Source organism: Streptococcus sp. KHUD_013 (assembly GCF_052588545.1).
The window spans coordinates 921,009-978,679 of sequence record NZ_CP186264.1 but is presented as its reverse complement, the minus strand read 5'-3'; the positions used below and the strand labels follow the sequence as shown (position 1 = coordinate 978,679).

54 protein-coding genes (1 of these 54 only partly in view) are annotated in these 57,671 nt (G+C 41.4%); 14 read left to right on the top strand and 40 right to left on the bottom strand.

What is annotated here, in order from left to right; all coding sequences use genetic code 11:
* Positions 1-212: 212 nt before the first annotated feature.
* The 11 genes from ACOXXR_RS04530 to lepA form a co-directional block, all read right to left on the bottom strand.
* The gene (locus ACOXXR_RS04530) at positions 213-2,030 is read right to left on the bottom strand and encodes a CAP domain-containing protein (RefSeq protein WP_445278844.1); all 1,818 of its coding nucleotides are present in this window, start codon (positions 2,028-2,030) and stop codon (positions 213-215) included.
* Positions 2,031-2,654: 624 nt separating this feature from the next.
* Entirely contained in the window at positions 2,655-4,862 is a 2,208-nt protein-coding gene (locus ACOXXR_RS04525) for a secretion protein (protein ID WP_445278843.1), read from the bottom strand.
* Between the two features lie 129 nt (positions 4,863-4,991).
* Positions 4,992-5,708, bottom strand: a complete 717-nt coding sequence (gene trmD, locus ACOXXR_RS04520) for a tRNA (guanosine(37)-N1)-methyltransferase TrmD (RefSeq protein WP_445278842.1) — start codon at positions 5,706-5,708, stop codon at positions 4,992-4,994.
* Positions 5,698-6,216 carry a ribosome maturation factor RimM gene (rimM, locus tag ACOXXR_RS04515; RefSeq protein ID WP_023023341.1) on the bottom strand — a complete coding sequence of 173 codons (519 nt, stop codon included), beginning with the start codon at positions 6,214-6,216 and terminating at the stop codon, positions 5,698-5,700. Before rimM ends, trmD begins: the two co-directional genes overlap by 11 nt.
* Before the next feature lie 107 nt (positions 6,217-6,323).
* Entirely contained in the window at positions 6,324-6,563 is a 240-nt protein-coding gene (gene kphA, locus ACOXXR_RS04510) for an RNA-binding protein KphA (RefSeq protein ID WP_003001620.1), read from the bottom strand.
* Positions 6,564-6,582: 19 nt separating this feature from the next.
* The gene (rpsP, locus tag ACOXXR_RS04505; RefSeq protein WP_123159150.1) at positions 6,583-6,855 is read right to left on the bottom strand and encodes a 30S ribosomal protein S16; all 273 of its coding nucleotides are present in this window, start codon (positions 6,853-6,855) and stop codon (positions 6,583-6,585) included.
* 123 nt (positions 6,856-6,978) lie between these two features.
* Positions 6,979-7,728, bottom strand: a complete 750-nt coding sequence (locus tag ACOXXR_RS04500; RefSeq protein ID WP_445278841.1) for a hypothetical protein — start codon at positions 7,726-7,728, stop codon at positions 6,979-6,981.
* A gap of 793 nt (positions 7,729-8,521) precedes the next feature.
* Positions 8,522-9,214: a YjjG family noncanonical pyrimidine nucleotidase gene (locus ACOXXR_RS04495; protein ID WP_195323885.1), complete on the bottom strand. Its 693-nt coding sequence runs from the start codon at positions 9,212-9,214 to the stop codon at positions 8,522-8,524.
* Positions 9,214-9,708, bottom strand: coding sequence for a YkgJ family cysteine cluster protein (locus ACOXXR_RS04490; protein WP_061564019.1), 495 nt, complete (start codon positions 9,706-9,708; stop codon positions 9,214-9,216). The genes ACOXXR_RS04495 and ACOXXR_RS04490 overlap by 1 nt, the downstream gene beginning before the upstream one ends.
* Before the next feature lie 218 nt (positions 9,709-9,926).
* The gene (locus ACOXXR_RS04485; RefSeq protein ID WP_272078482.1) at positions 9,927-10,586 is read right to left on the bottom strand and encodes a hypothetical protein; all 660 of its coding nucleotides are present in this window, start codon (positions 10,584-10,586) and stop codon (positions 9,927-9,929) included.
* 138 nt (positions 10,587-10,724) lie between these two features.
* Positions 10,725-12,548 (bottom strand): translation elongation factor 4, encoded by a 1,824-nt coding sequence (gene lepA / locus ACOXXR_RS04480; protein WP_048716124.1) that lies wholly within the window; start codon positions 12,546-12,548, stop codon positions 10,725-10,727.
* Positions 12,549-12,740: 192 nt separating this feature from the next.
* Here lepA and ACOXXR_RS04475 point away from each other — a divergent pair, with 192 nt between their 5' ends.
* From ACOXXR_RS04475 to pepT, 3 genes are read left to right on the top strand one after another with little or no spacing between them, the layout of a single operon-like run.
* Entirely contained in the window at positions 12,741-13,493 is a 753-nt protein-coding gene (locus ACOXXR_RS04475; RefSeq protein ID WP_048788868.1) for a LexA family transcriptional regulator, read from the top strand.
* Positions 13,490-14,308 carry a Cof-type HAD-IIB family hydrolase gene (locus tag ACOXXR_RS04470; protein WP_445278840.1) on the top strand — a complete coding sequence of 273 codons (819 nt, stop codon included), beginning with the start codon at positions 13,490-13,492 and terminating at the stop codon, positions 14,306-14,308. The genes ACOXXR_RS04475 and ACOXXR_RS04470 overlap by 4 nt, the downstream gene beginning before the upstream one ends.
* A 14-nt stretch (positions 14,309-14,322) precedes the next feature.
* Entirely contained in the window at positions 14,323-15,543 is a 1,221-nt protein-coding gene (pepT, locus tag ACOXXR_RS04465; RefSeq protein WP_445278839.1) for a peptidase T, read from the top strand.
* 208 nt (positions 15,544-15,751) lie between these two features.
* Here pepT and ACOXXR_RS04460 read toward each other — a convergent pair whose 3' ends face one another.
* From ACOXXR_RS04460 to ACOXXR_RS04385, 16 genes are all read right to left on the bottom strand, one after another.
* A complete protein-coding gene (locus ACOXXR_RS04460; RefSeq protein ID WP_445278838.1) occupies positions 15,752-17,476 on the bottom strand; it encodes an ATP-binding protein in 1,725 nt (574 codons plus the stop codon).
* Positions 17,473-18,570, bottom strand: a complete 1,098-nt coding sequence (locus ACOXXR_RS04455) for a carbamoyl phosphate synthase small subunit (RefSeq protein ID WP_445278837.1) — start codon at positions 18,568-18,570, stop codon at positions 17,473-17,475. Before ACOXXR_RS04455 ends, ACOXXR_RS04460 begins: the two co-directional genes overlap by 4 nt.
* An 88-nt stretch (positions 18,571-18,658) precedes the next feature.
* Positions 18,659-19,576: an aspartate carbamoyltransferase catalytic subunit gene (locus ACOXXR_RS04450; RefSeq protein ID WP_023023366.1), complete on the bottom strand. Its 918-nt coding sequence runs from the start codon at positions 19,574-19,576 to the stop codon at positions 18,659-18,661.
* A gap of 93 nt (positions 19,577-19,669) precedes the next feature.
* A complete protein-coding gene (gene pyrR / locus ACOXXR_RS04445) occupies positions 19,670-20,191 on the bottom strand; it encodes a bifunctional pyr operon transcriptional regulator/uracil phosphoribosyltransferase PyrR (RefSeq protein WP_123159143.1) in 522 nt (173 codons plus the stop codon).
* Between the two features lie 239 nt (positions 20,192-20,430).
* Entirely contained in the window at positions 20,431-21,072 is a 642-nt protein-coding gene (locus ACOXXR_RS04440; RefSeq protein WP_219074355.1) for a Pr6Pr family membrane protein, read from the bottom strand.
* Positions 21,073-21,115: 43 nt separating this feature from the next.
* On the bottom strand, positions 21,116-21,451 hold the full coding sequence (locus ACOXXR_RS04435) for a zinc ribbon domain-containing protein YjdM (protein WP_414284068.1): 336 nt from the start codon (positions 21,449-21,451) through the stop codon (positions 21,116-21,118).
* A 127-nt stretch (positions 21,452-21,578) separates the two neighbouring features.
* Positions 21,579-22,331 carry an HAD family hydrolase gene (locus ACOXXR_RS04430; RefSeq protein ID WP_270308182.1) on the bottom strand — a complete coding sequence of 251 codons (753 nt, stop codon included), beginning with the start codon at positions 22,329-22,331 and terminating at the stop codon, positions 21,579-21,581.
* Positions 22,306-22,710 (bottom strand): PaaI family thioesterase, encoded by a 405-nt coding sequence (locus ACOXXR_RS04425; protein WP_270308184.1) that lies wholly within the window; start codon positions 22,708-22,710, stop codon positions 22,306-22,308. The genes ACOXXR_RS04430 and ACOXXR_RS04425 overlap by 26 nt, the downstream gene beginning before the upstream one ends.
* Positions 22,711-22,815: 105 nt before the next feature.
* Complete coding sequence (locus tag ACOXXR_RS04420; RefSeq protein WP_445278836.1) at positions 22,816-23,283, bottom strand: 8-oxo-dGTP diphosphatase; 468 nt, start codon at positions 23,281-23,283, stop codon at positions 22,816-22,818.
* A gap of 634 nt (positions 23,284-23,917) precedes the next feature.
* Complete coding sequence (locus ACOXXR_RS04415) at positions 23,918-24,271, bottom strand: diacylglyceryl transferase (RefSeq protein ID WP_445278835.1); 354 nt, start codon at positions 24,269-24,271, stop codon at positions 23,918-23,920.
* Positions 24,272-24,373: 102 nt separating this feature from the next.
* The gene (locus ACOXXR_RS04410) at positions 24,374-24,997 is read right to left on the bottom strand and encodes an NAD(P)H-dependent oxidoreductase (protein WP_445278834.1); all 624 of its coding nucleotides are present in this window, start codon (positions 24,995-24,997) and stop codon (positions 24,374-24,376) included.
* Between the two features lie 93 nt (positions 24,998-25,090).
* On the bottom strand, positions 25,091-25,588 hold the full coding sequence (locus ACOXXR_RS04405) for a GNAT family N-acetyltransferase (protein ID WP_445278833.1): 498 nt from the start codon (positions 25,586-25,588) through the stop codon (positions 25,091-25,093).
* Positions 25,589-25,602: 14 nt separating this feature from the next.
* Positions 25,603-27,591 carry an excinuclease ABC subunit UvrB gene (gene uvrB / locus ACOXXR_RS04400; protein WP_215194472.1) on the bottom strand — a complete coding sequence of 663 codons (1,989 nt, stop codon included), beginning with the start codon at positions 27,589-27,591 and terminating at the stop codon, positions 25,603-25,605.
* Positions 27,592-27,881: 290 nt separating this feature from the next.
* On the bottom strand, positions 27,882-28,571 hold the full coding sequence (locus ACOXXR_RS04395) for a hypothetical protein (protein WP_445278832.1): 690 nt from the start codon (positions 28,569-28,571) through the stop codon (positions 27,882-27,884).
* Positions 28,555-29,364: a hypothetical protein gene (locus ACOXXR_RS04390; RefSeq protein WP_023023395.1), complete on the bottom strand. Its 810-nt coding sequence runs from the start codon at positions 29,362-29,364 to the stop codon at positions 28,555-28,557. The genes ACOXXR_RS04395 and ACOXXR_RS04390 overlap by 17 nt, the downstream gene beginning before the upstream one ends.
* Before the next feature lies 1 nt (position 29,365).
* Entirely contained in the window at positions 29,366-30,076 is a 711-nt protein-coding gene (locus ACOXXR_RS04385; RefSeq protein WP_023023397.1) for an ABC transporter ATP-binding protein, read from the bottom strand.
* 158 nt (positions 30,077-30,234) lie between these two features.
* Between ACOXXR_RS04385 and ACOXXR_RS04380 the strand changes: the two genes are divergently transcribed.
* Both ACOXXR_RS04380 and ACOXXR_RS04375 read left to right on the top strand, forming a co-directional pair.
* Complete coding sequence (locus tag ACOXXR_RS04380) at positions 30,235-30,906, top strand: response regulator transcription factor (protein WP_023023398.1); 672 nt, start codon at positions 30,235-30,237, stop codon at positions 30,904-30,906.
* Complete coding sequence (locus tag ACOXXR_RS04375; RefSeq protein WP_445278831.1) at positions 30,891-31,964, top strand: sensor histidine kinase; 1,074 nt, start codon at positions 30,891-30,893, stop codon at positions 31,962-31,964. Before ACOXXR_RS04380 ends, ACOXXR_RS04375 begins: the two co-directional genes overlap by 16 nt.
* 110 nt (positions 31,965-32,074) lie before the next feature.
* Here ACOXXR_RS04375 and ACOXXR_RS04370 read toward each other — a convergent pair whose 3' ends face one another.
* Positions 32,075-33,022 carry a CPBP family intramembrane glutamic endopeptidase gene (locus ACOXXR_RS04370; RefSeq protein ID WP_023023402.1) on the bottom strand — a complete coding sequence of 316 codons (948 nt, stop codon included), beginning with the start codon at positions 33,020-33,022 and terminating at the stop codon, positions 32,075-32,077.
* A 262-nt stretch (positions 33,023-33,284) separates the two neighbouring features.
* On the opposite strand from ACOXXR_RS04370, the gene ACOXXR_RS04365 reads away from it, so the two are divergent.
* From ACOXXR_RS04365 to ACOXXR_RS04355, 3 genes are all read left to right on the top strand, one after another.
* Positions 33,285-35,489: an ABC transporter substrate-binding protein/permease gene (locus ACOXXR_RS04365; protein ID WP_445278830.1), complete on the top strand. Its 2,205-nt coding sequence runs from the start codon at positions 33,285-33,287 to the stop codon at positions 35,487-35,489.
* Positions 35,489-36,229 carry an amino acid ABC transporter ATP-binding protein gene (locus ACOXXR_RS04360; protein WP_445278829.1) on the top strand — a complete coding sequence of 247 codons (741 nt, stop codon included), beginning with the start codon at positions 35,489-35,491 and terminating at the stop codon, positions 36,227-36,229. Before ACOXXR_RS04365 ends, ACOXXR_RS04360 begins: the two co-directional genes overlap by 1 nt.
* Before the next feature lie 152 nt (positions 36,230-36,381).
* Positions 36,382-37,536, top strand: coding sequence for an MFS transporter (locus ACOXXR_RS04355; protein ID WP_445278828.1), 1,155 nt, complete (start codon positions 36,382-36,384; stop codon positions 37,534-37,536).
* A 38-nt stretch (positions 37,537-37,574) separates the two neighbouring features.
* Here ACOXXR_RS04355 and ACOXXR_RS04350 read toward each other — a convergent pair whose 3' ends face one another.
* The 4 genes from ACOXXR_RS04350 to asnS all read right to left on the bottom strand — a co-directional run bounded on the left by ACOXXR_RS04350 (position 37,575) and on the right by asnS (position 43,975).
* On the bottom strand, positions 37,575-39,311 hold the full coding sequence (locus ACOXXR_RS04350; RefSeq protein ID WP_445278827.1) for an ABC transporter ATP-binding protein: 1,737 nt from the start codon (positions 39,309-39,311) through the stop codon (positions 37,575-37,577).
* A complete protein-coding gene (locus tag ACOXXR_RS04345) occupies positions 39,308-41,044 on the bottom strand; it encodes an ABC transporter ATP-binding protein (protein ID WP_445278867.1) in 1,737 nt (578 codons plus the stop codon). Before ACOXXR_RS04345 ends, ACOXXR_RS04350 begins: the two co-directional genes overlap by 4 nt.
* Positions 41,045-41,160: 116 nt before the next feature.
* A complete protein-coding gene (locus ACOXXR_RS04340) occupies positions 41,161-42,360 on the bottom strand; it encodes an MFS transporter (RefSeq protein ID WP_445278826.1) in 1,200 nt (399 codons plus the stop codon).
* A gap of 271 nt (positions 42,361-42,631) precedes the next feature.
* Positions 42,632-43,975, bottom strand: coding sequence for an asparagine--tRNA ligase (gene asnS, locus ACOXXR_RS04335; RefSeq protein ID WP_126404333.1), 1,344 nt, complete (start codon positions 43,973-43,975; stop codon positions 42,632-42,634).
* Between the two features lie 296 nt (positions 43,976-44,271).
* On the opposite strand from asnS, the gene ACOXXR_RS04330 reads away from it, so the two are divergent.
* Complete coding sequence (locus ACOXXR_RS04330) at positions 44,272-45,312, top strand: cell surface protein (protein ID WP_445278825.1); 1,041 nt, start codon at positions 44,272-44,274, stop codon at positions 45,310-45,312.
* A 192-nt stretch (positions 45,313-45,504) separates the two neighbouring features.
* Here the strand turns inward: ACOXXR_RS04330 and ACOXXR_RS04325 are convergent, their stop codons facing one another.
* Positions 45,505-46,683, bottom strand: a complete 1,179-nt coding sequence (locus ACOXXR_RS04325) for a pyridoxal phosphate-dependent aminotransferase (protein WP_287515270.1) — start codon at positions 46,681-46,683, stop codon at positions 45,505-45,507.
* A gap of 297 nt (positions 46,684-46,980) precedes the next feature.
* On the opposite strand from ACOXXR_RS04325, the gene ACOXXR_RS04320 reads away from it, so the two are divergent.
* Positions 46,981-47,427: a MarR family winged helix-turn-helix transcriptional regulator gene (locus ACOXXR_RS04320; RefSeq protein WP_445278824.1), complete on the top strand. Its 447-nt coding sequence runs from the start codon at positions 46,981-46,983 to the stop codon at positions 47,425-47,427.
* Between the two features lie 100 nt (positions 47,428-47,527).
* Here the strand turns inward: ACOXXR_RS04320 and yaaA are convergent, their stop codons facing one another.
* Positions 47,528-48,256, bottom strand: coding sequence for a peroxide stress protein YaaA (yaaA, locus tag ACOXXR_RS04315; RefSeq protein WP_445278823.1), 729 nt, complete (start codon positions 48,254-48,256; stop codon positions 47,528-47,530).
* A 95-nt stretch (positions 48,257-48,351) separates the two neighbouring features.
* Between yaaA and ACOXXR_RS04310 the strand changes: the two genes are divergently transcribed.
* From ACOXXR_RS04310 to ACOXXR_RS04295, 4 genes are all read left to right on the top strand, one after another.
* Entirely contained in the window at positions 48,352-48,813 is a 462-nt protein-coding gene (locus tag ACOXXR_RS04310) for a DUF1836 domain-containing protein (protein WP_445278866.1), read from the top strand.
* A complete protein-coding gene (gene trhA / locus ACOXXR_RS04305; protein WP_042507512.1) occupies positions 48,797-49,444 on the top strand; it encodes a PAQR family membrane homeostasis protein TrhA in 648 nt (215 codons plus the stop codon). Before ACOXXR_RS04310 ends, trhA begins: the two co-directional genes overlap by 17 nt.
* A gap of 240 nt (positions 49,445-49,684) precedes the next feature.
* Positions 49,685-50,953: an aminotransferase-like domain-containing protein gene (locus ACOXXR_RS04300; protein WP_445278822.1), complete on the top strand. Its 1,269-nt coding sequence runs from the start codon at positions 49,685-49,687 to the stop codon at positions 50,951-50,953.
* Positions 50,954-51,092: 139 nt separating this feature from the next.
* On the top strand, positions 51,093-51,755 hold the full coding sequence (locus ACOXXR_RS04295) for a hypothetical protein (RefSeq protein ID WP_123159124.1): 663 nt from the start codon (positions 51,093-51,095) through the stop codon (positions 51,753-51,755).
* 95 nt (positions 51,756-51,850) lie between these two features.
* Here the strand turns inward: ACOXXR_RS04295 and ACOXXR_RS04290 are convergent, their stop codons facing one another.
* From ACOXXR_RS04290 to glpO, 6 genes are all read right to left on the bottom strand, one after another.
* Complete coding sequence (locus ACOXXR_RS04290; protein ID WP_117744335.1) at positions 51,851-52,510, bottom strand: MmcQ/YjbR family DNA-binding protein; 660 nt, start codon at positions 52,508-52,510, stop codon at positions 51,851-51,853.
* A 74-nt stretch (positions 52,511-52,584) separates the two neighbouring features.
* On the bottom strand, positions 52,585-53,220 hold the full coding sequence (locus tag ACOXXR_RS04285; RefSeq protein ID WP_023023434.1) for a copper homeostasis protein CutC: 636 nt from the start codon (positions 53,218-53,220) through the stop codon (positions 52,585-52,587).
* Between the two features lie 109 nt (positions 53,221-53,329).
* Entirely contained in the window at positions 53,330-53,932 is a 603-nt protein-coding gene (locus ACOXXR_RS04280) for a hypothetical protein (protein ID WP_117744337.1), read from the bottom strand.
* Positions 53,933-54,106: 174 nt separating this feature from the next.
* Entirely contained in the window at positions 54,107-54,871 is a 765-nt protein-coding gene (locus tag ACOXXR_RS04275; protein WP_023023545.1) for a (S)-acetoin forming diacetyl reductase, read from the bottom strand.
* A gap of 667 nt (positions 54,872-55,538) precedes the next feature.
* A complete protein-coding gene (locus tag ACOXXR_RS04270; protein ID WP_023023547.1) occupies positions 55,539-56,240 on the bottom strand; it encodes an MIP/aquaporin family protein in 702 nt (233 codons plus the stop codon).
* 70 nt (positions 56,241-56,310) lie between these two features.
* On the bottom strand, positions 56,311-57,671 hold the 3' portion of the coding sequence (gene glpO / locus ACOXXR_RS04265; RefSeq protein ID WP_445278821.1) for a type 1 glycerol-3-phosphate oxidase. 466 nt of this gene lie beyond the right edge of the window; only the last 1,361 of its 1,827 coding nucleotides appear in the window; its start codon lies beyond the right edge, outside the window; the stop codon is at positions 56,311-56,313.

The following is a 57,671-nucleotide window of genomic DNA, read 5'->3' as shown; positions in this document are numbered from 1 at the left end:
TGAGAAAAGTGCTTGAAACACTAGTTTCAAGCACTCGGGAGTTTTGAAGCCTTAGATTCAAAACTAAGTCATGGAACTTCTTCGAAGTTCGCTGACGTCCGTACTCACCTAAGGAAAGTTTTTTAGAAGACTTTATCTTCAAGCTGAGGTATCACTAGGATACCTTCTTTTATGTTATGTAAGGAATCTGGGATGTTTATCCAGAGAAAACATTATTTATAATTATAAGCCCAGTAATAGTAACCATCACCATTTACAACTGCTGCTACCGCACCTTCAGTTGCGTTTGGATCTAGTAACAATTCACGCAAGCCACTGTTGAACCATTTCGTTGCCACAGTTGCTGGGTCTTCTTCACGACGAGCTACGAAGCCTGTGCTATCATATTGTCTTGAGATTTGGTTTGCTTTTGGAAGAGAAAGATTGTTGTAGATATCATCAGACCAAGTCAATTCTTTCAAGCCTTGAGCTTTTCTTAGTTCATTGATTTTAGCAAACGCTTCTTTGGCCTTATCTAAAGAAATATAGTTGGTATCGTCTGTTGCTTCAACACGGAATACGAATTTCACATAACCGAATTCAACGTCTTTGTATTCTTTTTCGTCGACACCACTCTTCAAGTTAGCAATCAAGACATAGTCTTTTGCCCAAGGATTTTCTTTTGATTGTTCAAAGAGTTCAGGATCTTCAATTTCCCACTCTACTTTACAATCCCAACCTGCGTTGTCAATGAACTTAGGATTCATTTTTTCAATGACATAGTTCTTAAATTCTTCGACGTTTTTGAACGGTAACGGTTTGCCGGCTTTGACTGTTTCTACTACATTGGTAGAGTATAGTTTCACACTTGAGTCACGATCGCTGTAAGCATACTCGTCATCTTTGGCATCTTCGTGGAATTTTGGATCGATGACAGGATCATTTGGATCTGTCATTCCTTGAAGTTTCCATTTACCATCAATCCACTTCCAGTATGCAGAATATCCTGTAGCTTCTGTGTCAGATGGAACATAGTAGTAATGGGTTGTCCCATCAAAGTAATAGTTCTTATCGTTACGCAAAGCAGCTGATCCAGGCTTACCAGGTGGGTAGACCAACTTAGGTACACGACCATTTGGCGCCCAAGGAAGGTGTTCCAATCCTTCTGCTGGTGTTTCAACGTATGGTGGAATTTGGTTTTCACTTGGCTGGTCAGTTGTTACCAATCCGTCATTTCCAGGTACTTCTGGTTGAACTGGCTCTTCTGGTTTTGGCTCAGCTGGATTCTCAGGAGTTGGAGCGAATGGATCGAATTCACCATCTGCACCTACAAATGGCGGATTCTCAGGGAAGACCAAGTTACCTGTATCTTCAGGTGTAGCTGGTTCTGATGGTTCCACCGGTTGATCTGGTTTATCAGACGGATTTGGTTCCTCCGGTGTTGGGGTTGGAGTTGGTGTTGGTGTTGGAGTAGGTGTTGGAGTAGGTGTCGGAGTATCCGGCGTTACAGGATTTTCTGTTTCGCTAGAATTCTTCACAAATACCCAATTACCATTTTGATAGTAATAGTAATCCCCATTCTCTAATAAATAGTAATGGTAACCATTCTCATAAAGGTAATGAGGATCGTTGGCTAGATTATTTCTAGAGTTATTACGATTGGTCAACGGTAGCCATTGCCCATTGCGATAGATTCGGTAACTTCCATCACTCATGCGATAGTAGTGGTTGCCATTCCAGTAAATGTAATTCTCATCATGTGTGAGATTGTTGTAGCCATAGTAGTTGTTCCAATTGTTATAACCATAGTTATAGCCATAATTGTAATTATTATAGCCGTAATTATTATAGCCATAGTAATAATCATAGTTATTATAGCCGTAGTTATAGTTGTAATTATTGTAACCATAACTTGGAGTATAGTAACTGTAGATATAACGACTGGTGTTCCAGCTATAGCTCTCAGCCTGAACATTCGACGCAGCAAATACTGGAACTGCTACAGCAGAGGCTAAGATAGCCCGAGTTACATATCTATATTTTTTATCCATATCAATAATCTCCATTAGAATAGTATTATATATTAAAAGGATGAAAAAACCTATGCATAAGTGTAAATCAACCATTTTACCAGTTTATATAGGCGAGGAGAGCACCTGAATGAAACGTTCATTTTCTTTTAAGGCCTATTTTAAAAATGAACACATCAGTCAGATTCCCACATTTTTTTGCCTAAAAAACTGATAATAACGGCATATTTTGTATCGACACTTTTTCTTCCTTCATGAAAATTATAGCACAGAAAGTTTTGGATAGCAAATAATTTGAAAGCCTTCTTTTTTTACTCATAGAACTATACTCATTCTTTATACAGATAATTTTTACCCTACTATTATCTACTTAAATGGTAGGGTTATAAAGGATAAAACAATAGTATAGTATTATACTATTGTTTTATCCTTTTTCTCTAACTGCTAGATTATACAAAAAGAGGCTAGGACAAAAGTCCTAGCCTCTCAATTGTCTTTGGATTATCGAGCAAGACGCAGTGGTTGAGTGGGCTCTACTGCGCTGATTTCATCAGCTTTTACAGCCCTACTCAACTGTGCAGAGGTGGGACGACGAAATCGAATTCTAACGAATTACCGATTTCTGTCCCACTCTCACTTTAACAACTATTCATCTTTTTTAAACCCAAGCCCTCGGAACCATTTGGATAATCCCCTTTTACTTCTGTGTTCGTCTTTTCCAGTAGGTTTCTCAAGGTTAGCTTCGTCTTGCAAGTGATCTTCTGATTGAGTAGAAGCCAGTAACGAAACTTGGGCCTGATCAGTAACTTCTTCCTCTCCTGCTACTACGGGTTGGTTTCCATCCTCATTTGACTGAATTTTCTCTATCCGACTCCTGAACTCACTAGCTTCTTTTTGATAAGCCATGAAACTTGCAAAAGCTGTTTCAAATTCTACTTTTTTCTCTTCGAGTTCAGCTTTTGCGGAAGCCACCAAGGCTTGGGCATCAACTAGCAGTTCAGATGAATTGGTAAACAGTTTCAGATGACCTTTGGCTTGCGTTAATTGTTTTTGAGCGATTTGAAGTTGGACATGTGCTCCTTCAAGCTTAGATGCAGTCTCTTTTGCTGCATTCTGTAAAGCTTCTAATTGCTTTTTATCTTCTTCTAATGCTAGAGCAACATTTTTCAAGGCTTCTTCTTTCGGGCTAATACTACCTTGTATCCGAGCCCGTGATACTGCCAGTGAGTTTTCCGCTTCCTTGACTTCTATCGACGCAGCCTGCCATTTCTTCATCGCTGAAGCAAGGTTACGTTGTGCACGCGCCAATAGTTGCTCATGACTTGCAAGAGAATTCTTAACATCGAATAAATGACCAGAAAGGATATTGATACGAGACTCTTGGTTAATCTTTTCGACCTTTAGGCTCTCCAGTGTATTTTTTACAGCCTTCACATCCGCTTTTGTCGTCCTTGCATTGGCAACTTTTCTCATCCACTTGGTCAGTTCTTCACTAGTATAAAGCGGGCTTCCTTCTTCAAAGAAAGCTGCTTGAGATACTTCTAAATCTGGATCATAGGCTACTGAAATAGCCTTGTATTGATTCCCCATCATGTGGACATAGTGGCCAACCTTAGCAAATAGCTCCGGTCCCACTTTTCTGGAGATCTGACTAGGATTTAGCTGACTTTCATCCGTCGGTAAATTGAATTGCTTGGCTAATTGACGATAGTGGTCTTTTTCACTATACCAGAAGGCAACCGCTTCTCTAGGTCGATAGCCCCAGACAACATTCTCATTCTCTTGGTAACTGGACAATCCTTTTCGATGGTTTACATAATACTCTGTTTGAAGTTGACTAGAAGGCAATTGATAAGGATCTACCAAGAGTTCCTCTAAACCAGCCTGGCGACGGTACTGATTAATCGTATCTACGATTTCTAACGCTTTTAAGACGTTATCTAATCTAGTGACCTTTCCACCTGCCAGCTGGTCCTCTTCACTCCTACGGCTATAAAGAGACAAGGCTTCGACAGCATCTTGGTCACCTGCTTTGGCCCACTCTTGAAGCAACCTCTCATAGCTTGCCTGTTGAAGATTGATGGGACTTAGCATTGCCGCTTCACGGACCTGTTCTAACTCCACTTCTTTTAGGGAAATTTGATAGGCTAGTCGCTCAATTTTCTCCTGTGCACCAGCAATCTCACTGGAAACCTGCTTTAAGACCTGAGGCACATTGGCATGAGTTTCTGTCAGATTAACTACTAATGCTTGAGCTATTTTTAATTCGTTTTGCGCCTGCTCCTCTTTTTGCTGTGCGTTGGCTAATACTATCTCATCGTTCTGGATGGGTTGTTTGGCTTTTCTCAATTCATTACCCGCAATATCTACAAGTAACTGTTGGGCAGCAATTTTATTCTCTTGATTCTTGATGGCAAAACGGACTTGGCGATCGGCTTCTGTTGCTTGGCGTACCTTGTCTTCTTCCAAAGTAACAACTGCTTCTGCAACCGCAACTTCATTTTCAGTTTTGCCAATGGAGCTTTGATTGGGGTTTTGAATCCTTATTTCAGTATTCTGTAAGTTAGCTTCAGCAGCTTCAAGACCAGACTTGGCTACATTGTATTCGGATTGAGCCTGGTTCAAGCGCAAACGTTGGTCTTCTACTCTTTTTTCAGCTTTTAACAACTGTTCATTTAAGATATTCATATCCATAAAACTTGAATCCATTCCAGTCATATCCGTCGACTGCTGATCAGCAGCATCCTTCTGAGTGGTCTCCTCCGCTTGCGCCTTATGCCCAGCCAAAGCTGAAAAGAGGGTTGTCGCAGCGACACCCGTTGTAAAGACTGATTTTCCTAATTTTTTGCTCATTGCAATCTCCACCAAAACTTTTTCATTTCTCTTCTCTCTTCATAAGAATACCACATTTTGTTACCAATAACTAGTAGGATGGGAAAGATTTTTTCTAATTTTAGTGCAAAAGAAAAACAGCTGTCGCTGTTAGTCTTCCTGTTTAATTTGCTTCAACATTTTTTCTTCTTCTGCTGACAATTCATAGTTTTCTAGCAGATCAGGGCGACGCTCCAAGGTCTTTTTCAAACTCTGGTAAAGACGCCATTGACGGATATTTTCATGGTGACCACTCATGAGGACATCTGGAACCGTCATCCCTCGGTATTCATAAGGCCGTGTGTATTGAGGATACTCTAAGAGACCAGACGAGAAACTATCATCCTGGTGGCTGGACTCTTTTCCGATCACCTCTGGAATCAAGCGGACTGTCGCATCAATCATGGTCATGGCTGCTAGCTCACCGCCCGTTAGAACATAATCCCCCAAAGAAATCTCATCTGTCACCAAGGTCTTGATCCGCTCGTCATAACCCTCATAGTGACCACAGATAAAGATCAATTCTTCTTCCTGAGCTAACTCTTCTGCGTAAGATTGATCAAAGGTCCGACCAGCAGGATCCAGTAAAATCACGCGCGGATTCTTTTTCTCAATCGCATCAAAGGCATCGAAGATTGGCTGAGCACGTAAGAGCATACCCTGCCCACCACCATAGGGCTCATCATCCACGTGGCGCGCCTTTTCTGCATTTTCACGGAAATTATGGTAGTTGATCTCTAATAAGCCTTTCTCACGCGCTTTGCCGACGATCGAGTGCTCCAAAGGCGAAAACATCTCTGGAAAGAGGGTTAAAATATCAATCTTCATCGTCTAACCCTTCTAAGATGTCCACATCGACCCGATTACCCGGAATATCGATATTGAGCACTACTGGTGGGATATAAGGCAAGAGAAGGTCACGTTTCCCTTTTCTTTTGACTACCCAGACATCATTGGCACCTGGTTGCAGGATTTCCTTGATCTGACCGATTAGTTGGTCGTTTTCGTATACATCAAGGCCTATGATCTCATGGTAATAAAACTCGCCCTCATCCAAATCCGTCAAGTCTTCTTCCGCAACCTTGAGGCTAAAGCCCTTGAATTTTTCGATGGCATTGATATGGTACATATCCTTAAACTTGATGATGTCGAAGTTCTTGTGCTTGCGATGGCTAGCAATGGTCACTGTTTGGACGAACTGGTCCTTCTCATCAAAGAGGGCCAATTCAGCTCCTTTTTTAAAGCGCTCTTCCGCAAAGTCTGTTACAGACAAGACCCGCATCTCTCCTTGTAAGCCTTGGGTATTGACTATTTTCCCAACATTAAAGTAATTCATGATTTCTCCAGTGTAGTTTATTCACTCTATTTTATCACGTTCAGCAACAATTCTCAACGTTGCTCCCTGAGTGCTCCAACAAAAAAACGGGATAAAATCCCGCCTTTTTATTTTTCGTCAATAACGATTCTTACTTTTTTATCTTCAGTTGGGACAGAGTAGACAATCGTTCTTATCGCAGAAATGGTGCGACCTTTCCGACCGATCACTCGACCAACATCGCTAGGATCAAGGTCAAGGTGGTACTCCAAGAATTCAGGAGTATCTTCGATCTTGATGGTTAAGGCATCCGGTTGTGAAATCAAAGGTTTCACAATTGCAATAATAAGATTTTCAATCGTATCCATACATCAACCTACTTTTTGATTATTTTGAGAATTTAGAATCGTGGAATTTCTTCAAGACACCTTCTTTTGAAAGGATGTTGCGAACTGTATCTGAAGGTTGAGCTCCATTAGCCAACCATGCAAGAACGCGGTCTTCTTTCAAAGTTACTTGGTTTTCTTCAACAAGTGGATTGTAAGTTCCAACTGTTTCGATGAAACGTCCATCACGTGGTGAACGTGAATCTGCTACGTTGATACGGTAGTAAGGTTTTTTCTTAGAACCCATACGAGTCAAACGAATTTTAACTGCCATTTTTATAAGTCTCTTTTCTATATTTTAATTTTCGGTGAAATAGACAAGCTATTTAGCACATGATCTATTATAACACATTTTATAGACCTGTCAAGAAAAAAACTTGACACTATTAAAAATTTTTTAATCGATCTCAAAGTAATAAGATCCTTCATTTTTGGAATCCGATTCAATCACATAGTTCCCAGGAGGAAGACCGGATACATCCAAGTGCTTTCCTTCAAATTCTTTGGCGAGGGAAGTCACTGTGATGGTAAAGGAAAATCCCTTAATTTGGCGGTAGGTAGCATAATTTAAAGTCAGAATTCCTCGAAGATCTGTCTCTCCAGCTTTTTCAGCAGCCAGTAAGTCTCTTGCTAACTGATCTTCAAAATCGGGATTTTGGATTGGTAACTGAAGACGAACCTCGCTTACCTCGAGGCCTTGTTGATAAAATCGCTCTTTTATCTCTTGCGTCACTTGTTGAAATCCTTGAGATTCCGTAAAGGCTCTTTCGAAGAACGGGGCTACTAACCAACTGTTGTAATGTTGAGCCAGTTCTCCTGCCGTGTCATAGTTTTTCCCAGTTTCTTCTTTTGATAGATGAGTCGCATCGGGAAAGTCAAACTGAACCGTCTTTCCCTCAACTCTTTCTTGATAGGTATAAGCATATTTGGTCGACATCCCATGGAGTTTAGCTGCTTTAAAATGTAGGTCTCCTTTAAATCCCGCTTCCTGATAAAATCCAGAAATTTGCTGTTGGATTTCTTTTTCTTCTTGATTAGTAAAATAAAAGAGAAAACAAATCAAGAGAGCGACCACTGTGAAGAATGCACGAACCAGGTAGCCGACCCATTTCTTGATATTGAATGGTATTTGTTTAAATATAATCATTTTTCCATAATAACAAAAAACTAGCCCGAGAGCTAGTTTGTAATGGAATGAAATTTGAACAAAACTTGTTCATGTACTTAAAGAAACGCTTATATTTGATGTTCCTCCACATCACCGCTGCACTCTATCCATGGATATTCCCTGATCAGATAGGACCAAAAGTGATACCACTCCTCTTTCTGATAGCTAATAGCGAGATAGTATTCCTTGTAGTCAAAATCCCTTAACACAAGAAAATACTTAGGAGGAAGAAGTGATTTGTTTCTACCAGAGTATCTACTATAACTATACTTTTGAAATTTCTGAAGTTGGATTTTCCAAATGTCCTCATCTATTCTCAGATAGTCGAAACAAGACCGATAGGTTATCAAATAGCCCTTATATACTAGTAATTTCAACCTCGGTTCTCTGAATTCCGCTTCCTTCTCTATTTCCCGCAAAGAGATTGATTCGATCCATTCCTGCGAAAACTCTCTGCCTCTTCTGCTTGTTTTACAAATCAGACGAACAAATTCGAATACTTGCCGAATGAGAATGAAAGAAACCGTGCAGCCAAGCATGATCCACGCTCGAAACCCTTTTCTTTCCTGGATAGTAGCTTGGTCCCAATCCATCCCATTCAACGAGCATAACAGATAGAAAGCTGCACCAGCTAATAGGAGGATATAAGCTAGTCGAATAAGAAATTGAAAAAATAAACTCTTTCTAATCATTTATCCCCGTTTACACTCTCCTTCTTTTCAGGTCAATTCCTTTTTAGCTCTAACTGAAAGCAACTGGTATCCGTACTAGGCTAATCTTTTCGCAAGAGCGCCAATAAGGCCTCATAAGAATCCACTTCATAAGTCGGCACTGCTGGACTGGTATTTTCTTTGTGATCCGGATTGTACCAGACGGTATCAATCCCCGCAGCATTGCCTCCAGCGATGTCCGCCGTCAAAGAATCCCCAATCATGAGAGCTTGTTCCTTAGCAAATCCTGGGATCAGGTTCCCAATCTTTTCGTAAAAGGCCACTTCCGGTTTTTGAGTTCCTAATTGTTCAGAGATGAAAATTTCTTTGAAATAAGGGGTAATGGCTGATTGCTTCAAACGCCCTTGTTGAATGGCAGTAACGCCGTTGGTAGCACCATAGAGCCGGTAACCTCTTTTTACTAGCTTAGCTAACAAGTCTTCTGCTCCTGAGAAAGTCTGTCCCTGTTGACTAATGTAGTCCTGGTAACGAAGAGCCATCTCTTCACCATCTACCTCTCTACCAAAATGGGCAAAGGCAATGGCAAACCGGCTATTAATCAAGTCTTTCTTGCTAATCTTCTTTTGCTCCAAATCTTTCCAGAGGCCTTGGTTCATGGGTTTGTAGTAATCTTTAAAGGCTTGGATATCTTGAACCCCCTGATCTTGGAGGAATTGCGTTAAGGCCACTTCCTCCGCTGTATCAAAGTCCAACAAGGTGTGGTCTAGGTCAAAAAGTAAAAATGTATATGTCATTACAAACGATCCTTTAATTTTTCTACAAATAAATAAGCCGCTGGGCAAGTGAGAGTATTCTTGATGGTCAGATGGTTGATCTGATAGATTTTCTTGCGGTCTGTATGAGGGAATTCTCGACAGGCTTTCGGACGCACATCATAGATGGAGCAGAGATTATCACCTCCCAAGAAAGGGCAAGGCATGGATTTAAAAACCTTGTCTCCATCTTCATCGACTTGAAGAAATTCAGCCTCAAAAGCAGGAAGCTTCATTTTGAAATACTTGGCGATGCGCGTGATATCTGCTTCCTTAAAATCGGGTCCTAGGGTCTTACAGCAGTTGGCACAGGCTGTACAATCAATTTCTTGAAAGACTTCATCGTGAATCTCTTGGGCTATTTTATCTAGATTTTTAGGGGGCTTCTTTTTCAGATTTGCCAATACCTTGCGGTGCTCCTTTTGTTTTTGAAGCGCTAACTGATGGTATTTTTCTAAGTCAATTTCTTGAGACATAAACTACTTTCTAATTGCTAAATGGATAAGAGCATTATACCATACTCAACAAAAAAAGAGCAGGTTAAAACAAATGGAAGACACCACTCATTCTATCCTACCCTCAAGATCTTCGATTAAAAGAAATCAATTTCCCATAGTAGCTACTTTTCCATCGCCTCATGACTTTTATCAGACGCTTTTGAGCTTGGACATATTGGCTTATTCTTCATAAGAACTTAGGCTTTCGGACCTTTTTCATCCAAACTCCAAGTTTCCTCAATGTAAGGAATGAATTGAGCCAAGGTCTCTGGATCCCCTTCAAAAGACATCAAGTATACCTTATCATCCTTTTGGAAGACCCAAGTAATGAGGTACTGTCCAGATTTAAGGATAATATTGAGCTGCAAGGCTTCATTCCCTGAGACAGTGGTTTTCGCTCCCCACATTTTCTCTACTTCTTTATTGTCATTCCAATAGTATGCAATTCGGTTCGCAATCAACTCTGCGTTAAAGACTTCCCCTTCACCAACATTCGCCTTCTCTTTGGTATACCCGTTCATGGTAACAATGTTGTAGGCACTTCCATCCGTAAATTGAATGCTGTCTCCACCATCTATATCTGTAAATTTAATCCACTTGCTTGGGATATCGATATAACCATAATCTGGAGAACCAACCCGTTTGGTTTCGACAGAACTCTTGGTATCATCAGATGATTTTGACTCCACCTTGCTAGAAGTCTTTTTACTAGAGGATTTTTTGCTCTTTTTTACCACCTCAGTGGAACTAGATTCAGATGACAATGGTTTTCTAGACTCTTTTTTAGGTGTGCTACAAGCTACAAGGGCAACAGCTGATAAGACCGAGACGGTCGCTAGTAGGAACTTATTTTTCATCTTTCCTCTCCTTTGTGATGGATTTTGATACCTCTAGTTTATCACGTTCAATGAAGTTTTGAAAGCGCTATTTGTCTAGTCCGATACAAAAACGCCCCTAGCGGGACGTTTGATTTGTTCGAATAATCAAAGAGAAGCTTACTCCTCATCCATAGAAAGAACAGACAAGAAGGCTTCCTGTGGTACTTCTACGGACCCAATGGCCTTCATGCGTTTCTTACCAGCTTTTTGTTTTTCAAGAAGCTTACGTTTACGTGATACGTCACCACCATAACACTTGGCCAAGACATTCTTACGAAGGGCTTTGATATCTGTACGGGCCACGATCTTATGACCGATGGCTGCTTGGATAGGCACTTCAAACTGTTGACGAGGAATAATCTTCTTGAGCTTCTCAACGATCAGTTTCCCACGTTCATAGGCAAAGTCCTTGTGAACGATAAAGCTGAGGGCATCGACGGTATCGCCATTAAGAAGGATATCCATTTTAACCAATTTAGATGGACGGTATTCAGACAACTCATAGTCAAAGCTTGCATAGCCACGCGTAGAGGATTTCAATTTATCAAAGAAATCAAAGACAATTTCCGCCAGTGGGATTTGATAGATCACATTAACCCGATTTTCATCGATGTAGTCCATGGTTACAAAGTCCCCACGTTTGCGTTGGGCCAATTCCATGACAGCTCCAACAAACTCTTGCGGCACCATGATTTGCGCTTTGACATAAGGTTCTTCAATCGAAGCAATCTTGGTTGGATCTGGAAACTCAGACGGGTTGGACACATCTAGCACTTCTCCATCTGTCAAATTGACCTTGTAGATTACAGACGGCGCTGTCATGATCAAGTCAATATTGAACTCGCGCTCCAAGCGTTCCTGAATAACGTCCATATGAAGGAGACCCAAGAAACCACAACGGAAACCAAAACCAAGGGCTTGAGATGTTTCAGGCTCAAATTGAAGACTAGCGTCATTCAATTGCAATTTTTCCAAGGCTTCACGAAGATCATTGTATTTGTTAGATTCGATTGGGTAAAGACCGGCAAAGACCATTGGGTTCATTTGCTTGTAACCATGAAGGGGCTCACTTGCTGGGTTGGTCGCTAGGGTCACCGTATCCCCGACACGGGTATCCGCAACAGTCTTGATAGAAGCCGCAATATAACCAACATCTCCTGTCGCAAGGAAATCACGACCAACTGCTTTAGGAGTAAAGATCCCTACCTCAGTCACATCAAAGGTCTTGCCATTGCTCATCAACTGGATGGTGTCGCCAGGCTTCACCATACCATTGACAACCCGAACTTGAAGGATAACTCCACGATATGGGTCGTATACTGAGTCAAAGATCAAGGCTTGCAATGGAGCGGCTACATCTCCAGTAGGAGCTGGAACTTTCTCGACGATTTGTTCCAAAATCTCTTCAATCCCGATACCAGCCTTGGCAGAAGCAAGAACTGCCTCGCTAGCATCCAAGCCGATCACATCTTCTACTTCTGTGCGCACACGTTCTGGATCTGCAGCTGGCAAGTCAATCTTGTTAATGACTGGTAGAATCTCCAAATCGTTATCTAAAGCCAGGTAAACATTGGCTAGGGTCTGAGCTTCAATCCCTTGAGCCGCATCGACTACAAGAATGGCCCCCTCACAGGCAGCCAGTGAACGAGAAACCTCATAAGTAAAGTCCACGTGTCCTGGGGTGTCAATCAAGTGGAAGATGTAGGTTTCCCCATCTTTAGCCGTGTAGTTCAACTCAATAGCATTGAGCTTAATAGTGATTCCACGTTCCCGTTCTAGGTCCATGCTGTCCAAAAGCTGGGCTTGCATTTCTCGACTAGAAACGGTCTCAGTTTTTTCTAAGATTCGGTCCGCCAAGGTTGACTTTCCGTGGTCAATGTGGGCGATAATGGAGAAGTTCCGAATCTTCTCTTGTCGTTTCTTTAATTCTTCTAAATTCATTTTTTCATCCTTATAAAACTATTCAGTATATTATAACAAAAAGGCTGTTTCTTGGCTAGTTTTAAGAAATCAAATCTGGCTATATATGATTTATATCGAAATTGGATAAATTCTTCATTTGTGTAAGGTTTTTGTTTACTTTTTCGATTTAATTCGCTATAATGAGTTGTAATGTAAAAGGAGGTGAAGCTCTTGGCAAGAGGACGTGGAAAAGCAAGCCCACAAGATAAAGAGGCTTTGCGCATTATTTCCGAAAAAATAAGAGAACTATTAAAGGTTCAAAATAAGAAACAGGTCGATTTATCTCGTACAACTGGTATTCCAGCTAGTACTTTGACCGGCTATGTGAAAGGGACTTCTCTTCCAGTCAGTGAGAACTTAGAAAAGATTGCTAGCTTCTTTGAAATCCCCATCTCTGACCTAGATCCTCGTTATGGACAACCAGATACCTTGGAGGATTCTAAGATTGAGTTTATCTATAAGCAACTGGATGAGGATTTTCAAGATTCACTCTTAGAGGAAGCCAATCGCCTGTTGGTTCTACAGGCTGAACGGAAACGTATCGAGAAAAAATACACACCATATACCGTCTTCGATAGTTATGCTGCAAGTCAAAGTGCTTCTAAGGGAGATTTGGTTTGGTTTGATCAAAAACTGGCCTACGATCTAGCACTTTGGATTCATACAGACTCGCTGGAACCTAAATATCCAAAGGGATCTGTTGCCCTAATCAAGCAAACTTTCTACGATACTGCCGGTGCAATCTATGCTATTGAGTACGACGGGCAAACCTTGATCAAGCGTGTCTTCCGTGAAGCCCAAGGGATTCGTCTCGTTTCCCTCAATAAAAAGTATAGTGATAAGATTATTCCTTTAGAAGAGGAACCGAGGGTCATCGGAAAAGTCATTGCTAGCTTTCTTCCAGCTAAGGAGGATGAGCTATGATTCGATTAGTTGCTATTGATTTAGATGGGACCCTTTTATCACCAGACAAAACCATTAGTCCTGCTAATAAGCAGGCTCTTTTGGATGCTGAAGCTGCTGGTGTACACGTCGTCATCTGTACAGGTCGCCCTCTCTCTGGTGTTCGTCCAATTTTTGAAGAAATTGGCTTCAAAAGTAACCACTCCTACTCTGTGATTAACAACGGTTGCACAACTGTTAAATCATCAGATTGGTCCGTCATCAGTTATAATGCCTTATCTGAAGAAGATTTGGGTTATCTCGATCAGTTGACGCTGGAGATTCATCCTCAATTAAGTTTGTTCGATTTAAATCGCTATATCATTTTGAATCTGGAACCTTCTGAAATAGCTAAAATGGATGCTAGCATCGTTTCTGCAGTGCCTGTGTCACTTGGCTTGGAAGAAGTCTTTGAAGCGCAACCCATTTTCCAAGGTATGTTTATCGATCAGAAAGAGCAGATTGATGTCTTTCAAGAGACCTATGAAGAAGTATTAGCCCAGCGCTTCCACACTATTCGCTCCCAACCGATCCTATTTGAGATCCTTCCTAAAGGGGTAAATAAAGCGACCGGCTTAAAGGCACTGGCTGAATACTTGGGAATACCAAGGCAAGAAGTCATGGCTATCGGCGATGAGAACAATGATATTGAAATGATTGAGTACGCAGGTCTTGGAGTTGCTATGGGCAATGCTCCAGATCCTATCAAAACCTTGGCTGATGTCACAACAACTTCTAACGAAGAAGACGGTGTCGCTACTGCTATCAAGCGCTATGTTTTACAAGCACAGAACTAGAAAAGGAAAAACAAATGAAATACCCAACATTATTAGAACGATTTTTAACCTACGTCAAAGTCAACACTCGCTCTGATGAGACTTCAACAACAACTCCTAGTACAGCTTCTCAAGTAGAGTTTGCTAAGAATGTGCTACTCCCTGAAATGGAACGAGTTGGACTTCAGAATGTCTACTATCTTCCAAATGGTTTTGCCATTGGAACTCTTCCAGCAAACGATCCAAGTCTCACCCGAAAGATTGGTTTTATCTCACATATGGATACAGCCGATTTCAATGCTGAGAATATCCGCCCACAAGTCATTGAAAACTATGATGGTGGCGCTATTTCTCTTGGTGATTCTGGTTATTCACTAGATCCTGCTGACTTTGCTAACCTCCTTAACTACAAAGGTCAAACCTTGATCACTACTGACGGTACTACCCTTCTTGGTGCAGATGATAAATCAGGGATTGCTGAGATTATGACAGCCATCGAATACTTGAATGCTCATCCAGAAATCAAACACTGCGAAATCCGAGTTGGCTTTGGACCAGATGAAGAAATCGGAGTCGGAGCAGATAAGTTTGATGCAGAAGATTTCAATGTTGACTTTGCCTATACAGTTGACGGTGGTCCTCTTGGTGAATTGCAATACGAAACCTTCTCCGCTGCAGGAGCTGAAATTACCTTCAAAGGCCGCAATGTGCACCCTGGTACTGCTAAGAACCAAATGGTGAATGCACTTCAGTTAGCAATTGACTTCCACAATCAACTGCCTGAAGAAGACCGCCCTGAAAAAACGGATGGCTACCAAGGTTTCTACCACTTGATGAATGTAGATGGTACTGTTGAAGAAGCCCACGCTAGCTACATCATCCGAGACTTTGAGACAGAGAATTTCGAAGCTCGTAAAGCCATGATGGAAGACATCGCAAACAAGTTGAACCAAGAACTTGGTGCCGAACGTGTTCTCTTGACTCTTAAAGACCAGTACTACAACATGAAACAAGTCATCGAGAAAGACATGACACCAGTCAACTTGGCTAAAGAAGTTATGGAAGATTTGGGTATTACACCAATCATTGAACCAATCCGTGGTGGGACAGATGGGTCTAAAATTTCCTTCATGGGAATTCCAACTCCAAACATCTTCGCTGGTGGCGAAAATATGCACGGTCGCTTTGAATATGTCGGTCTTCAAACCATGGAGCGTGCCGTTGACACCATTATTGGTATTGTTAGCCATTCTTAATTCCATATACTTAACAAAAATGAGGCTGGGACAAAAGTCCTAGCCTCTTAATTGTTTTTGGATGGTCGAGCAAGACGCAGTGGTTGAGTGGGCTCTACTACGCTGATTTCATCAGCTTTTACAGACCTACTCGACTGTGCGGAGGTGGGACGACGAAATCGAATTCTAACGAATTACCGATTTCTGTCCCACTCTTTTTTAATTTCTTTTAATCCATGTATTCTACCCTAGCAAACTGTCCATCGATTTGACTCTGGTAACTTTCATAAACAGAAAGAGGAATTCGTAAGCAGGTATTAGCCACTTGGCCAACGAAAGGTAGATTACTAAGAAGGACTACTTTTCTTCCAGCTTCCTTCTCTGTTCTCAGACGTTCAATGATTTGTAGAATCCTTCTAGGTTCGTCTGGAGATCCTCGATCAACCAACAAGGTCCAATCACTCCAGTCTAATGCCTCGTCCTCTCCACAAATAGAACTAAAGAAGGTCACTCCTTCTCCAACATGACCAAATCCAGCCGTCAAATCCAAAGGGTGAAACTTTAAAGAATGATTTATTTGGGGCTTTTCTTGACTCTCGTATAAGTAGATATTATACAAGAACTGGAGATAGAAAGGATCCATACGACTCAAGTCACAAACTTCCTCCATTTCAAATCCTCTATGTAGAGCTTCTAAAATAGATGAAAATCTGTAGGGCATCCGTTTAGCAATCCGTTGAATCAATTCATCGTCCGAAACATCCTTTAGAATATTCTTAGGCCATTGGTCCGAACCAAAATTGTCAACAGCTTGCTGATAGGCTTCTTCTAGACTAGTCCCAAACCCATAGAGAGCACCGATTGAGTTAATCTGCGTATTGAGGACCCTTGAAATTTTCTCTATTGGAAAGACAGGGAGTTTAAACAAAATTCGGTCAAGACTCGGCTCAAACAAGGCTGTTAATCCCTTCATTGTTGGATGGGGCAGGTCTAAGAGATGATCCCCCAACTTGAGGCACAAAGCTTGATGATAAAGCGAATAACCTAAGGCCATGGACATTGTCGAAAAGGAATCGGAGGCAAAAGGATTGACTTCAAGAATATAAAATTGATAACTCTTTGGATCTAGCGCAAACTTGATGGAGGTCGCTCCAACCAATCTCAGATGTCGAACAATCGACAAAGCTGCCTCCCGCAAGGTCTGGTGCTCTGTATCCGTCAAGGTCAGACTAGGGATGACTTGATAGGAATCACTGGAATGAATCCCCACCGGGTCTACACTCTCAATATTTCCCGCAAGATAATAATTATCCTGTCGATCTCGGACTACGACATATTCCAACTCTTTGAAACCAACTGTCGAGAACTCCAACAAACACTGACCTTGTGGCGATACTTCTAGCCCATTTTCGACAGCCTCACATAAATCATCCAAGTTATTAGCGATCCGACGGCCTTGCCCATGCTTGCTGGCAAGTGGCCAAACAACAATAGGAAATTGAATCTGCTCCGAAAACTCAATGGCCTCTCTGACTGTCGAAACCAAGGAAGAGGAAGGAACTTGATAACCCAAGTCCTGTATAAATGACTTTTGGTCTGCCTGATGGTAAAAGGCTCTGTACTGCCGAAGCGAAGTTCCTAGAATACGGATCTTGTGATCCTTAAGAAACCCAATTTCCTCCAATCGGAATAATAAGCCAAGGAGTTGCTTGTCAGCAAAAGACAGTAGTAAGTTTCTTGTATTTGTTGCTAGAAGGGCTTCTTTTAGACTATCCAACTTTAAACGAATAACGGAAACAGCATCTCCTGCTTCTTTGGTAATCTCGTTCTCATCTCCACAATAGAGGATTTCTGTTTGGTAGCCACGTTCTTTTAATAAGGGACAAGAAGTGAGTGCTCCAAGCAAACTGACATCATTGAAGGATTCTGCACACAAAAGTGTTACTTGATTCATGACCATAACTCCTCCCTTCTTTCGTCTAATTTACTTTCAATCAGATCCATAAATTCATCATAGAAATAGAGACTTTCTCTTGGTCCTGGACTGGACTCAATATGATAGAGGACACCAATCAAGGGAAGATATCGGTGACGAAAAGCCTCGATAGAGTGATCATGAAGCTCCTCATGGGTAATCAGAAAATCACGTGGAAGGGTATCGCGTTCAATGTTGTACTGATGATTCTGGCTAGTAATTTCGACCTTCCCGGTAGCAACCTCTTTTACAGGAATGTTGAGTCCTCGATGAGGACTTTTTAGTTTGGTGAGGCTTCCTCCGTGGGCAAGGGCCAGTAATTCTGCCCCCAAGCCGATTCCCATAATCGGTATATGAGGATCAATTTTAGCAATGACCTGGCAAATACTATCAATATGATGGGGATTCCCTGGACCACTGGATAGAATAATCCCATCCGGCTGCAAATCCTTCAATTCTTTCAATTTAACGGAATAGGGAACGACTGTTACATTACATCCTCTCGCGATTAATTGACGTAAAACGGAGTGACGTAAGCCCAGGTCGATCAAGACAATACTCTTTCCAAATCCTGGTGCAGCATAAGGGGTTTTAGTCGATACTTGACGGACTTGGTCAAAAGGCAAGACGGTTGCCCGAAGTTGATCTAGGATATGCTCAATCGCATCCCCTTCATTAACCACCGTTGCCTTCATGCTTCCATGTTCTGTAACAATTTTAGCCAGCTTTCGAGTATCCACTCCTTGAATCCCTGGAATGTTGTGTTTTTTCAGGTAAGCATCTAAGGATAGTTGTTTGCGCCAATTACTGGGATGGCTCGCTAATTGGTTCACTACCACAGCTAGACAACCTGGAAAAATCGATTCGTAATCATCTCGATTGATTCCTGTTGTTCCAATAACTGGAAATGTAAAGGCTAAAATTTGCCCCTTATAGGACTGGTCGGTGATCAACTCCTGATAACCCGTCATGGCAGAATTCAAGACCAATTCGCCACTAACATAGGTATCCGCTCCAAAACCAGTTCCTTCAAAAACCGTCCCATCTTCTAATACCAAGAGACGTTTTACCATAAGTTCTCCTTACAAACTCCAAAAAGAAAAGTGAGAAAAGACCACCAGATTGTAGACCCTCTCACTTCTCCTTTCTTTTTCTAATCTATTATTTACGTCCAGCTAATACTGCTTCAATGATAGCCATGCGGACGAAGACACCGTTGGTCATTTGCTCCACAATACGTGATTTAGGAGCTTCTACCAAGTGGTCGGCAATCTCCACATCACGGTTTACTGGAGCTGGGTGCATCAAGATGGCTGTGTCTTTCATACGATCATAGCGTTCTTGTGTCAACCCATGCAAACGATGGTAGTTTTCTTTTGAGAAGAGAGACTCATAGTCATGACGCTCGTGTTGAACACGGAGGAACATCATCACATCAACCTCTTCAATCACTTCATCGATGGTGACAAAGGTTCCATACTCTTCAAATTCTTCACTTCTCCATTCGTCTGGACCAGCAAAGTAAAGGGTTGCCCCCAAGCGTTTTAAGATTTGCATATTGGATTTTGCAACCCGTGAGTGATCCAAGTCACCAGCGATACAAACCTTCAAACCGTCAAAGTGACCAAACTCTTGGTAGATGGTCATCAAGTCTAGTAAACTTTGGCTTGGGTGTTGACCAGATCCATCGCCCCCGTTGACAATAGAGGCTGTGATGGTTGGGCTTTCAATCAATTCCTTGTAGTAGTCTACTTCTGGGTGACGGATGACGCAGATATCAACTCCGAGAGCTGACATGGTCAAAATTGTATCGTAAAGAGTTTCACCCTTGTTTACAGAGCTCGTTTTCACATCAAAGTCAAGGAGATCACAACCTAATTTCAACTCAGCCACTTCAAATGCTTTGTGCGTACGTGTTGACGACTCAAAGAAGAGGTTAGCCACGATATGTTGCTCGTCATAATGAGCTTTTGCTCCATTTTTAAACTCAATCCCACGCTTAATCAAGGCCATAACTTCTTCGTTTGATAAAGCTTCCATTGAGACAAGGTTTTTAAGTGCGATTTGATTTGTAGACATGTTGTAACTCCATTCCAAAGATATGCATATGTGAAAACGATACAGGAAGCTCCCTCAGTCGCTCCTGTATATAGCGACGATTTGAAAACTACCTTATTCACTCACCTCGATCAAGATACGATCTTGACCATCTAGCTCCGTCATTTCGACAATGATTTCCTCTGATCGACTTGTTGGAATGTTCTTTCCAACATAATCTGGTCGGATCGGCAATTCTCTATGACCACGATCCACTAGGACAGCCAGGCTGACGCGCGATGGACGTCCACGACTGACAAGATTATCGATGGCAGCTCGAATAGTCCGACCTGTATAAAGGACATCATCAATCAGGATGACATCTTTGCCAGTAATATCTACTGGTAAAAAGGTTGAATCTTCTGTTACTTTAATATCATCACGGAAAGGCTTGGTATCCAATTCACAGACTGGAACTTCTATTTGTTCTAGCTGTGCTAACCGTTCTTTGATGCGATTGGCAATGAATACGCCACGAGTTTTGATCCCTACCAAAACAATTTGGCTCAGATCCTTATTCCGTTCGATGATTTCATAGGTGATACGGGTGATGGCCCGTTTCATCGTTAAATCATCAACGACTTCTTTGATCTTCATCTTTTCCTCCTAATTGATAGAAAAAAGCCTCCCTTTGCAAGGAGGCTTCAGAAAAATGCTAAGAGATAGTATCTAGAATGCATCCAGTCTACCCCTTATTTTGATCAGACTCCTTGCCTGCCTCACGGGACAGGATTAAAGGACTATTTAATTATCCATACTATATCACAGTTTATAGAGGGATGCAAGAAAAAACTTATTTTTTTCTTGTAATGTTCGGATTTATGATCACAAAGCTTCTATTCTATGGTGGTCCGTTCCTTTTTTCCAATTTTCTTCAAGGCAAACAAACCAAATCCAGCAACTAAATAAGCGACAAAAATGATCGTCGCCATCTTAACGACATAGAGCCAGCCGAAACGATTGACATTGATAAAGAAATAAGGGAAAGGACTGTCTTTCGCGCCAGGTACTGGCCATTTAAGGACCAAACCGTTGAGAAGAGCAAAAAGCATATAAAGAACGGGAAGCACAGTCCAAGCCAACGGATCTAACTTCCGATACTGTTTTGGTTTATCAATCACCAGAGTGTCAAAGAAGAACATCAAGGGAACAATGTAGTGACAGAGGAAGTTTTCCAAGCGGTAAAACTTCTCAGGTGTCGCGATGGGTGCTAGCATAAAGTGATAGATGACACAGGTGATCATGATAGACATGGTGACCCCACCCTTCAAGCGAAGATAGCCCTGGGTTTGGGTCGAACGACCACGAAGCATGCGCCAAACCATGTCACCCATGAAGAACATGACCAACATGTTGGATAAAATAGTGTAATAGAGCATCATCCCAAAGCCACCATGCTTAGTGAGTTGCAGATAAACACCAATGACACTCAAGATAAACAATAGAAAACGATAGCTAAACAATAATTTGAATTTCATAGTATTCTCCTGAAAGAAAAGGGCCAGGCCCTTCTTCTTATTTTTAGATCTTCTTCACAAATTCTGATTTGAGTTTCATTGCGCCAAAGCCATCAATCTTACAATCGATGTTGTGGTCGCCTTCAACGATACGGATATTTTTCACGCGCGTTCCTTGTTTCAAATCCTTAGGTGCACCTTTGACTTTCAAGTCTTTGATCAAGGTAACAGTATCACCGTCAGCCAATTTGTTTCCGTTGGCATCAATCGCTACGACACCTTCTTCTTCTACGACTTCAGCTGGGTTCCATTCATAAGCACACTCTGGGCAGACCAAGAGGGCTCCATCTTCATAGACATATTCTGAATGACATTTTGGACAATTTGGTAAGTTATTCATTTCAATCTCCTTAGCAAAATTAACTCCCATAGTATACCATGAAAGGGGAATTTTGACAAATTCAGCTTAACTGAAACAATTTATTAAAAGAGGAGGCAACTTGGCCTCCTAAAATCGATGATAAACTTTAATCTTCTTGTAATTCTTGAATCTTATGAATCACGCGAACGCCTGCTTGTCTCTTATCTCGTAGTTCTTCGTCAGAGTATGGGAAGGTATTGATCAAGATACTTTGCATGCCAATACTTTTCGCTACAGCGACATCTGTACTGAAGTCATTCCCTACCATGACCGTTTTATCAGGATTCAACTGGTGTTCTTTGATCACTTTCACGAGGAATTCCTGCTGAGGTTTGCGAATTCCTGCATCTGACGACAGATAAATATCATGGAAAATTTCTCTCAAGCCAACCAAATCAATCTCTGGGTTGGTAAAGTCAGCTTGCGCATTAGATAAGAGATAGATCCGACACCCTGCAGCTTTCATATCTTCTAAGACTTCTTTCGTGTGTGGGTAAAGCTCCAAGCGTTTGCGAGAGAGGACACGGAAGGTCCGTGCCATCAAGCGTCCCCACTCTTTGAGATGATGGACACTTGCTCCAGTTGGATGACTATCTAGATAGAGTTGAACAAAGATCACTGTCAAATCAACCTCAGGATAGGTCACTTGTTTTTCTTTCGCGATACTTTCCTCAGCTTGCCGCACCAACTCCTTATAGCGGACTTGCAGGCTTTCTCCTGTATAATGAGCCCCATAGGATTGGTAGATTTGGGCCATGGTATCCCACAAAGTTGGCTCGGCCTCATCTGTTTCGATGTCGACCAAGGTTCCATAAAAATCAAAAATATAGTTTTTAAATGCGTACTTTTGCTGATTCATCTCTTTCTCCCGTTACAAACATGGTAAAGGTGGCCTTACAGACATTGGCACCTTCCTGATTGGTAATATCGACATCCACAACTCGAGTCGTCCGCCCACTGTGGACACATTCCCCGTGGATGGTCAGGACATCTCCTAGACGCCCAGCTTTCAAGTAATTGATGGAAGACTGCAAGGTCACACCATCTACTCCCTGAGAAATCAGGACCAAACCACTGATCTGATCACATAGGGTAAAGAGATAACCACCGTGCGCATTTCCATAATAATTAAGAGATGATTCGACCACCTTCGTGGTCACAACGACATGGCCATCTCTCATGGTTTCTATTTCGTAATTTTCAAATGCCGCTATGGCATCAAAGTGAAAATCCTTCATGACAACTCCTCTTCCCTCTATATAAGGCATTCCTAAACCCTTCCATCATACTACTTTTTTCCACTTCTTACAAGAACAATAAAAGAGCTGGTGGAAGCCAACTCCTTAATAGCGAAATTTTTCCCAACCATCATCTGTCCGTTTGCGATAATAGTACTCGGATAAGTCGGCGTCTTCCATGACCTCCAGCAGAGGAAGCATGTCGTAGGATAAGTCCAACTTTTCTAATTGGTCCTTCTCGACCCAAGAAACTTCTCCTTCTTCAGACGATCTCAGCTGGCCTGTAAATTCTGTCGCTTTGTAGCAAAAGACGATATAGCGCGTTCCATCCTCCAACTGCCAGTTTTTCACAGCGGCTAGCTGGGGATTGGAGATCGATAGGCCGGTTTCTTCTTTAATCTCTCGGATGACAGACTCGACCAAACTTTCTCCTTCTTCGATGTGGCCACCCGGGAAAGCATAGCCTGACCAGTGAGTCTTTTCAGGAGAGCGGTACTGGAGGACAACTTTATTCGTCGAAGTGTCTTCAATCAGACATAGATTTGTTAGAATAGTAGATGTTGCGCGTGACATTTGTCTCTCTTTCTATGGATTCACCATCCATCTTTTCTGTATTTCACTTCTAGTTTCATGATGAAGGGATTGACTAGTTCATAGTAATCACGACTCCGTATAGGGATCGCTCCATGGGGAATTTCAACATAATTCCCTCGTATCTCCGCATTATGATGGATTGGAGGGATTATGGTATCAGCTGAATCTGTAAAAGACACTTGGAGAATGAGCCAAATGAAAAATGCTAGAATGACACTCAAAAATTGTAAGATTAGATGAAAAAACTTGAACTCTCTCTTTTTATAAAAGATAGACCAAAGATGGAAAAAAAGAACTAGAAATAAGAAATCAAACCAGAGACAACTAAGTAGAGGGGTAAATGATAGACCAAAGACAATTAAAATCAATTCAATCACTAAAAAGGCCAACCAACAGATATAAAAGACTTTAAAACCATTTAACTGCTTAAGCATAGAGAAGGCTCCTTATTTAGAAATGCTATAACTAACCATATTATAAAGCTAATCCATAACAACGTCAATGTACATTAAATGAATATCTTCATTTGAGATTTTTCACTTCCGTTACCGCTGGGTTTCATATCTCAAGTGACAAAAAATCCACATTCAGGCTTGAAAGTGGAGTTCTTGCCTTAAATAATGATCAATAAAATATGAACACCCAATCGCAACCAATGATCAACGAGAGGCACTTCCGGATCACTTTTTTTGCTATCTAAGTATAGGCTAAGAGATAACAAAAGCAAAGCAAGAGCAATAACTATTTTAAGCGATAGCATCATGCCGCCAATAGCCAGAGCCGCTAGAAATCCAAAAAATGGTAAAGGGCTAAATAAAAATGACAATAAACTGAAATAGAGCATAAACGTAGATAGAATCAATAGGCCGTAAACAATCAAATAAGTAAAAATAGAAACCCTTTGACCTTCTCTTTTCATTTTTGAAATTGAAGAAATGACATAGATCATATAGATAAAAAGCAGCATATTGGATCATCCCTATTTTTATAGATTATATTGATAGTTTAACTAAATCCTATTCAAAACACAACTAAAGACACTAACTTATAAGAAGAAACTGACTTTTCATCAGAGTTTCTTGGCTTCTACTTCTACTTTTTGGAGATGCTGTTCACGGACGCTAGCTGTATTCACATCCCGGCCGACTTCTCCCAAAATACAGACACGCTTGGTTTTAATCCCACAATGGTTCAAGATAGCATTCTTCAAAACAGAAATGCCGTAACTATCAGGAATGTTAAGAGGTCCCGAAAAAATCTTGTACCACCAAGTTGGCGCCATGGAAGTCGCATAAATACTGGCAGTTCTCCCTTTGAGCAACTTCTTAAATTGCTTACCTCTGATGTAATTCCAGACAAAGCTACCCTGATCATTGGCCGAGTAGGCAATCCCTGGTGTAAAGACCCGATCAATCCAACCTTTCAGGAGGCTAGGCATACTACTCCACCAGATGGGATAGACAAAGATTAGGTGATCCGCCCACTGGATCCATTCTTGAGAATGAAGGATAAAGGGATCTTCTTCCATCCGTTTTCGGTAACCATAGCGAAGGACAGGATCAAAGTCCTCTTCATTGAGACTGATCACTTGGAGCTCGTGGTGATTTGGATCAATCGTTTCGACAATGGTTTGAAAAATAGCCTGACAGTAACTTTCCTTATCCGGGTGCCCGTTGATGACTAAAATTTTCATTCGTCTTCTCCTTCATTTCTTTGGTTCATTCTATCTCTTTTATTTTTTTACTTGATTAATTGATAATGGTTCAAAGATTGATAGATAGGTCCTTTAGGAATTCTTATTTGAAGAACACATCATCCGCAATTCCTTAACAGGTTTTCCAAGTTCAAGTATTTTTTCTTGCCCATCAAAAGTAAAACCCATTTTTTGATAGAAAGCAATGGCTCGCTTATTATCTTTCAATACCCATAAATAAATCTCAGAGAAATGATCAAGAACAGCAAATGCAGCATGCATTAACTGTTCACTCACACCTTTTCCATAGTAATCTTTTAAAACATATAAGGCAATGATTTCACCAGCTTGAATGGCCTCATCACGAAAATTTCCATAGCTGATAAATCCAACGACCTTATTTCCATCCATCGCAATCAAGGTATTTTCTGGATACTGTTGACTAAAGAAACGACATCTATCTAATGTCATCGTCTCCTGAAATTCCGCGGGTAAAAGATCGTCATAAGCCTCTCTCCACGTTTGCCAATGAACGAGAGATTTTCCTTCTATCTCTTCAGGAGTTTCCATTGTTTTAATGATAATCTCCATTCATTTTATCCTATCTAATCCAAGGCCTTGACTTCCAACATCATATCGCGGATTTGCGCTGCCAGCTCGAAATCAAGCACTTCGACAGCTTCTTGCATTTGACCTTGCAGTTTCTTGACCAGTTCCTTGCGCTCTTGGCGGTTGAGACTAGTGATATCCACTTCCTTGTCCTCTTCTTTGGCTACCGCCTTGGTAACAGAGATGAGGTCACGGATTTCCTTCTTGATGGTTTGTGGCACAATGCCATGCTCTTTATTATAAGCCATCTGGATTTTCCGACGACGGGCCGTTTCATCGATAGCTTTTTGCATAGACTGAGTCATAGTATCTGCGTACATGATCACATGACCCTCACTATTACGGGCAGCACGACCGATGGTCTGGATCAGCCCCCGTTCGTTACGGAGGAAACCTTCCTTGTCGGCATCAAGGATAGCAACTAGACTGACTTCTGGTACGTCAATCCCTTCACGAAGAAGGTTGATCCCGACCAAGACGTCAAAAACGCCCAGACGCAAATCACGGATAATCTCCGTCCGCTCCAAGGTCTTAATATCCGAGTGCATGTATTTGACCTTGACACCCATTTCTTTGAAGTAGTCGGTCAAGTCCTCTGCCATCTTCTTGGTCAAGGTGGTGACAAAGGTCCGCTCTCCCCGTTCTACACGCGCATTAATCTCACCCAAGAGATCGTCCATTTGTCCCATGGTCGGACGCACTTCCACCTCGGGATCGAGTAGGCCTGTCGGACGAATGATCTGCTCGATGACAGTATCCGTTTGTTCCATCTCATAATCACCCGGTGTCGCTGACACATAGACAATCTGGTGGACATGACTTTCAAACTCCTCCCGACGCAGTGGCCGGTTATCCAAGGCAGACGGCAAACGGAAACCATAGTTGACTAGCATTTCCTTGCGCGAGCGGTCTCCATTGTACATGCCCTTGATCTGTCCCATGGTCATGTGGCTTTCATCGATCATAATGAGAAAATCTTCTGGGAAAAAGTCAAGAAGAGTGTAAGGTGGCTCTCCCTCACTCCGTCCATCCATGTGACGGGAGTAGTTTTCGACCCCATTGGTGTAGCCCATCTCCCGTAGCATTTCAATATCGTACTCAGTACGTTGTTTCAGGCGTTGAGCTTCCAAAAGCTTGCCTTCTTTTTCAAAGACTTTTAACTGCTCTTCTAGTTCCGCTTGAATCTTGGCAATGGCCACTTCCATATGGTCGTCGTTGGTCACGAAGTGAGTGGCTGGGAAAATGGCTAAGTGGTCCACATCTCCTAGAACTTGGCCCGTCAGAGCTTCAATCTCACGAATCCGCTCAATCTCGTCTCCAAAAAACTCAACCCGAAAGGCATGCTCATCACGCGAAGCTGGAAAAATCTCCACCACGTCCCCACGAACACGGAATTTGCCCCGTTGAAAGTCGATGTCATTGCGCTCAAACTGGATATCCACCAGGTCATTGAGCAGTTTATCACGAGAAATCTCCAGACCTGGACGCAGACTCACCACGCTATCGGCATATTCCTTCGGCGAACCCAAACCATAAATACAAGAGACGGAAGCTACAACGATGACATCGTTACGCTCCAACAAAGCTGAGGTTGCGGAGTGACGAAGCTTGTCAATCTCATCATTAACTGAGCTATCTTTTTCGATATAGGTATCGCTCGATGGTACATAGGCTTCTGGCTGGTAGTAATCATAGTAAGATACGAAGTACTCGACGGCATTTTCAGGGAAAAATTCCTTGAACTCTCCATAGAGCTGGCCTGCTAGGGTTTTATTGTGGGCGATGACCAAGGTCGGTTTATTGACTTGGGCAATGACCTGGCTCATGGTATAGGTCTTCCCCGTACCAGTCGCTCCCATCAGGATTTGCGCCTTCTCACCACCCTCGATGTTATCCACCAACTGCTCGATGGCCTGCGGTTGATCCCCAGACGGTTGGTATTTCGATACTAGTTTAAATTTGTTATCTGTTACTCGATTAATCATCTCTTTGTCCTCACATATATAGACCTTATTTTACCATAAATCACTAGAATTCTCTGAGATGAGGAATGAAGAGGGAAGACAACATGTTACAGAACGATCCCTTAAATTGGTACATGAGCGAATTACAATCTAATTAATTGGACACGCATTAGCATAAAAACTAAACAAGACTCTCGCAATTACTTCGAAAGTCTTGTCTTTTATTCTAAAACCATGCAATACGTAATAAACATCAGTGTCCATGATATACAAAATTAGAAAGGTTTGCTCATTAGTATCATTTTTATTTACTACTTAACTTCTTGATTCCTTACCAAGAAGTAGAGAGTTGCTCCAAGTGAACATACCAGTCCAATAACGTAAATACAGAGTTGCAGATAGGAAGCTCTCCCTAGTATTGTGTCCGCAACAATATTATAAAATAGGTAACTAGTCAATGGTTCCATTACTCTTTCTATGAATGGTTGTACCAAAATAGGAAATAGCAACAAAATAGCTAAACTTCCCATTGGACTTTTGAAAAAATAACTTAAAAAGTAAGAAATCAAAAAGTATTGGATGGAGTCAATCAAAAAGAAACAGAAAATTTCTAAACTGACACCATTTTCGCTCCTAAAAAAATGAAACCATATAAGCAGTACAATGTAATTTAAGGTTGATTGTAGTAATACATCAAACAACTCTATGAATAGGATCCTAATTGAACTTAAGATCCTTTTTCCACTTACCAAGTAAACTAGTTTTGTTTCGTGTGATTGTAACTCAACAAATGCATTAACACATCCAATGCCAATAGAAAACATTGATGCAAAAACAAGAGCTTGCTCTAAAGATAATTCTACAATTGTACCATTAATTGCAACTGGCAACACACGTAATAGACACACAAAAAATATCAAAAGTGACTGTATGGCTATCTGGTACTTTACAGGTTTTAAACTATATTTTTTGACAATAAGACTTCTAAATAGACTTGCCATTCTTCCTCCCCATTCGAATCTTTTCTACAACAATTATTAATACCAAGAATACGACTCCTTCCACTACTAAAAGAGTAAATCCATACAATTGACTCGTTTGAGTCCCTTCAATTCGACCAAAAGCAAAAGATTTTGCTCCTATCAAAGGCATTAGATTCTCTAATTCCGAAGAAATTCCTCTTAAAATACCTGATAAAGTGATAACTAATAATAAAACGATTGCAATTAATGAAGACATTGATTTTTTTGTTAGTCTTATTAAAAATATAGCTAATAAAGTGAGGACAATCGCAAATATCATAACTCTTATCGTGACATCTAAAAACATTGTAAATTCTAAATAGTTCTTTAAAGTTGAATCTAGAAAAATGAGTAAAAGAACAACATTTACTATAGATAAGATTAAAGTAGAAAGTAACGATAGGACAATCGAACTAGCAATAAAACCAGTAAGACGAACTTTCCAGTTTGGGATCAATAACTGAGTAAAATTATCATCACCAAATTGGTAATGGGTTGAATAAACAAGTGAAACCAAGATTGGCAAGAAAATAACACTTGCTTGGTAGGGGGAGGATAAGAGGGCATCCCTGACTGTATAGACTGGATTCGATGATAACATAGACGGATCAAGGTTAACTGCTTGGCCATTTCCTTCTACTAAGGCATTTATCACCTGAATATTTTGAATTGTAAAAAATATGCTGACTCCCAAAATAAGAAAAAAAGTGAATTTAAAAGTAGGTAAACTACAATATTTATAGAGATCACTAAAAAAGGAACGCTTCAACATATTATTCACCTTCTTTCCCTTCGAGTGCCTTAAAATATGCTTCCTCAAAAGATCCAAACTGTTTTAAAATATCTTTGGTAGGAGCATCAATAACAATTTTCCCATTAGAAATCCCAACCAAATGATCTACAGTTAATTCTAACTCACTCATATAATGACTTGTCATTAATACAGTCTTACCTTCATTGACAAAAGCCTGTAAAAAATTGCGTACCCAACGTATACCCTCTGGATCTAGTCCATTGATTGGTTCATCTAAAATTAAGATGTCAGGATTGGCTAATAAGGCTGTTGCTAAACCAAGACGTTGCTTCATTCCTAATGAATAGTCTTTTACTTTTTTATTTTTTGCTTCACTTAACCCCACCAACTCTAAACATTCCTTGCACCTATTACTGTCAACGCCACAAGCTAATCCAATCCACCGAAGATGCTGGAATCCTGTCCTTGTTGGGTAAGGTTGACAACTATCGAGAAATGATCCAACAATACAAAAAGGATTATCTCCCAATTGAGAGTATTTTTTGCCATCGATCAACGCCATTCCCATTTGACTATTTTCTAAACCAAGTAAAATTCTAATTAAAGTTGATTTTCCAGATCCATTTGGTCCAATCAATCCAGTAATCTCACCTTTCTTGGCTTTGAAAGACACGTTTTGAAGGACAATTTTATTATTATATTCCTTATGTAGCTTTTGAATTGTTATCATTCATTCTTTTTCCTTTCTGACTTTTAGTGAAATTCCACCTTCACTTGAAGCAAGTATAACAGCAGAAAATCAGAAAAATCTCAGAATAATAATTTTTTTCATTTCTAACAAATTGCATTCCATATTTGCTATAATATGCTCATATAATTGGAGGAACTATGAAGTATAAAATTTTAGCCATTGACGATGATGAAAAAATCTTACGATTAATAGCGAATGCATTAAGAGCGAACAACTTCCACGTTGAAACTCGTAAATATATAGAGGAAATCAATATCTGTGACTTTACTGGATTCGATCTAATTTTACTTGACGTTATGATGCCTATTTCTGGTTTAGAAATCTGTCGTTCCATTCGTTCACAAATTACTACTCCAATCCTATTTCTAACCGCTAAAGATTTTGAAGAAGATTTACTAAAAGGAATACAAGCCGGAGCCGATGATTACATCACAAAACCATTCAGCATTAAAGAATTGATTGCAAGAATTCAAATGCATCTTCGTAGAGAAGAAAGATCAAATCATGCCTCTAAAGAAGAGATAGATTCAAATATAACTTTTTATCGAGATAGTCAAGAAGTTTATTATCAGTCAAAGAGAATTTCATTAACTAAGCGAGAGTTTGATTTACTTTATCTTTTAGCAAAAAGTGAGAACCGAATATTTAGCATAGAAGAACTTTACAATTACCTCTATCCTGTAGACTCTGATGCACAACTACGATCCATTACTGAATACATCTATCAAATCAGACAAAAATTTAAGATTCATCAAATTGATCCTATAAAAACAGTATGGGGAGGAGGATACAAATGGAAAAAGAATTGACAATCAAGCAACTCATTAAGCGTACCTACCTTAAAATCATTTGGCAATTTCTTCTATGTCTGATACTTTTTTACGTAGTTCCAGCTCTTCTATCTTCTGTATCTGGAATTAATGAGAAAAATGCCAATCACTTTGCTTTATTTTTTAGCGTCAGTTCTTGGATTTATCTTTGCATCATTTTAATTTTTATCATTGTAATAAATATTAGACGGTTATTAACCAAGATTCAAAAAGAAATGAACATGGTTTATCATAGTGGTCTATATTTCACCAAAAATGAACATCACCATTTGCAGATTAAAGAATTCATTGAAACAAACGATCTGATCGAAAAAATGCAATCTGAAATAAAAAATAGAATTCAAAATGAAAAAGATCAAAAAAAAGAACTCATGTTTCAAGTATCTAGCGCTGCACATGATCTTCGAACTCCTCTAACTGTCATCAGAGGAAATGCTGAATTCTTACAATCCACCGAGCAAACACCTCAAGCAATGGAATGTCTAAAAGATCTTGAGCAAGCAAGTATTCAGTTAAACGATTATTTTAACCACTTTATCCAATACTCCAAAACTTTTTACGACCATGATATTCAACTTGAAAACATATCAATTAAACAAGTAACTCATCAATTGAAAGAACATATCACTCCTTTACTCCCTAGAAATACACAATTTGTTTTTACAAACACAGTAACTCCATCGACACAAATTGCCATTCATTCCAATATATTTTTCCGAGCAATCACAAATATTATTACTAATGCAGTACAACATCAAAAAGAAAATGATGCTCAAATCCACCTAACAATGTCACAAGAAAATAGTCAATTAGTTCTAACTATATGGAATAACCAATCTAGTTTTTCAAAAAATATATTACAACATGCTGGAAATCTATTCTATAAAGATGACCAAGCAAGAACACCTTCTCAAGAAAGTCACTATGGACTTGGTTTATCTTTCGTGAAACGCGTCATGAAACTTCATAATGGAACAATGCATTTAGAAAATATTAATCATGGTGCACAAGTCAAGTTAATTATTCCCATTATATAGAATAAGCCGAACTCATCAATATGTGTTCGGCTTTCCTTCATTTATAATTGATAAAAAAGACAGGCACTTTTGCCTGTCTTCGTTTTCATCATCATTTCCTATCAGCCATTTCACACTTCTTCATCAACAACTCTTTCATTTCTTTCCCCTAAGCGGTAAACAATCACGACGGATAATAGAAGAACCAGAGTTGTGATGATTGACCCTTCTGCACCAAATGCTCCTCCGGTCAGCCAGTCGGGGCCTGATCCCATGGTAAAGCTAAAGATAGAAGCATCTGCTCCCGTCCCACTGACTTGAAAGCCAAGGAGATTTCCTTGTACATAGTTCCAAGTCCCGTGCTGAGCCACCACTAGCCAAATGCTATCGGTGTAGATAAGAAGCAGACCAGCTAGCACCCCATCAAGGACAATATTCAGGACGGATAAGAAAGTCACTCCTGAATTTCCCAGATGAAGAATACCAAAGAGACTACTAGAAATCGCGATGGCTAAAGGAAGATTAGCTCTTGCAGCAATCCGAGTTAGGAGCCAGCCTCGCGTCGCTACTTCTTCAGTCCCACCTTGCAGGAGCCAAAATGGGAATAACCCTAGAATAAAGAGGATGGGTTCTAAACTTAATTCATTTAGCTCAAAAGACCCGATTCCACCTACCTGGTAGACAAGAGCAATCACTCCCATTTGCAGAAGGGAAAGCAAAATCCCCCAGGCAAGATATTTAAGCCAGCTCTTTTTAACAAAACCTAAAGTCGATAAGGGATTCTTCTCAATGAACTTCACCCAAATAATAAAGAGGATGAGAATGAATACAAAACTGAAGAGCTCATAATAAAGAAAATAATGGTAGAAAAACTCTTGAACACTTGCGCCTCCATTTCCTGGTGAAAAAAGCTCTGTTAAAAACTCTATGACCAAAGAAAATGGTCCCACTAATTCACTACCGAGCCATAGTCCCCCTTCAACAAAGAGGAAGGTTAAAAAGACATAGAACAGTGTAGAAATGAGCACTGGCAACGACGTGTTAGTTTTTATATCCTGAATAATCTTTCCTTTCTTCATTAGTAACCTCCATTTATCTAATAGGTCCATTGTAACAAAGAAAACCCAAACCTGCAACATCCATTCATGTTAGGTAATCTAACATGAATTGGTGAAATTTCTTGTTTTCAAGGTTGATTTATGATATAATGGTTCTTGTAAAAAATAAATGATGAAATTCATACTCGTTTTCAGTATGAATTCTTTATTTTTTTAAACCCTCTGAGGGTATCCCTTCCATTACTCTTCATCAGACAATGGATTAGATATAAAGGAGAACGAAATGAAGAAAAAACTATTAGCCTATTTGCTTTTCTTATTTCCACTATTCGCCTTTGCGAGTCAAGCACAGGCAGAAACGGTTAAAGTCGTTTTCGATACGGCATATGCGCCCTTCGAATTCAAGGACTCAGACCAAGTTTATAAAGGAATTGACGTTGAAATCTTGGATAAGGTCGCTGAAATCAACGGTTGGACCTTAGAAAAGTCTTTCCCAGGCTTTGACGCGGCCGTCAACATGGTCCAATCCGGGCAAGCCGATGCCATTATGGCAGGGATGACCAAGACCAAAGAACGTGAACAAGTCTTTACTATGTCCGATACCTACTATGATACAAAAGTCGTGATCGCAACTAAGAAAGCTAACAAGATCACTTCCTATGACCAGCTCAAAGGAAAAACGGTTGGAGTCAAAAATGGAACTGCTGCCCAACGTTTCCTTCAAAAGAACAAGGACAAGTACGGATATACTATCAAGACCTTCGATACCAGTGATTTGATGAATAACAGTTTATCAACCGGTGCAGTGGATGCTATTATGGATGACCAACCTGTTATCGAATATGCTATTAAGCAAGGACAAGACCTTTCTATTAATATGGAAGGAGAAGCTGTCGGAAGCTTTGCCTTTGGGGTCAAAAAAGGTGGTTCTCACGAAAAACTCATCAAACAGTTCAATACTGCTCTTGCCCAAATGAAGAAAGATGGTACGCTAGATCAAATTATTGAAAAATGGACTGGTAGCAGCCAATCATCATCTACAGCAACAACTACCGCTAGCACTACTGTTGTTCCAGAAACGAGCACTGAAGCAGGACAAAAGGCGACTCCTAAGAAGAAAACGTATAAAATTTCTAGTGATTCCTCTTTTGCTCCCTTCGTCTTCCAAAATGATCAAAGTAAATACACTGGGATTGATATGGAATTGATTAAGGCCATTGCCAAAGACCAAGGATTTACACTAGAAATTAGCAATCCAGGTTTTGATGCTGCTGTCAGTGATGTCCAGAATGGTAATGCCGATGGAATGATTGCCGGGATGACTGTTACTGATGCGCGTAAGGCGACTTTTGACTTCTCAGATCCATACTACACAACGAATTCAATCCTAGCAGTTCAAGAAAGTAGTAAAATTTCTTCCTACGAAGATCTAAAAGGAAAAACAGTTGGTGTCAAAAATGGGACTGCTTCTCAAACTTTCCTCGAGGAAAACAAGAGCAAGTATGGCTATAAAATCAAAACCTTCTCAGATGGGGCTTCTATGTATGACAGCTTGAACTCAGGTTCTGTAGCTGCCATCATGGATGATGAACCTGTCATCAAATACGCCATTAAACAAGGACGTAAATTCAAAACACCTATCGAAGGTACTCCAAGTGGTCAGATTGCCTTTGCTGTTCAAAAAGATTCGAACCCTGAATTGATTGAAATGTTCAACAACGGTTTGGCCAACTTAAAAGAGAGTGGCGAATACCAAAAGATCTTGGATAAGTACCTTTCAAGCGATAGCGACGAAACAACTGAATCTACTTCAGTAGATGAAACGACTATCTGGGGCTTGCTCCAAAACAACTACAAACAATTGTTAGGTGGATTAGGTGTCACTATCGCCCTTGCTTTAATATCCTTCGCAATCGCTATGGTTGTTGGGATTATCTTCGGAATGTTTAGTGTCAGTCCTTATAAATGGCTTCGTTGGACTGCTGAGATCTTCGTCGATGTCATTCGCGGTATCCCACTGATGATCCTTGCTGCCTTCATCTTCTGGGGAATTCCTAATTTGATCGAGTCCATGACGGGCCACCAATCCCCAATCAATGACTTCCTTGCAGGTACCATCGCTCTCTCCCTCAATTCTGCTGCTTATATCGCTGAGATTGTTCGTGGAGGGATTCAAGCCGTACCAGCTGGACAGATGGAAGCTAGTCGAAGCCTCGGGATTTCATACAGCAAGACCATGCGCAAGATTATCTTGCCTCAAGCGACAAAACTTATGCTTCCAAACTTTGTCAACCAATTCGTTATTGCACTGAAAGATACGACTATCGTGTCTGCAATCGGTTTGGTCGAGCTCTTCCAGACTGGTAAGATTATCATCGCTCGAAACTACCAAAGCTTCAAGATGTATGCGATCCTTGCCGTCTTCTACCTCGTCATCATTACCTTATTGACACGCTTTGCAAAACAATTAGAAAAGAGGGCTAACTAATGGCTAAATTAAAAATTGATGTCCATGACCTCCACAAATATTACGGTGAAAATGTGGTCCTAAAAGGCATCTCAACAAAATTCTACGAAGGAGATGTGGTTTGCATCATTGGACCATCTGGTTCTGGTAAATCCACCTTCCTTCGCAGTCTCAATCTTCTCGAAGAAGTAACCAAGGGACAGATTACCGTGAACGGCTATGATCTTACTGATCCAAAAACCAACATTGATATCGTCCGTGAAAATGTCGGGATGGTCTTCCAGCACTTCAACCTCTTCCCTCATATGAGTGTCATCGAAAACATCATGTTTGCTCCTTTGGAGCACAAACGCATGAGTCGTGAAGAAGCTAAGGAATTAGCGATGGAACTCTTGGAAAAGGTTGGACTGGCTGACAAAGCTGAAGTCTCTCCTGATAGCTTGTCAGGTGGTCAGAAACAGCGGGTGGCCATTGCGCGTGGTTTGGCAATGAAGCCAGATGTCATGCTCTTTGACGAACCAACTTCTGCCCTTGACCCTGAAATGGTCGGGGACGTACTGAACGTTATGAAGGATTTGGCTAAGCAAGGGATGACCATGATTATCGTCACCCACGAGATGGGATTTGCGCGCCAAGTGGCCAATCGTGTCATCTTTACCGCTGATGGCGAATTCCTCGAAGACGGCAAACCAGACCAAATCTTCGACAACCCACAACACCCACGTTTGAAAGAATTCTTGGATAAGGTGTTAAACGTTTAATAGAAATAGAAACTGGAGTTAAACCTCCAGTTTTTTCTTTTTCCAATAATGAAAAATATTGAGAAATTTCATTTAAATAACTTGCTAAATGAATCAAAAAACTATACCATAGTAGAGTGTCTTTTGACCAAATATGTGACTGAAGGATGATTATGAAAAAATTATTAGAAAAGGTTAGTATCCTTTCTTTATCTCTTGTATTAACAACGTCTTTTTCGATTTCGAGTGCACTTCCCTATATGTTTGAATACTATAAGGATCTCCCTAAAAGTCAGATCGAACTCTTGGTATCCCTTCCATCCGCTGGGATTATGCTCACCCTCTTCCTCAACACCTTTATCGAACGCTTCTTGGATGAGAGAAAGATGATTATCACCGGTCTGTTAATTCTCTCAATCTTTGGAATGGTCCCTTTCATTAACCAAGTTTATCCTATCCTCTTCATCTCTCGTTTCATCTTTGGAATGGGTGTCGGTTTGATCAATGCTAAGGCTATTTCAATTATCAGCGAGCGCTACCAGGGACGCGAACGAGTCCAAACTCTTGGATTTCGTGGTTCTGCCGAGGTCGTAGGGACAGCCCTCGTCACTTTATTGGTCGGCTTCCTCCTCCAATTCGGCTGGACTTCTAGCTTCCTAGCTTACGGGGCCGGCTTAATCGTTCTCTTTCTCTTCATGACCTTTGTCCCTTACCACCAGCAAGAAGAAAGTCAGCATACACATGCCAATCATAAAGAACCACTCCAAAAGGAAGAATGGAAGTTAACTATTATTTTGGCCATTGTAGCTGCAATGATTGTCCTTTGCAACGTCGGAGTAACTCTTCGCATTCCAAGTATTGTCGCCTACACGTTCAAGGATCAACATAATTCAGCCAGCTTCATTCTAAGTGCTATGCAATTAATCGGAATTCTAGCTGGTCTCACCTTCTCTGGCCTTGTTCATTTGTTCAAGAGCAAATTGATTACTTATGCTGGGATTGCTTATGGATTCTCCATGATGGCTGTAGCCCTTTCGCCAAGCATCCCTCTTCTTGCTCTTTCCGCCCTCTTCTCTGGCTATACGTATAGCACTGCCCTCACCATGGTTTTCCAAATCTTGTCAGCCAAGATTCCTGCCAAACGATTAAACCAAGTGACCTCTGTAGCCGTCTTGGGTTGTAGCTTTGGAGCGGCCATTACACCTTTCGCCCTCAATACCATCGGTCTCATCTCAGACAGCAACGCTTTCATCTTTACCGTATTAGGTATTGCTATGGCACTCCTAGCCTTCTCTCTTCTCTATCTTTTAAAAGATCAGCAGGATTAAACACAAAAGACTGGAAAAACATCCAGTCTTTTTCTGTCTTAATTACTAGAAAGTTGGGCAGTTTGCATTTTGTAATAAACACCTCTTTGAGCCATCAACTCCTTATGATTCCCATGTTCAACGATATTTCCATCTACCATGACTAGGATGAGATCCGCATTTTCAATTGTAGACAGGCGGTGGGCGATTACAAAGCTGGTCCGACCCACCATTAACTTATGAAAGGCATCCTGAATGAGCAACTCTGTCCGCGTGTCAATGGAAGAGGTCGCCTCATCTAGGATCAGAATCTTAGGTACTGCAAGAAAGACCCGAGCAATAGTCAGAAGCTGTCTTTGTCCTTGAGAGAGGGAGTCTCCCGCATCCGCTAGATAGGTATCATAACCTTCTGGAAGCTGTTGAATAAAGAAATCAGCATTGGCAGCTTTTGCTGCTTGGACCACTTCTTCCCGACTAGCATCTGGTCGACCAAATGCGATATTCTCATGAACCGTTCCAACTTTGAGCCAAGTCTCTTGGAGCACCATCCCAAACTGCTTGCGATAGCTTGCTAGACTATAGCTATTTACAGCTTCATGATCTAAGCGCAACTGCCCCTGATCCACATCATAGAATCGCATGAGAAGGTTAATCAATGTAGATTTCCCAGCTCCAGTTGGACCAACAATGGCTACCTTACTAGCCGGCGGGATAGAAATGGAGAGATCCTTTATGAGGGTCTGATCAGGGCGATAACCAAAGCTGACATGATCAAATTGGACTGCTCCTTCGACAGCGTCTTCTTGCAAGTCTCTCTTGCCACTTTCTTTCACTTCCTCTTGGTCTAGGATACTATAGAGGCGCTCTGCACAAGCTAAGGCGCTCTGCAGTTCAGCAAGGACAGAGGAGATGTCATTGAAGGGTTTAGTATACTGATTGACATAGTTGAGAAAGGTCACCAACTGACCAACAGTAAAGCCAGTTCCAGATAGGATACGGAAGGCACCAAATCCCGTCACGAGGGCATAGATTAGGGCATTGACAAAGCGCGTCGCAGGATTAACGGTGGAGGAATAAAAAATCGCTTCTTGAGAGTAACCAGCATAGTCGCCATTGATCTCGATAAATTTCCTATGAAATGCATCCTGAGCATTGAAGGCTTGAAGCAAGCTTTCTTGACTGAGAGATTCTTCAATCATCTGCGTTTGAGCCCCACGCGCCTGGGTCTGCATCCTGAAGAGATGGTAAGAACGCTTGGCAATAAAACGGGCGATAAAGAGTGATAAGGGTGTCAAGATTAAGACCATCCCCATCATCATCCAATCCAATCGGGCCATACTAGCTATGGTCACTAAAATCGTAAGAAGACCAACAAAGAACTGACTGAAGACCATGAATAAACCATTGTTCAGTTGTTCAACGTCCGTGGTCAAGCGACTGACCAAATCCCCAGTACCTTGACGATCCAGGTAAGATAAAGGAAGAACATACACTTTCTGGATGACCTTCTCCCTTAAATCCTTACTGTAGCGATAAATCATCTGATTGTAAATTAAAGGATTCAACCATTGGATCAGCGTTGCAAAGAGGATCACTAGACCCATTTGCAGGATAAGTGGGAGTATGAGGTGAGCTGCATCAGGGAGGACCACTAAGTCTATTGCCCGCCCGATCAGGATAGGGATATAGACGGTTAACAAGACTTGCATGATGGTTCCCAGACTGGCTAAGATTAGCCAGATGGGCTGCTTGGCTATATCAGCAAGCAAGCGCCGTAAATAAGTCTTCTGTTTCATTCTGCTCCCTCCTCTCTCTTCTGTTGGGAGAAATGAATCTCTTGGTATAAAGGATTGGTTGCCACCAAGTCTTCATGACTTCCTAGGCCGACTTGACGACCTTTATCTAAGACGAGAATTTGCTCAGCACTTCGCAGACTATTGGTCCGCTGCGAAATAAGAATGAGGCTTGTCTCCGTCAATTCCTCTTTTAGAGCCTGTAAAAGTCGTGCTTCTGTCAAATAGTCCAAGGCAGATGTAGAATCATCCAAGACCAAAAATGGAGCTTGGCGAAGGATAGCACGTGCTATGGTCAGACGTTGCCGTTGACCACCGGAAAAATTCCGTCCAAAAGCTTCTACGGGAGCCTCTAGTCCTCCCTCTTTCTCACGGACGAAGTCAGCTGCTTGCGCAACTCCCAAGGCCCACCACAACTGCTCTTCGTTCGGTTCCTCATTTAATCCTAAAGTTAGGTTTGAACGAATACTCCCTTTAAAGAGCTCTGCTTTTTGAGGAACTACTGCTACCCAGTCACGCCACTGACCAAGAGTCTTGGGACTCTGTCCATCTTTAAAAATGATTAGACTTCCTTTGCTTGCTTCATATAGATGACCTAACAATTGAACCAAAGTAGATTTACCAGCACCTGTCCCTCCTATGATTCCTAAGGTTTGTCCCTTCTTTAACGATAAATCAATACCTTCTAAGGATGGTTTTGCGGCTAAAGGATAGGTAAAGACAAGGTCTTGGATCTGTAGCGCCAGTTGAGGGTCAGAAACAGATACATCTTCCAACTCTTGATCCAGCTCTTCACTTTTCTCATCAAAGACCTGAACTATCCGACCAGCAGCAATATAGCTTTGGTTGAGCGAGGTCACCAACATGGCTAACTTCAGCAATTCCGTCAAAATTTGAAGCAGGTAATTGACCAAAGCGACCAACATTCCTTGACTGAGGGTCCCCATTTGAATAGAGGCTTGCCCTTGCCAAAGAATACAAATCAAGGTTCCATTCACGACGAGGAAAGTCAAGGGACTGATTAAACTAGACCATTTAGAGACCACTAATTGCCACTTCGTATAGTCTTGGTTAACCTCATTAAACTCTGCTTCTTCGTGAGTTGCCTGCCCAAAGGCGCGGATAACCCTCATCCCTTGTAACTGCTGACGCGTGATGGTAACCACTCGGTCCGTTATCTTCCTGATGCGTGCATAAAGAGGATTGACCAGACGAGACATGACGACAATGATCAGGGTTAAGAGAGCAACCATACCAATAAACCACAGGGTCAGTTGCGGACTAATGGTGAAGGCCATAAAAATAGATCCGAAAACGACAATCGGCGCACGGAGAAATAGACGTAAAAATAGATTAATCCCCGTTTGAATCTGATAGGTATCACTGGTTAAGCGCGTCACGAGACTTGAGGTGGTTAAACGGTCTCTTTGCTCCTTAGACAAGCTAAGAATCTTCTCATATAGGTCATTGGTCAATTCCTTGGTATAGCCTACTGCTGCTTTTGATGAATAATATTGGGCCGTTATCGCTACAAGAACCCCAAAACCAGCAAAAACAAATAAGAGACCAACCAGTCCAAATATCCCCCCTTGATCCTGACGGGGGATGAGCTGATCGACCAGATGGGCAATTAAAAGTGGAACCAGTAATTCAAAAGTTGCTTCTAACAACTTGAAAAACGGTCCCAGTATGGTTTCTTTTTTATAATTCCTGAAGTATTTCAATAAGTCTTTCATACTAGTCATTTTACTTTCTAAAGGATGTACTTATTTTACCACAATTTAGAAAGATAAAAAAACTCTCCCTGCAAAGCAGAGAGAGTCGAATAATGACCTGATGAAGGCCAGGAATTTTATTCCGTCTTTGTCCCCTTGTTTAAGATCTTGCCCATTTTCCCCAATCCAATCAGTAAGAGTGGGAAAGAAAGGACTGTTATCAGGCCTAGCACAAGAAAAACAGCAACAAATCCACTAGTATCAATCAACCAACCAGTCAGTGGGAAGATCACGATCATGGAAAGACTAAACATCATGGAGTTGATACTCAGCATGGTTGCTCGTACACTAGAAGGCAAATAACCTTGTAACTCATTGTAGTAGATGGGTTGATAAACGGCATAAAGGGCATTGGTCAAGAGATAGACACTTAGATAGGCGAATGGAGTCTTGAAGCCTACAAAAAACAAGACCAACCCTGTCAATGCAACCAAAACCGGAAAGACTTGATCACTATTCCATTTTTTACCGATTTGACTGGCTAGATAAACCGCTAGGAGATTGAATCCACTACCAATCAACATAATGAGCGAAACTTGCCAACTGGCTAAGTCACTGATTTTCTGTTGGTAGTAAAAATAAAACATACACATGATGGTTCCTACCAACTGATAGGTGAACATCCAGTAAAAGAGCACTGGTTTTTCCTGCCATTCTTGTTTCACTACTACCAATATCCTTTTTAAGGTCAAATGATTTCTTTCACCACTCTTGCTCTCCGGTTCCTTCATCAGAAAAATCAAGAGAATGGAAAGCAAGGAAAGACCAATAGCAATCAGGTAGGTCCAAGCCAATGCTCCATGAACAAAGAATCCTGCCACAACGGTACCTAAAGTTCGGGTGACTTCGGCCACGCCAGACAAAAAGCTAGAAATCTGAAGATACCGGTCCTTTTGACCCGCTTCTACCGCAGAATCGTATAAGAAAGCGGTGCTGGTTCCCGAGTCAAAATTATAAGACCAAGCACTGACCGTCATGGCAAGAGCATAGATCCAAAAATTCCCCTGACCAAACAAAATAAAGATAGAGGATACAATACTGGCCAAGCGAGCCAAATAGAGATTTGTCTTGTAGCTAAATCGATCGGCCAACATACCAGAGGGGATTTCACACAAGAGACTGGTCCCATGAAAGATACTTTCTAGTAAACCGATTTGAAGCAAGGATAGACCATTTTGGATAAAAAATAAAATCCAAAAACTGGTAATCCCAAAATAAGATGTGAATTCCAGACCTGCTAGGAGTGGAATATTGCCTTTGTAAGTTCTTTTAAACATTGTTTTCTCTCTTTCAATATGTAGTATGACTGTTTCTAAAAGACTTACTGAGAGTTGCCTACATTTTCTCCACCTCTTTCATTTAAAGTGAGAGTGGGACAGAAATCGGTAATTCGTTAGAATTCGATTTCGTCGTCCCACCTCCGCACAGTTGAGTAGGGCTGTAAAAGCTGATGAAGTCAGCGTGGTAGAGCCCACTCAACCACTGCGTCTTGCTCGATAATCCAAAGATAATTGAAAGGCTAGGACTTTTGTCCCAGCCTCATAGTTATTAAGGTTTGATACGGTGCAACATACGTGGGAACGGAATAGCTTCACGGATATGTTTTGTACCAGCCGCGAAGGTGACCATCCGCTCGATACCGATACCAAATCCACCGTGTGGGACTGTACCGTATTTACGGAGGTCAAGGTAGAATTCATATTCTGTGCGATCCATACCTAGTGATTCCATCTTAGCGACAAGGGCATCGTAGTCTTCCTCACGCATGGAACCACCGATGATTTCTCCGTAACCTTCTGGTGCGAGCAAGTCCGCACAAAGTACGCGGTCTGGATTACCAGGAACTGGTTTCATGTAGAAAGCTTTGATGTCTGATGGGTAGTTGATCACGAAGGTTGGTACACCAAAGTGGTTTGAAATCCATGTTTCGTGTGGTGAACCGAAGTCATCTCCATGTTCAAGATGTTCGTAATCCGCATCTTCATCGTTTTCATGCTCTTGCAAGAGATCAATCGCTTCATCGTAAGTGATGCGTTTGAATGGCTCTGCAATGTAGCGTTTTAAGAGCTCAGTATCACGCTCTAATGTTTCTAAGGCTTGAGGAGCACGGTCCAACACACCTTGAAGAAGGGCTTTGACATAAGCTTCTTGTAAGTCAAGTGATTCATCGTGTGTCAAGTAAGAGTACTCAGCGTCCATCATCCAGAACTCAGTCAAGTGACGACGAGTCTTAGATTTCTCAGCACGGAATACTGGACCAAAGTCAAAGACGCGACCAAGGGCCATAGCACCCGCTTCAAGATAAAGCTGACCTGATTGGCTCAAGTAAGCTGGAGTACCAAAGTAGTCTGTTTCAAAAAGTTCAGTCGAATCTTCTGCAGCATTTCCTGAAAGAATTGGGCTATCAAATTTCATGAAACCATTCTTATCAAAGAACTCATAAGTTGCATAGATGATCGCATTACGGATTTGCATGACAGCTACTTGTTTGCGTGAACGAAGCCACAAGTGACGGTTGTCCATCAAGAAGTCTGTTCCATGTTCTTTTGGAGTGATTGGATAATCTTGAGATTCACCGATCACTTCGATGTCTGTAATATCGAGCTCATAACCAAATTTAGAACGCTCGTCTTCTTTGACAACACCTGTTACAAATACAGATGTTTCTTGGCTCAAGCGCTTGATGGTGTCAAATTTTTCAAGACCTACTTCTTCGCCGAATTTTTCGATAAAGTTTGGTTTGAAAGCAACACCTTGGAAGAAGGCCGTTCCGTCACGCAATTGCAAGAATGCGATCTTCCCTTTTCCTGATTTATTCGCAACCCAAGCACCGATGGTCACTTCTTGACCGACATAGTCTTTTACTTCGATGATGGTAATCCGTTTTGTCATAATAGATCTTCCTTTTCTCATTGTACTTGTCCGAAGACATAATCATCTTTCATTTTACCACAAATAATAGCCGATAGCTATCTCTCACAATCTAAAAATCCGTCTTTTTTAGCGAAAACTGACTTTTTTAAAGAAAAGTCAATCAACTTTTTCAAATTCTTGAACCTATTAAAATATTTTATCCTATAATTTGATTTTTCAAAGGAAAATCCTGTCATTTTAAGCCTTTCTAGCAACCATTTTTGACAAGTCAAAAGCTTACAAGTTATACTAACAGTATGTATAAGGAGGAAAATATGAAAAAGAAAATTCAACTCACTACGGGATTGTGTGCAGCTGTTTTAGCCCTCAGTCTCGCAACAACAACATTAGCAGATGAGCAGACAGGCCCTGTCACTGAACGACAAGATAGGCTTGCTCCTGTTTCAACAACTTCAGAGACTTCAGTTGCTACAGTTACAAACGAAGAAACAGCACCACTTCCTAGCGAAGAAACAGTAACCCCAACAGTTGAGGAATCAACCCCAGCTCCTGCTGAAACGCCAGTAGATCCACGAATCTCCGAAATACGTGTCATCCATCGTCGTCGCACTTTGAAACCAGACTATTCTCCAATTGCATCTTCTACAGATGTCGTCTACAAGACAGTTGAAGCCCGTGCTTTCACCGAATATGACGTTTCTGGAAATGGACCAGCAACCGTTACAGACGAAAATGGAAAAACATGGTATCGAGTTCGATATTCTGAGCTTGATATTAAAGATGGCTTCCATTACAAGAGCGCTCCTGAAAAAGGAACTGCTACCGCGCCCGTCATTGAAGTCATTCATCTCTATGACGATATCGATTTGAATCCGGAAGTTGTAAAACGTGCTCGTTTTGTAGACGATAAGGGACAAGAAATTGTGCCTTCCCAAGAAAACAGCGTCGAGCGGAGCCTCGATTTGGCTTATGAAGCTGGTCTACCAACAGCACCTGCTCAGATCCAAGCTAATGGAAAAACTTATACCTTCCAATCTGCTGACAAAGAAGAATTGACCTCCCACAAACTTCATGTTTCTAACCTAGTTACTGTAACCTATTTCTATAAAGAAGTGACAAGCCCAGTTGTTGAGAAACCTGTGACTCCTTCTACTCCAGTAAAACCTGTTCAGAAACTTCGTCTTCCAAAAGGAAATAATGGTGTAAAAACCCGCGTACCTGTTAGCAAGAAAGCTCAAACAAAACCTTCGACACCAGAAGTGAAAAAATTCCGCCTTCCAAAAGGAAATAATGGGGCTAAGACCCGTGTCCCTGTGAAAAAGACAAACACTATTCTTTCTGTCGATTACTTATAATGCCATAGAAAAGAGAGTGGGACAGAAATCGATAATTCGTTAGAATTCGATTTCGTCGTCCCACCTCCGCACAGTTGAGTAGGGCTGTAAAAGCTGATGAAATCAGTGTAGTAGAGCCCACTCAACCACTGCGTCTTGCTCAACAATCCAAAAATAATTGAGAGGCTAGGACTTTTGTCCCACTCTCTTATTTTAATTCTCCATAAACTGGTGCAAGCGGCGAACAGCTTCTTTCAACGTTTCCAGGTCAGTTGCATAGCTAAGACGGACATTTTCTGGGGCTCCAAATCCAGCACCTGTAATAAGGGCAACACCCACTTCTTCCAGAATGGCAGTTGCAAACTCTGTCACATCCGTATAGCCTTTCATCTCCATGGCTTTTTTGACATTTGGGAAGAGATAGAAAGCTCCCTGTGGCTTGATGACATCAAAACCTGGAACTTCGCACAAAAGAGGATAGATGGTGTTCAAACGTTCCTCAAAAGCTTGACGCATCACTTCTACCGAGTCTTGTGGACCAGTGAGCGCTTCAATCGTAGCATACTGCGATACGGCCGTCAGGTTGGAAGTTGTTTGACCAGTCAGTTTACTCATAGCTGCAATGATTTCTGGATCACCAACCGCATAACCAACCCGCCAACCTGTCATGGCGTAGGCTTTTGAAACCCCGTTAATGACAACCGTTTGTTTGCGGATGGCTTCAGATAAACTTGAAATAGGAACAAACTCATTGCCGTTATAGACTAGACGACCATAGATATCATCCGCTAGGATAATAATGTCATGTTCGACAGCCCAATTTCCAATGGCTAGGAGTTCGTCCTTGCTATAAATCATCCCCGTCGGATTAGAAGGAGAGTTTAATACCAAGACCTTGGTCTTTTCTGTACGAGCTTCTTCCAATTGCTCAACGGATACCTTAAAATCATTGGATTGGTGTCCTTTGACATAGACGGGAACCCCTTCTGCCATCAGGACCTGGTCTCCATAGCTGACCCAGTATGGTGTCGGGATAATAACCTCATCACCTGGATTGAGCACAGCCATAAAGAAGGTATAGAGCGAAAACTTGGCACCTGTCGCAAAGGTTACTTGATTTGGTGAAACGGAATATCCATAGTAGCGTTCGAAATAGGTATTGACGGCAGCCTTTAATGCTGGAAGGCCAGAAGCAACCGTATAAAAGGAAGCCCGTCCATCCCGAATAGCCTGAACTGCAGCATCTTGAATATTCTCAGGAGTGTGAAAATCAGGCTGGCCCAAGGTTAGAAAGAGGATATCTTTTCCTTCTGCCTTTAGTTTTTTTGCTTTGGCATCACTTGCTAGGGTGACACTTTCTTCCATCTTTAATACACGATCAGAAATTTTCATACCTTACCTACTTTCTATCTGGGACCAGCTACAGACGAACCAATTTAGACTAAGATTCTACCAAAACTGGCTACAACACCTATATTATACACCATCTATCTGACTTGGAGCAAGATTTTACTAAGGATTGCCCAGAAACTTTACACCTTCTTACTATTCGACAAAGAAATAATTTGAGATTAAAGTTAACAGACCTATTTCTTGTGTTGATAATTCCATTATCTTGTCACCCGCCTGTAATCTATTTGATATTAAGGCTTAATAGCGTCTAATACTATTTATTGATAAAATAATAGTATGAAGAATTTAGAAAAACTATTTGAAGAAGCCCAAACAGAATTAAAAACCATGATTGTCTTTCACAAGGCGGAACGGACTTTTCGTGCAGCAGAGTCCCATGTCTTTAAGGACCATCAGTTGACTCCTACTCAGTTTTCCGTTTTGGAAACCTTGTATAGTAAGGGGGATCTGCGGATTCAGAACCTGATTGACAGCATTTTAGCGACCTCTGGAAATATGACTGTCGTCATTCGAAATATGGTGCGTGATGGATGGATCAAACGCGAAACAGATCCAGATGACCGTCGTGCTTGTATCGTTTCTTTGACAGAAAAGGGCCGTAAAAAAATTATCGAAGTTCTTCCTGATCATATACAAAATGTTCAAAAAGTTATGAGTGTCTTTAGCGAAGAAGAGCATCAGCAACTGCAAACTCTTCTGAAGAAATTAAAAGGCTCCCACTAAATTCTAACCATCAATCAGCCGTGTTCATAGCTAACTATGAACGCGTTTTTTTATTCTCAAGAACAAAATGTACTAGTCGCTGTTGACTAGTACATTTTATTTACTCATATTTCACAAAGACTAATTGTTTGTCAGTCGATAAATCAGCTTGGTAAGTAAATCCATTAAAGCTTAACCGCTTCATCTCTTCGACCTTCGTGATCTGCTTCTCTAGTAAGGTTGTCACAAAAGCCCCACGCGCTTTCTTTGAAATGGTTGAGTGAACCTTCAACAGCCCATTCTTCTCTTCAAGGAATTTAAAAGTCACCATCCGATCTTGAATCTCCTTAGAAAAGACGGTTTCAAACTCACTGGAAAGCAAAGAAATAATTAGATCTTCCTCCTGAAGAGCTTGATCATAGCTAGCCTTCCAAAAAGTCTTTAAGGATTTCCCCTGGACCTTAAGCTTCATGAGAAAGTCCAAACGATGGGGAGCAATCGGAGTAAGGGCCGGAATCACCCCATAAAGAGCTGAGGTGATCAAGAGATGGTCTTGCACATAAGCCGCTTCTGCTTCCGTCCAGTCCGTACGGCGGATATTCCGGTACATGAGACCGTCGAAGAGATTCAAAGCTGGATAGGTCTTAGCTGTACCCGACTTGAGCGCTCGGATTCGTTGCTCTTCTTCACTTGCCCGCTCTTCAGTAATCTTATAAAGTGAGGCTAACTCTTCTAGAGATAATGAAGCTAAGGCATCGATGACCGCTTGTGTCTCATTTGATACAGGATAACCCGTTTTTTCTGGGGTATCCAGATTCATTTCTTTTGCAGTTGGAATTAATAGTTTCATAGATTTATTGTACCATATTTCATTTTCGCTTGACATAAAATTACCATCATGTTATCATCTAGTTATTAAAACTAGATAACAAAGAGGTAATAACTATTTTATTCAACTACAGTTATCCCAAGTGGGAAGAAATTCCTGATATTGATCTTTATTTGGACCAAGTCCTCCTCTATGTCAATAAGGTGTGTGCGCCTTTTATCTCAGAAACAGACAAGGGCTTAACGGCTTCCATGGTCAATAATTACGTTAAACACGGCTACCTGCCAAAACCAGATAAGAAGAAATACAAGCGACAGCAGGTTGCCCGTCTCATTGCTATTACAACCTTAAAGACGGTTTTTTCGATTCAAGAGATCGCGGCTACCTTGAACCTCTTGCAGAGTCAAGCCAACTCCGCAGACCTCTACAATAGTTTTGTGGACTTTCTCCATGAAGAGAAAGAACCTTTAGCACCCATTATCGGATCTGCCTGTCGTACCGTTTTGCTCTACCAAGAAACCCTATCCTATATCCATGTTCATTCTGAGGAGGAAAATGAAAGTGAATTATGCCAGTAAACTAAGCAAGCGCCTGTCTTTTGGAGAGGAAGTCGCAAATAGTGTCACCCATGCAGTCGGTGCCGTTTTGATGCTCTTTCTTCTACCAACTTCTGCCATCTATAGTTATGAAACACACGGAACCCTTGCAGCTGTCGGGACTTCGATTTTTGTCATCAGTCTCTTTCTCATGTTTCTCTCATCGACTATCTACCATGCCATGGCCTATGACTCTCCTCAAAAGTATGTCTTACGCATTATCGATCACTCCATGATCTATATTGCTATTGCAGGAAGCTATACGCCCGTCGTTCTTTCTCTCATGAACAATTGGTTTGGTTATGCCATTATTCTGATTCAATGGGGGACGACCATCTTTGGTATTCTCTATAAAATTTTTGCTAAGAAGGTGAATGAAAAATTCAGCCTGGCCCTCTATTTGATTATGGGTTGGTTGGTGATTTTCATCATCCCTCAGATCATCAGCCAAACAAGCCCAACTTTCTGGGGCTTAATGCTGATGGGTGGCCTATGCTACACAGTTGGAGCTGGATTTTACGCCAAAAAGAAACCTTATTTCCATATGATTTGGCATCTCTTCATTCTAGCTGCTTCTGCACTGCAATATATCGCGATTGTGTACGTCATGTAAGACACGAGGCTGGGACAAAAGTCCTAGCCTCTCAATTTTCTTTGGATTGTCGAGCAAGACGCAGTGGTTGAGTGGGCTCTACTACGCTGATTTCATCGGCTTATACAGCCCTACTGAACTGTGCGGAGGTGGGACAACGAAATCGAATTCTAACGAATTACCGATTTCTGTCCCGCTCTCTTTTAGTTGCTTTTTTACCTTCAATTGACTACAATAAAGAAAAATTGTACGGGGACAGTTATGACAACCAAATACCAAAAGATTATTACAATATTAAAAAACCAGATTGACCAGGGGATCCTAAAAACTGGAGACCGCCTCCCTTCTGTTCGCCAACTAGCCAGTCAGTATGCCTGCAGCAAGGACACCGTCCAACGGGCCCTACTCGAGCTAAGCTACAAGAACTATATCTATGCCAAGCCCCAAAGTGGCTATTATGTCCTGGAGGAAGAGACTGGAAAGCATACCGACCTGCCTCTTCGCCTCAAGGAAGATCGCTTCCAGGCCTTTGAAGACTTTCGGACTTGTATCAACGAAACCCTTGTCGGTCGTGATAATTATCTCTTCAACTACTATGAAAAGCAGGAGGGTCTAGTCGATCTCCGTCAATCTATTTCTTCTCTCCTTCGAGAAGATGCCATTTATACCCAGGAGCAACAAATCGTAATCACCTCAGGAACCCAGCAAGCCCTCTACCTCCTAAGCCAGGTAGCCTTTCCTAACCAAAAAGAACAAATCCTAGTAGAGCAACCAACCTACTACCGTATCAACAAGTTAATTCAGGAGCAAGACTTACCTTATCAAAGCATCAATCGCTTGCCTCAAGGAATTGACTTTGACCAACTGGAAGCCATCTTCAAAAGTGGCAAGATCAAATTTTTCTATACCATTCCTCGCTATCATTATCCTTTAGGACATAGTTATAGCAAGCAAGAGAAGGAACAGATATTGGCCTTAGCAGAGCTGTATGATGTCTATATTGTCGAGGACGATTACTTGGGAGACTATGATCCACATTTTTCTCCTAGCTTTCATTATCTGGATGCATCCGACCGGGTTATCTACATCAAGTCTTTTTCTACCAGCCTCTTTTCTGCCCTCCGCATTACTTCTATGGTCCTGCCCCAAGCACTTCTTTCCCCTGTCTTAAAACTCAAGGGTACACTCGACTACGAAAGTAACTTGGTCATGCAGAAGGCCTTGAGCCTCTATATTGACAATGGCATGTTTGCAAAAAACAAAGGGCTCCTTCACCAACAACAAGTCATCCAAAAAGAGCAAGCTGCTTCCCTACTCCAGCAACATTCCCTGTCCGTCCCCGTGTGGCCAGTCATTGGAGGAGTCTTACTAGATTTGAGACAGGTCCCTTCGGTCGCTCGTCTGAAACATAGCGGTCTCCCTCTCCACTTCTTCGAATCTGCCTATATTCAAAGCTGTCCCTATGCCTTTGCACGTATCAATCAGGACAAACTGGAAGAGGTATTACCCCAAATTATCGCTTATCTATAATTCATCCTATCCTTTCTATTTCTTGAGTTATTTTATATATAAAACTATGTTACAAAAAAATTACATTTATTACAAATATCACTTGACATCTGTAACAATAGGAGTATAATCTAAGTCAGAAAGATAAAGAGGTGATATTATGAAACGATCTTTGATTCGTTGGACTGCAGCCTCTCTTGTGGCTGCATCATTTGGACTTGCTTTGGGAGGGTGTGGCTCAAAAGATAAAACAACTTCCTCATCCGAAAAAGCTTCTAGCTCGAAAGTTGAGAAAAAACCAAAAGCTAGCTTGAATAAAAAAGCTACAGCTTCTTCTTCTCAAGCAAAAGAAAATACTACTCCTTCAAGTCAGGCAAGTAACCCGTCAGCTTCAACTGAACCGAACAAGACAGAAGATACATCTTCAACTGATCAAGCAGTTGTTCCTGCAGGACTTGTCGGTACTTGGGTAGGATCTAGCCCTCAGGCAGATAGCATCAAAATGACTATTGAAGCCAATGGAGATATTACAACTGTGGTTAGCTTTAAAAATGATAGTGAACCAACCCGCACAGCCACCTATACTGCAAGAGCTATTCAAGCATCTGGTAATGTTTATTACTGGGAGTCAGAAGGTCTTAATGGCGCAGATGCACTACTTCCTGGTATTACTGGATTAGGAGTAGCAAATTTCCGCTTCAAACCAGGATTTATCCTTGAGGAAGGTCATTATACTCCGATAGCCTTCACAACAGATATCAATACAGAGTTTGACTATAGCAATTACAGAGATTTCCACTTCTCATTGACCAAAGAGCAATAAGTGCAGGAAATTCTTCAATAAAAAAAAGAATGTTGACCCCTTAACATTCTTTTTTTATGTTTTATTCACTTTCACAAATCAATTGGGTTAAACCCTTACTTCTTGGTCAAGTTCCAACTCTTGGCCACAAGGTCGAAAAGATAATCATCCTCTACTCGTCCATCCAAGGGAATACTAATCCAGTATTTCTTGTTCATATGGTAGGCCGGATAGAAAGGAGACTCTTCTAAGAGTTGGCTGACATGATCCTGTTTAAGATTTAAGACCTCAATCTTCCCTTCCTGCCTCGCATCTAGCTTGGACCAGTCTATCTTCATCAAGACGCCAAACCATTTGAGATCCTTTTGATGACGGAAGACGCCCGAGTCCGGAGAACGGTCCCAGAGGTATTCGATAGGACGGTCATATTGCCGGCTGATCCAATCCACCAAGCGCTTGGTCTGAGGATACAAAAAATCTTTGACAGCAAAACAGGAGCTTCTGATATCCTCTAAGGCCTGCTGGCAAGCTTCTCTGACTTGGCCAACATATTGACCAACCATCTGGTCCATATGAAGCTGCACATAGTCGTCGCCTGTCTCCTGATCCACTAGCCAAAAATGCACTTGCTTACTTTGGACAGTCACATAAAGTTTGAAGTCTCCATCCAGGATCTGTTGATCATAGTGAAACTTCTCTCCCTGCTTTGAAAACCCATAAGCTAGAGCTTTTTCATTGTCTATACTGTATTTCTCAAAATAATCTGGTAAAAACACGTACTACTCCTTTCCTCCAGTATACCAAAAATCAAGAAAAAAGAGCTGAGATTTCTTCCTCAACTCATATATCTTTAAAAGACAACACGAGTTCCATGGACCTGATCCACCCCTGGAACATCAAGGAAAAGCTGACGATTCTCCAAAGAGACTCCTCCACCTGCCAAGATTTCTAACTGGCGATCTGCAAGCTGGGCATACTCTTCGTAGCGTTGCAACCGTTGTTCTAAGTCTGTTTCTGGACTGCCGGCTCTTGTTAATAGTCTCGTCACGCCTACTTTCTTCATCCACTCGATACTCGCAGCTTGATCTTCTAAAGGAATCTGGTCAAATGCCATATGCATGGTCAATTCAAATCCTTGACTGGCTTCGATGAAACGAAGCATGGCATCTTTATCCAGCTGATTGTCAGCAGTCAAAGCCCCAACAGCTAAACCATCAACACCCAGGTCACGGGCAATTTTCCAGTCTTCTAACATTATGTCTAGCTCTTGCTCAGAGTATACAAAATCTCCACCTCGTGGACGAATCATAACGATGACCTTTGCCTGATAATCTTTAGCAAGCTTCACAGCCTCTTTGATCACACCATAGCTTGGAGTCGTACCTCCAACCGCTAAGTTATCACATAATTCTACACGACGCGCTCCTGCTTGAAAAGCCTTCTCTAACAGTGTTATGTTCTCTGCACAAAATTCATATAACGGCATCCTAAATCTCCCTGTATTTGAAATCGTTTTCTTGTTCTACCTTACTCTTTTTTCAATGCTTTGTCAATTAGAAAAACCATCGGCCTCATCAGAAACCAATGGTTGATGCTTAATAGGAAATTGGAACAATAATTTGTAATACCATGTTCCCTTTTTCGACCTTCGCAGAATGGATTTGGTAGCCACTTGTCGGCATGGTCAATTGGATTTGATTCCCTATCATAGTAGCTCCTGTGCCCTCTTGGTTAACTTTTTCAGCAATCTTTGAAGCAACCAAGCTACGTGGAATCGGCAGATGTCCAAGACGGGCCCGTTCTAGGTTCAAGGTCAATTGTTGATCCGTCACACTAGCTGAAAAGTCCATGCTCACCATGGTTTCCACCGGTCCCAGTTCAATCGGAACCTGAACATTGATATACTCTCCATTCATAGCAACTGCTGTATTGAGGAGAGTTTCATCTGTCATTTCCCCTGCCATGGATTTAATAACTTGGCGCAATTGAGGAGAATTCAGTTGAAGCTCTGTTTGCAGGCCAGAAGCAGTCACGTCTGCTGTAGAGAAGCCTTCTTGAGCCAGATCTACCAGCGAAGTATTCACTGTTACATTTTTAAATTGCTCTTGAGTCGAAACCTTTGCTGGTATCAAGAAAACTGCTAAGACAATAACTAGGAGGAAGGTCAGTCCGATGAGTCGTTTGATCCATTTCCACATATGGTCACCTCTTTTCGTTTTGATGGATAGAAGAGAATTCACCTCTATCACTATTGATCTATTCTTTTTAAAATACGACTTCTATTCTACCCTAATTTTTCAAAAAAAGCGAACGAGAGGAATAAGGTGCACATAAGAAAAGAGGTGGAAAAAATCCCAACCCCTATTTGAATGTTAATGGAATTGCATCCCACCATCCACGATGATGGTTTGTCCTGTAATGTAGTTTGAATCAGGACCAGCAAGGAAGCTAACCGCTGCAGCGACATCTTCGGGTTCGGACAAACGTTTAAGGGTAATATCTTTAGCGAAAGTTTGCATACCCCATTCGTCATCTTTACCAGCGTTCTTACCAACTTCATGAGCGATATCATACATCATTGGAGTCTTAACGATACCAGGTGCATACGCATTGACAGTAATACCTGAATCAGCCAAGTCACGTGCCAAAGTTTGAGTGATACCACGAACTGCAAACTTAGTACCACCATAGACAGTCAAGTTAGGGTTACCTACAACACCTGCTTGTGAAGTTGCATTGATGATTTTTCCGCCATGGCCAAGCGCCTTGAATTGAGCTTGTGCAGCTTGAGCACCCCAGATGACACCACCAACGTTGATGGCAAAAGTGCGTTCAAATTGTTCTTCTGTAATCGTATCAAGTGGTGTAGTTGGAGCAACACCAGCGTTGTTAACGACAACATTTAAATCTCCGAAATGATCCACAACTTTTTGGAAAGCTGCAGCCACTTCAGCTTGTTTGGAGACATCAGCAACGACCGCAAAAGCATTCTCTGCTGATAACTCAGCTACTGCTTTTTCTGCTGTCTCAGCATTGTAGTCTAAGACTCCGACCTTGAAGCCATCTTGTACCAATCGTTTTGCAATCGCAAAACCGATCCCTTGACCTGCACCTGTGACAATAGCTACTTTAGACATATGATTCCTCCTTGGTATCCCCGATACCAGCAAACGTTCATAGAAGAACAGCAAAGGTTGACAGTCAGTTTTGGGTGAATCTATCATAAGTTCCTTCCAAAACTATGCTAACAGTATACTCCTTTGTGAAAAAAGTGTCAAACTCTAGCCTGTTATTTTCTAAAGTATTTTACAATCTATCTTATCTTTATTTAGTAATAGATTAACTGATTATAATAATTTTGAAAAGGGTTTTATATCTTGACAAAAACACTCCTATTGCCTATTGTTTTGGGCCTTATTTCATGCTACACTAATTATAAGACAATCAAATAATAAGGAGATCTAACAATGAAAGAATTCATGGATAAATTGAATAACCTACCTAAACCAGTTCAATACATTATTGCGATCATTATTTTCTTTATTGCGTTTTACATTTCTTATAGCTTGTTTTAAGTTAGAACGTACAAAGCTCTCTTTATCTGATACAGTATTTTAAAAGAGAGTGGGACAGAAATCGGTAATTCGTTAGAATTCGATTTCGTCGTCCCACCTCCTCACAGTTGAGTAGGGCTGTAAAAGCTGATGAAATCAGCGTGGTAGAGCCCACTCAACCACTGCGTCTTGCTCGATAATCCAAAGACAATTGAGAGGCTAGGACTTTTGTCCCAGCCTCTTTCATTTTTTAAAACATTTTAAAGACTGCTACTGCAAGTACTGCACCGATGATTGGACCAACTACTGGGATCCAAGCGTAACCCCAGTCACCATCTCCTTTGTTAGGAATAGGAAGGAGGCTGTGCATGATACGAGGTCCTAGGTCACGAGCTGGGTTGAGAGCGGAGCCTGTAGTTCCACCGAGAGACAAACCAATCCCTGCAATCAAGGTACCAACAGCAAAAGTACCAAGCCCTGCTTGAAGGTCATAAAGACCAAGCGCAAAGATAGTTAGTAGCAAGACAAAGGTTCCAAGGATTTCACTGATGAGGTTTGAAGTAGTGTCCTTAATTGCTGGACCAGTACTGAATGTTCCAAGGATATTTCCAGGATTTTCTTCTGCTAAGTAATGCGGTTTGAACTGCAACCAGACAAGGACTTGACCGACCATGGCTCCGGCAAATTGTGCAAGGATATAAGGAATGACAGATGCCCAAGCTAGGCCACCATTAAGAGCAATCCCAATTGTTACTGCAGGGTTCAAATGGGCCGGACTTAACTTACCAGAGATGAAGGCTGCGACAGCAACCGCAATCCCCCAACCAAGAGTAATGACGATCCAACCTGAGTTGTGGCTTTTCGTTTTTGGAAGAACCACTCCTGCTACAACCCCATTTCCCAGAAGAATGAGGATTAAAGTTCCTAAAAATTCACCAAATAATTCTTTCATATGATTTAATTCTCCATTATAAAGAGGGGAAGGTTAGACAGTCTTCTTTCCAACCCCTTTTTTGTTTTTCTTAGTTTTTTAATGCTTCCAAGTCATTGTTTTCCAAAGCGACTTGCAAGTCTTTGCGGTAGCCAACTTTTTCTTCTTCTGACCATTCATAGAAGCGGCCCATTTCATCCAAAACAGGTTCGATCATCGCATCTAAGCTATCCCGCATAAAGAGCATGTGGTTGGTACGACGAAGAAGGAAATCAACTGGGCTGAGTGCCAATTCATTGCGCATTGCATAGTGAAGTGACAAGGTATCTGCTAGGCTCAATCCAGGTGCTTGTTCCACGCTATGAGCAAGGGCGAAGACCTTAGGTGCATTGGAACCGTATAGGTTAGCTAGGTAGTGAGCTTCCTTGCTATCCAAGCCACGAGATACGCCAAGTTGAGCAAAGGCTTCGATTTCAGAATCCACGTTCGTTGGGTTAATTTCTCCACCTGATACTGGATAGGTCTTAGAGTTGATCAATTTGAACTGACGGTCGAACTCTTCCTTGAGAATGGTCAAGACACGCTCCATCGCTCCTTCAGCCATCTTGCGGTAGTCTGTAATCTTCCCACCAGCAAGGGTCAAAAGACCATTGTCATCGCGATCAAGGCTTGATCCACGAGAAACAGCAGATGGATCCAAATGTTTTTCAGAAGTGCTGCCTTCCAAGTGGCTGATTGCTGATTCAACATCTTCACGCGATTTTTCTTTAGAAAGATAGCCTTCAACTGTTGCAATCAAAGCATTAAAGCTCTCATCACTGATAGTGCCGTTGTTTCCACCATTGTAGTCAGAAGCACTGTTTCCTGAGATCAACGGACGAAGACCAGCCCAGCTACTTTCGATATCATCGATGGTGATGTGAGCTTCTGGGAAGCGGTTATTCACGATTCCTAACAAGTAGTCGACATCTTCTTGAGTTACTGTTGGATGCTCTAAGTCGCCAGTGTAGTCCGTGTCAGTCGTTCCGAAGTAAGTTTTGTTTTCACGTGGCAAGACGAAGACCATCCGACCATCTCCAAGACCAGTATCAAAGTAGACTGGTTGAGAAACTTTGATCTTGCTTGAATCTACGACCAAGTGAACACCCTTGGTTGGACGCATTTGTGAATGCTGCTCTCCATCGTTTGAGAGGTTACGCACTTTATCGCTCCAAGGACCAGTTGTATTAATCACCAAACGAGCCTTGATTTCAAAGACTTCATCAGTCAAGAGATCACGCGCCACTACACCTGTGATCTTACCAGATTCATCAAAGAGGAATCCTTCTGCTTTTACGTGGTTAGCAATGAGGGCCCCATCTTGGTTGGCACGTTTGATATTTTCAATCACTAAACGAGCATCGTTGTTACGGAAGTCTAGGTAGACCCCACCTCCGACTAGACCTTCTTGTT

Excerpts from the sequence above, each read along its gene's own strand:
- ACOXXR_RS04530 (WP_445278844.1), bottom strand. The coding sequence starts at position 2,030 with ATGGATAAAAAATATAGATATGTAACTCGGGCTATCTTAGCCTCTGCT.
- ACOXXR_RS04525 (WP_445278843.1), bottom strand. The coding sequence starts at position 4,862 with ATGAGCAAAAAATTAGGAAAATCAGTCTTTACAACGGGTGTCGCTGCG.
- trmD (WP_445278842.1), bottom strand. The coding sequence starts at position 5,708 with ATGAAGATTGATATTTTAACCCTCTTTCCAGAGATGTTTTCGCCTTTG.
- rimM (WP_023023341.1), bottom strand. The coding sequence starts at position 6,216 with ATGAATTACTTTAATGTTGGGAAAATAGTCAATACCCAAGGCTTACAA.
- kphA (WP_003001620.1), bottom strand. The coding sequence starts at position 6,563 with ATGGATACGATTGAAAATCTTATTATTGCAATTGTGAAACCTTTGATT.
- rpsP (WP_123159150.1), bottom strand. The coding sequence starts at position 6,855 with ATGGCAGTTAAAATTCGTTTGACTCGTATGGGTTCTAAGAAAAAACCT.
- ACOXXR_RS04500 (WP_445278841.1), bottom strand. The coding sequence starts at position 7,728 with ATGATTATATTTAAACAAATACCATTCAATATCAAGAAATGGGTCGGC.
- ACOXXR_RS04495 (WP_195323885.1), bottom strand. The coding sequence starts at position 9,214 with ATGACATATACATTTTTACTTTTTGACCTAGACCACACCTTGTTGGAC.
- ACOXXR_RS04490 (WP_061564019.1), bottom strand. The coding sequence starts at position 9,708 with ATGTCTCAAGAAATTGACTTAGAAAAATACCATCAGTTAGCGCTTCAA.
- ACOXXR_RS04485 (WP_272078482.1), bottom strand. The coding sequence starts at position 10,586 with ATGAAAAATAAGTTCCTACTAGCGACCGTCTCGGTCTTATCAGCTGTT.
- lepA (WP_048716124.1), bottom strand. The coding sequence starts at position 12,548 with ATGAATTTAGAAGAATTAAAGAAACGACAAGAGAAGATTCGGAACTTC.
- ACOXXR_RS04470 (WP_445278840.1), top strand. The coding sequence starts at position 13,490 with ATGATTCGATTAGTTGCTATTGATTTAGATGGGACCCTTTTATCACCA.
- pepT (WP_445278839.1), top strand. The coding sequence starts at position 14,323 with ATGAAATACCCAACATTATTAGAACGATTTTTAACCTACGTCAAAGTC.
- ACOXXR_RS04460 (WP_445278838.1), bottom strand. The coding sequence starts at position 17,476 with ATGAATCAAGTAACACTTTTGTGTGCAGAATCCTTCAATGATGTCAGT.
- ACOXXR_RS04455 (WP_445278837.1), bottom strand. The coding sequence starts at position 18,570 with ATGGTAAAACGTCTCTTGGTATTAGAAGATGGGACGGTTTTTGAAGGA.
- ACOXXR_RS04450 (WP_023023366.1), bottom strand. The coding sequence starts at position 19,576 with ATGTCTACAAATCAAATCGCACTTAAAAACCTTGTCTCAATGGAAGCT.
- pyrR (WP_123159143.1), bottom strand. The coding sequence starts at position 20,191 with ATGAAGATCAAAGAAGTCGTTGATGATTTAACGATGAAACGGGCCATC.
- ACOXXR_RS04440 (WP_219074355.1), bottom strand. The coding sequence starts at position 21,072 with ATGAAATTCAAATTATTGTTTAGCTATCGTTTTCTATTGTTTATCTTG.
- ACOXXR_RS04435 (WP_414284068.1), bottom strand. The coding sequence starts at position 21,451 with ATGAATAACTTACCAAATTGTCCAAAATGTCATTCAGAATATGTCTAT.
- ACOXXR_RS04430 (WP_270308182.1), bottom strand. The coding sequence starts at position 22,331 with ATGAATCAGCAAAAGTACGCATTTAAAAACTATATTTTTGATTTTTAT.
- ACOXXR_RS04425 (WP_270308184.1), bottom strand. The coding sequence starts at position 22,710 with ATGAAGGATTTTCACTTTGATGCCATAGCGGCATTTGAAAATTACGAA.
- ACOXXR_RS04420 (WP_445278836.1), bottom strand. The coding sequence starts at position 23,283 with ATGTCACGCGCAACATCTACTATTCTAACAAATCTATGTCTGATTGAA.
- ACOXXR_RS04415 (WP_445278835.1), bottom strand. The coding sequence starts at position 24,271 with ATGCTGCTTTTTATCTATATGATCTATGTCATTTCTTCAATTTCAAAA.
- ACOXXR_RS04410 (WP_445278834.1), bottom strand. The coding sequence starts at position 24,997 with ATGAAAATTTTAGTCATCAACGGGCACCCGGATAAGGAAAGTTACTGT.
- ACOXXR_RS04405 (WP_445278833.1), bottom strand. The coding sequence starts at position 25,588 with ATGGAGATTATCATTAAAACAATGGAAACTCCTGAAGAGATAGAAGGA.
- uvrB (WP_215194472.1), bottom strand. The coding sequence starts at position 27,591 with ATGATTAATCGAGTAACAGATAACAAATTTAAACTAGTATCGAAATAC.
- ACOXXR_RS04395 (WP_445278832.1), bottom strand. The coding sequence starts at position 28,571 with ATGGCAAGTCTATTTAGAAGTCTTATTGTCAAAAAATATAGTTTAAAA.
- ACOXXR_RS04390 (WP_023023395.1), bottom strand. The coding sequence starts at position 29,364 with ATGTTGAAGCGTTCCTTTTTTAGTGATCTCTATAAATATTGTAGTTTA.
- ACOXXR_RS04385 (WP_023023397.1), bottom strand. The coding sequence starts at position 30,076 with ATGATAACAATTCAAAAGCTACATAAGGAATATAATAATAAAATTGTC.
- ACOXXR_RS04380 (WP_023023398.1), top strand. The coding sequence starts at position 30,235 with ATGAAGTATAAAATTTTAGCCATTGACGATGATGAAAAAATCTTACGA.
- ACOXXR_RS04375 (WP_445278831.1), top strand. The coding sequence starts at position 30,891 with ATGGAAAAAGAATTGACAATCAAGCAACTCATTAAGCGTACCTACCTT.
- ACOXXR_RS04370 (WP_023023402.1), bottom strand. The coding sequence starts at position 33,022 with ATGAAGAAAGGAAAGATTATTCAGGATATAAAAACTAACACGTCGTTG.
- ACOXXR_RS04365 (WP_445278830.1), top strand. The coding sequence starts at position 33,285 with ATGAAGAAAAAACTATTAGCCTATTTGCTTTTCTTATTTCCACTATTC.
- ACOXXR_RS04360 (WP_445278829.1), top strand. The coding sequence starts at position 35,489 with ATGGCTAAATTAAAAATTGATGTCCATGACCTCCACAAATATTACGGT.
- ACOXXR_RS04355 (WP_445278828.1), top strand. The coding sequence starts at position 36,382 with ATGAAAAAATTATTAGAAAAGGTTAGTATCCTTTCTTTATCTCTTGTA.
- ACOXXR_RS04350 (WP_445278827.1), bottom strand. The coding sequence starts at position 39,311 with ATGAAACAGAAGACTTATTTACGGCGCTTGCTTGCTGATATAGCCAAG.
- ACOXXR_RS04345 (WP_445278867.1), bottom strand. The coding sequence starts at position 41,044 with ATGAAAGACTTATTGAAATACTTCAGGAATTATAAAAAAGAAACCATA.
- ACOXXR_RS04340 (WP_445278826.1), bottom strand. The coding sequence starts at position 42,360 with ATGTTTAAAAGAACTTACAAAGGCAATATTCCACTCCTAGCAGGTCTG.
- asnS (WP_126404333.1), bottom strand. The coding sequence starts at position 43,975 with ATGACAAAACGGATTACCATCATCGAAGTAAAAGACTATGTCGGTCAA.
- ACOXXR_RS04330 (WP_445278825.1), top strand. The coding sequence starts at position 44,272 with ATGAAAAAGAAAATTCAACTCACTACGGGATTGTGTGCAGCTGTTTTA.
- ACOXXR_RS04325 (WP_287515270.1), bottom strand. The coding sequence starts at position 46,683 with ATGAAAATTTCTGATCGTGTATTAAAGATGGAAGAAAGTGTCACCCTA.
- ACOXXR_RS04320 (WP_445278824.1), top strand. The coding sequence starts at position 46,981 with ATGAAGAATTTAGAAAAACTATTTGAAGAAGCCCAAACAGAATTAAAA.
- yaaA (WP_445278823.1), bottom strand. The coding sequence starts at position 48,256 with ATGAAACTATTAATTCCAACTGCAAAAGAAATGAATCTGGATACCCCA.
- ACOXXR_RS04300 (WP_445278822.1), top strand. The coding sequence starts at position 49,685 with ATGACAACCAAATACCAAAAGATTATTACAATATTAAAAAACCAGATT.
- ACOXXR_RS04295 (WP_123159124.1), top strand. The coding sequence starts at position 51,093 with ATGAAACGATCTTTGATTCGTTGGACTGCAGCCTCTCTTGTGGCTGCA.
- ACOXXR_RS04285 (WP_023023434.1), bottom strand. The coding sequence starts at position 53,220 with ATGCCGTTATATGAATTTTGTGCAGAGAACATAACACTGTTAGAGAAG.
- ACOXXR_RS04280 (WP_117744337.1), bottom strand. The coding sequence starts at position 53,932 with ATGTGGAAATGGATCAAACGACTCATCGGACTGACCTTCCTCCTAGTT.
- ACOXXR_RS04275 (WP_023023545.1), bottom strand. The coding sequence starts at position 54,871 with ATGTCTAAAGTAGCTATTGTCACAGGTGCAGGTCAAGGGATCGGTTTT.
- ACOXXR_RS04270 (WP_023023547.1), bottom strand. The coding sequence starts at position 56,240 with ATGAAAGAATTATTTGGTGAATTTTTAGGAACTTTAATCCTCATTCTT.